52 protein-coding genes, 1 tRNA gene and 3 pseudogenes (2 of these 56 only partly in view) are annotated in these 57001 nt (G+C 62.9%); 23 read left to right on the top strand and 33 right to left on the bottom strand.

Annotated features, from left to right (window positions below; translation table 11 throughout):
• Positions 1–360: the 3' portion of an aspartate/glutamate racemase family protein gene (locus J7E82_RS08835; RefSeq protein WP_214862235.1), read on the top strand. Its footprint begins 294 nt before the window's first position; only the last 360 of its 654 coding nucleotides appear in the window; its start codon lies beyond the left edge, outside the window; it ends in the stop codon at positions 358–360.
• A gap of 676 nt (positions 361–1036) precedes the next feature.
• Here J7E82_RS08835 and J7E82_RS08830 read toward each other — a convergent pair.
• Entirely contained in the window at positions 1037–2074 is a 1038-nt protein-coding gene (locus J7E82_RS08830; protein ID WP_214862234.1) for a LacI family DNA-binding transcriptional regulator, read from the bottom strand.
• A gap of 108 nt (positions 2075–2182) precedes the next feature.
• On the opposite strand from J7E82_RS08830, the gene J7E82_RS08825 reads away from it, so the two are divergent.
• The 5 genes from J7E82_RS08825 to J7E82_RS08805 all read left to right on the top strand — a co-directional run bounded on the left by J7E82_RS08825 (position 2183) and on the right by J7E82_RS08805 (position 7208).
• Complete coding sequence (locus J7E82_RS08825) at positions 2183–3304, top strand: Gfo/Idh/MocA family oxidoreductase (protein WP_214862233.1); 1122 nt, start codon at positions 2183–2185, stop codon at positions 3302–3304.
• Positions 3301–4092 carry a TIM barrel protein gene (locus J7E82_RS08820; RefSeq protein ID WP_214862232.1) on the top strand — a complete coding sequence of 264 codons (792 nt, stop codon included), beginning with the start codon at positions 3301–3303 and terminating at the stop codon, positions 4090–4092. Before J7E82_RS08825 ends, J7E82_RS08820 begins: the two co-directional genes overlap by 4 nt.
• A 111-nt stretch (positions 4093–4203) precedes the next feature.
• Positions 4204–5175, top strand: coding sequence for a substrate-binding domain-containing protein (locus J7E82_RS08815; RefSeq protein ID WP_214862273.1), 972 nt, complete (start codon positions 4204–4206; stop codon positions 5173–5175).
• 53 nt (positions 5176–5228) lie between these two features.
• The gene (locus J7E82_RS08810) at positions 5229–6278 is read left to right on the top strand and encodes an ABC transporter permease (protein WP_214862231.1); all 1050 of its coding nucleotides are present in this window, start codon (positions 5229–5231) and stop codon (positions 6276–6278) included.
• Between the two features lie 15 nt (positions 6279–6293).
• On the top strand, positions 6294–7208 hold the full coding sequence (locus J7E82_RS08805) for an ATP-binding cassette domain-containing protein (protein ID WP_214862230.1): 915 nt from the start codon (positions 6294–6296) through the stop codon (positions 7206–7208).
• 466 nt (positions 7209–7674) lie between these two features.
• Here J7E82_RS08805 and J7E82_RS08800 read toward each other — a convergent pair.
• The 9 genes and pseudogenes from J7E82_RS08800 to J7E82_RS08760 all read right to left on the bottom strand — a co-directional run.
• Positions 7675–7815 (bottom strand): annotated as a pseudogene (locus J7E82_RS08800) (IS256 family transposase); the annotation flags it as partial.
• A gap of 633 nt (positions 7816–8448) precedes the next feature.
• Positions 8449–8734, bottom strand: a pseudogene (locus J7E82_RS08795) (F0F1 ATP synthase subunit A); the annotation flags it as partial.
• A gap of 226 nt (positions 8735–8960) precedes the next feature.
• Complete coding sequence (locus tag J7E82_RS08790) at positions 8961–11429, bottom strand: beta-glucosidase (RefSeq protein ID WP_214862272.1); 2469 nt, start codon at positions 11427–11429, stop codon at positions 8961–8963.
• Positions 11430–11613: 184 nt separating this feature from the next.
• On the bottom strand, positions 11614–13260 hold the full coding sequence (locus tag J7E82_RS08785) for a sulfatase (RefSeq protein ID WP_214862229.1): 1647 nt from the start codon (positions 13258–13260) through the stop codon (positions 11614–11616).
• Between the two features lie 64 nt (positions 13261–13324).
• Positions 13325–14695 carry a sulfatase gene (locus tag J7E82_RS08780; RefSeq protein WP_214862228.1) on the bottom strand — a complete coding sequence of 457 codons (1371 nt, stop codon included), beginning with the start codon at positions 14693–14695 and terminating at the stop codon, positions 13325–13327.
• 7 nt (positions 14696–14702) lie between these two features.
• Positions 14703–15539 carry an ATP-binding cassette domain-containing protein gene (locus J7E82_RS08775; RefSeq protein WP_214862227.1) on the bottom strand — a complete coding sequence of 279 codons (837 nt, stop codon included), beginning with the start codon at positions 15537–15539 and terminating at the stop codon, positions 14703–14705.
• Positions 15536–17386, bottom strand: coding sequence for a dipeptide/oligopeptide/nickel ABC transporter permease/ATP-binding protein (locus tag J7E82_RS08770; protein WP_214862226.1), 1851 nt, complete (start codon positions 17384–17386; stop codon positions 15536–15538). The genes J7E82_RS08775 and J7E82_RS08770 overlap by 4 nt, the downstream gene beginning before the upstream one ends.
• Entirely contained in the window at positions 17383–18324 is a 942-nt protein-coding gene (locus tag J7E82_RS08765; protein ID WP_214862225.1) for an ABC transporter permease, read from the bottom strand. Before J7E82_RS08765 ends, J7E82_RS08770 begins: the two co-directional genes overlap by 4 nt.
• 64 nt (positions 18325–18388) lie before the next feature.
• Complete coding sequence (locus tag J7E82_RS08760; protein ID WP_251041630.1) at positions 18389–19915, bottom strand: ABC transporter substrate-binding protein; 1527 nt, start codon at positions 19913–19915, stop codon at positions 18389–18391.
• 272 nt (positions 19916–20187) lie between these two features.
• Here J7E82_RS08760 and J7E82_RS08755 point away from each other — a divergent pair, with 272 nt between their 5' ends.
• The 4 genes from J7E82_RS08755 (at position 20188) to J7E82_RS08740 (ending at position 25231) form a co-directional block, all read left to right on the top strand.
• Positions 20188–21759, top strand: coding sequence for a sulfatase (locus tag J7E82_RS08755; RefSeq protein WP_214862223.1), 1572 nt, complete (start codon positions 20188–20190; stop codon positions 21757–21759).
• A 49-nt stretch (positions 21760–21808) separates the two neighbouring features.
• Entirely contained in the window at positions 21809–22399 is a 591-nt protein-coding gene (locus tag J7E82_RS08750; RefSeq protein ID WP_214862222.1) for a PadR family transcriptional regulator, read from the top strand.
• Positions 22400–22409: 10 nt separating this feature from the next.
• Positions 22410–24248, top strand: a complete 1839-nt coding sequence (locus J7E82_RS08745; RefSeq protein ID WP_214862221.1) for a sulfatase — start codon at positions 22410–22412, stop codon at positions 24246–24248.
• A gap of 95 nt (positions 24249–24343) precedes the next feature.
• Positions 24344–25231 carry a formylglycine-generating enzyme family protein gene (locus J7E82_RS08740; protein WP_308113721.1) on the top strand — a complete coding sequence of 296 codons (888 nt, stop codon included), beginning with the start codon at positions 24344–24346 and terminating at the stop codon, positions 25229–25231.
• Positions 25232–26215: 984 nt separating this feature from the next.
• Here the strand turns inward: J7E82_RS08740 and leuD are convergent.
• The 13 genes and pseudogenes from leuD to xylA all read right to left on the bottom strand — a co-directional run bounded on the left by leuD (position 26216) and on the right by xylA (position 35250).
• Positions 26216–26815 (bottom strand): 3-isopropylmalate dehydratase small subunit, encoded by a 600-nt coding sequence (gene leuD, locus J7E82_RS08735; RefSeq protein WP_214862220.1) that lies wholly within the window; start codon positions 26813–26815, stop codon positions 26216–26218.
• Between the two features lie 39 nt (positions 26816–26854).
• Positions 26855–27016, bottom strand: coding sequence for a hypothetical protein (locus J7E82_RS08730; protein ID WP_214862219.1), 162 nt, complete (start codon positions 27014–27016; stop codon positions 26855–26857).
• A gap of 228 nt (positions 27017–27244) precedes the next feature.
• Positions 27245–27931 carry a CocE/NonD family hydrolase gene (locus tag J7E82_RS08725; protein ID WP_308113717.1) on the bottom strand — a complete coding sequence of 229 codons (687 nt, stop codon included), beginning with the start codon at positions 27929–27931 and terminating at the stop codon, positions 27245–27247.
• Entirely contained in the window at positions 27928–28890 is a 963-nt protein-coding gene (locus tag J7E82_RS08720; protein WP_214862217.1) for a CocE/NonD family hydrolase, read from the bottom strand. Before J7E82_RS08720 ends, J7E82_RS08725 begins: the two co-directional genes overlap by 4 nt.
• 47 nt (positions 28891–28937) lie before the next feature.
• Complete coding sequence (locus tag J7E82_RS08715; protein WP_214862216.1) at positions 28938–29228, bottom strand: antibiotic biosynthesis monooxygenase; 291 nt, start codon at positions 29226–29228, stop codon at positions 28938–28940.
• 49 nt (positions 29229–29277) lie between these two features.
• Positions 29278–29643 (bottom strand): hypothetical protein, encoded by a 366-nt coding sequence (locus J7E82_RS08710; RefSeq protein ID WP_214862215.1) that lies wholly within the window; start codon positions 29641–29643, stop codon positions 29278–29280.
• Entirely contained in the window at positions 29640–30584 is a 945-nt protein-coding gene (locus J7E82_RS08705) for a hypothetical protein (RefSeq protein ID WP_214862214.1), read from the bottom strand. Before J7E82_RS08705 ends, J7E82_RS08710 begins: the two co-directional genes overlap by 4 nt.
• A gap of 52 nt (positions 30585–30636) precedes the next feature.
• Positions 30637–31449, bottom strand: coding sequence for a citryl-CoA lyase (locus J7E82_RS08700; RefSeq protein WP_214862213.1), 813 nt, complete (start codon positions 31447–31449; stop codon positions 30637–30639).
• The gene (locus J7E82_RS08695) at positions 31446–32660 is read right to left on the bottom strand and encodes a CaiB/BaiF CoA-transferase family protein (RefSeq protein WP_214862212.1); all 1215 of its coding nucleotides are present in this window, start codon (positions 32658–32660) and stop codon (positions 31446–31448) included. Before J7E82_RS08695 ends, J7E82_RS08700 begins: the two co-directional genes overlap by 4 nt.
• Before the next feature lie 57 nt (positions 32661–32717).
• A complete protein-coding gene (locus tag J7E82_RS08690; RefSeq protein ID WP_214862211.1) occupies positions 32718–33119 on the bottom strand; it encodes a nuclear transport factor 2 family protein in 402 nt (133 codons plus the stop codon).
• The gene (locus J7E82_RS08685; protein ID WP_214862210.1) at positions 33119–33607 is read right to left on the bottom strand and encodes a flavin reductase family protein; all 489 of its coding nucleotides are present in this window, start codon (positions 33605–33607) and stop codon (positions 33119–33121) included. Before J7E82_RS08685 ends, J7E82_RS08690 begins: the two co-directional genes overlap by 1 nt.
• A gap of 8 nt (positions 33608–33615) precedes the next feature.
• Positions 33616–33972 (bottom strand): annotated as a pseudogene (locus J7E82_RS08680) (FGGY family carbohydrate kinase); the annotation flags it as partial.
• Positions 33973–34062: 90 nt separating this feature from the next.
• Entirely contained in the window at positions 34063–35250 is a 1188-nt protein-coding gene (xylA, locus tag J7E82_RS08675) for a xylose isomerase (protein ID WP_214862209.1), read from the bottom strand.
• A 137-nt stretch (positions 35251–35387) separates the two neighbouring features.
• Here xylA and J7E82_RS08670 point away from each other — a divergent pair, with 137 nt between their 5' ends.
• Positions 35388–36680, top strand: a complete 1293-nt coding sequence (locus J7E82_RS08670) for an ROK family transcriptional regulator (protein ID WP_308113716.1) — start codon at positions 35388–35390, stop codon at positions 36678–36680.
• Here the strand turns inward: J7E82_RS08670 and J7E82_RS08665 are convergent.
• The 3 genes from J7E82_RS08665 to J7E82_RS08655 are packed head-to-tail and all read right to left on the bottom strand — an operon-like array spanning position 36632 to position 39157.
• Positions 36632–37261 carry a GNAT family N-acetyltransferase gene (locus J7E82_RS08665; protein ID WP_214862208.1) on the bottom strand — a complete coding sequence of 210 codons (630 nt, stop codon included), beginning with the start codon at positions 37259–37261 and terminating at the stop codon, positions 36632–36634. The genes J7E82_RS08670 and J7E82_RS08665 overlap by 49 nt on opposite strands.
• A 7-nt stretch (positions 37262–37268) precedes the next feature.
• Positions 37269–38093 carry an alpha/beta hydrolase gene (locus J7E82_RS08660; RefSeq protein ID WP_214862207.1) on the bottom strand — a complete coding sequence of 275 codons (825 nt, stop codon included), beginning with the start codon at positions 38091–38093 and terminating at the stop codon, positions 37269–37271.
• A 5-nt stretch (positions 38094–38098) separates the two neighbouring features.
• A complete protein-coding gene (locus J7E82_RS08655) occupies positions 38099–39157 on the bottom strand; it encodes a LacI family DNA-binding transcriptional regulator (protein ID WP_214862206.1) in 1059 nt (352 codons plus the stop codon).
• A gap of 271 nt (positions 39158–39428) precedes the next feature.
• Here J7E82_RS08655 and J7E82_RS08650 point away from each other — a divergent pair, with 271 nt between their 5' ends.
• The 3 genes from J7E82_RS08650 to J7E82_RS08640 are packed head-to-tail and all read left to right on the top strand — an operon-like array spanning position 39429 to position 42648.
• Positions 39429–40598 carry a Gfo/Idh/MocA family protein gene (locus J7E82_RS08650; RefSeq protein ID WP_214862205.1) on the top strand — a complete coding sequence of 390 codons (1170 nt, stop codon included), beginning with the start codon at positions 39429–39431 and terminating at the stop codon, positions 40596–40598.
• Positions 40598–41812, top strand: a complete 1215-nt coding sequence (locus tag J7E82_RS08645) for a dihydrodipicolinate synthase family protein (protein WP_214862204.1) — start codon at positions 40598–40600, stop codon at positions 41810–41812. The genes J7E82_RS08650 and J7E82_RS08645 overlap by 1 nt, the downstream gene beginning before the upstream one ends.
• Positions 41809–42648 (top strand): sugar phosphate isomerase/epimerase, encoded by an 840-nt coding sequence (locus J7E82_RS08640; RefSeq protein ID WP_214862203.1) that lies wholly within the window; start codon positions 41809–41811, stop codon positions 42646–42648. The genes J7E82_RS08645 and J7E82_RS08640 overlap by 4 nt, the downstream gene beginning before the upstream one ends.
• Before the next feature lie 411 nt (positions 42649–43059).
• Here J7E82_RS08640 and J7E82_RS20625 read toward each other — a convergent pair whose 3' ends face one another.
• The gene (locus J7E82_RS20625) at positions 43060–43539 is read right to left on the bottom strand and encodes a hypothetical protein (RefSeq protein WP_251041629.1); all 480 of its coding nucleotides are present in this window, start codon (positions 43537–43539) and stop codon (positions 43060–43062) included.
• On the opposite strand from J7E82_RS20625, the gene J7E82_RS08635 reads away from it, so the two are divergent.
• Positions 43511–44188: a serine hydrolase gene (locus J7E82_RS08635; protein WP_374223600.1), complete on the top strand. Its 678-nt coding sequence runs from the start codon at positions 43511–43513 to the stop codon at positions 44186–44188. The two genes, J7E82_RS20625 and J7E82_RS08635, sit on opposite strands and share 29 nt — an antisense overlap.
• Before the next feature lie 69 nt (positions 44189–44257).
• Here the strand turns inward: J7E82_RS08635 and J7E82_RS08630 are convergent.
• Positions 44258–44330: transfer RNA gene (locus J7E82_RS08630), tRNA-Arg, on the bottom strand.
• Between the two features lie 216 nt (positions 44331–44546).
• On the opposite strand from J7E82_RS08630, the gene J7E82_RS08625 reads away from it, so the two are divergent.
• The 3 genes from J7E82_RS08625 to ettA all read left to right on the top strand — a co-directional run bounded on the left by J7E82_RS08625 (position 44547) and on the right by ettA (position 47542).
• A complete protein-coding gene (locus J7E82_RS08625) occupies positions 44547–45101 on the top strand; it encodes a single-stranded DNA-binding protein (protein WP_214862202.1) in 555 nt (184 codons plus the stop codon).
• Positions 45102–45348: 247 nt separating this feature from the next.
• Positions 45349–45756 (top strand): hypothetical protein, encoded by a 408-nt coding sequence (locus tag J7E82_RS08620; RefSeq protein WP_308113714.1) that lies wholly within the window; start codon positions 45349–45351, stop codon positions 45754–45756.
• Positions 45757–45859: 103 nt separating this feature from the next.
• Positions 45860–47542: an energy-dependent translational throttle protein EttA gene (gene ettA / locus J7E82_RS08615; RefSeq protein ID WP_214862201.1), complete on the top strand. Its 1683-nt coding sequence runs from the start codon at positions 45860–45862 to the stop codon at positions 47540–47542.
• Between the two features lie 71 nt (positions 47543–47613).
• Here the strand turns inward: ettA and J7E82_RS08610 are convergent, their stop codons facing one another.
• Positions 47614–48594 carry an acyl-CoA thioesterase II gene (locus J7E82_RS08610; protein ID WP_214862200.1) on the bottom strand — a complete coding sequence of 327 codons (981 nt, stop codon included), beginning with the start codon at positions 48592–48594 and terminating at the stop codon, positions 47614–47616.
• A 99-nt stretch (positions 48595–48693) separates the two neighbouring features.
• On the opposite strand from J7E82_RS08610, the gene J7E82_RS08605 reads away from it, so the two are divergent.
• A complete protein-coding gene (locus tag J7E82_RS08605; protein ID WP_214862199.1) occupies positions 48694–49398 on the top strand; it encodes a hypothetical protein in 705 nt (234 codons plus the stop codon).
• 9 nt (positions 49399–49407) lie between these two features.
• Here J7E82_RS08605 and J7E82_RS08600 read toward each other — a convergent pair whose 3' ends face one another.
• Positions 49408–49830, bottom strand: a complete 423-nt coding sequence (locus J7E82_RS08600; protein WP_214862267.1) for a globin — start codon at positions 49828–49830, stop codon at positions 49408–49410.
• Between the two features lie 124 nt (positions 49831–49954).
• Positions 49955–50707 carry a mechanosensitive ion channel family protein gene (locus J7E82_RS08595; protein ID WP_214862198.1) on the bottom strand — a complete coding sequence of 251 codons (753 nt, stop codon included), beginning with the start codon at positions 50705–50707 and terminating at the stop codon, positions 49955–49957.
• Positions 50708–50832: 125 nt separating this feature from the next.
• On the opposite strand from J7E82_RS08595, the gene J7E82_RS08590 reads away from it, so the two are divergent.
• A complete protein-coding gene (locus tag J7E82_RS08590) occupies positions 50833–51831 on the top strand; it encodes an epimerase (protein ID WP_214862197.1) in 999 nt (332 codons plus the stop codon).
• A 33-nt stretch (positions 51832–51864) separates the two neighbouring features.
• Here the strand turns inward: J7E82_RS08590 and J7E82_RS08585 are convergent, their stop codons facing one another.
• Together J7E82_RS08585 and pepN are read right to left on the bottom strand one after the other, a co-directional pair.
• On the bottom strand, positions 51865–52338 hold the full coding sequence (locus tag J7E82_RS08585) for an OsmC family protein (RefSeq protein ID WP_214862196.1): 474 nt from the start codon (positions 52336–52338) through the stop codon (positions 51865–51867).
• Positions 52335–54914: an aminopeptidase N gene (gene pepN, locus J7E82_RS08580; protein WP_251041628.1), complete on the bottom strand. Its 2580-nt coding sequence runs from the start codon at positions 54912–54914 to the stop codon at positions 52335–52337. The genes J7E82_RS08585 and pepN overlap by 4 nt, the downstream gene beginning before the upstream one ends.
• 135 nt (positions 54915–55049) lie before the next feature.
• On the opposite strand from pepN, the gene J7E82_RS08575 reads away from it, so the two are divergent.
• The 3 genes from J7E82_RS08575 to J7E82_RS08565 form a co-directional block, all read left to right on the top strand.
• A complete protein-coding gene (locus tag J7E82_RS08575; RefSeq protein WP_214862194.1) occupies positions 55050–56051 on the top strand; it encodes a hypothetical protein in 1002 nt (333 codons plus the stop codon).
• 72 nt (positions 56052–56123) lie between these two features.
• The gene (locus J7E82_RS08570) at positions 56124–56606 is read left to right on the top strand and encodes a ribose-5-phosphate isomerase (RefSeq protein ID WP_214862193.1); all 483 of its coding nucleotides are present in this window, start codon (positions 56124–56126) and stop codon (positions 56604–56606) included.
• Positions 56607–56619: 13 nt separating this feature from the next.
• Positions 56620–57001, top strand: partial view of an Fpg/Nei family DNA glycosylase gene (locus J7E82_RS08565; RefSeq protein ID WP_214862192.1) — the 5' end (the start) only. Its footprint extends 506 nt past the window's final position; only the first 382 of its 888 coding nucleotides appear in the window; it begins with the start codon at positions 56620–56622; its stop codon lies beyond the right edge, outside the window.

Below are 57001 nucleotides of genomic sequence, written 5' to 3'. Positions count from 1 at the left end.
GCTGCGGCCGCCGCCCTGACCTTCGGCGGCAGGGTCGGCGTGCTGGGGCTCAGGCACCGGGTGCCGGGACCGGTTTCTGAATACCTGGGCGAACGGATGGTCCTCATTGACGGTCCCGAAAGTGTCGAGACGCCTGACGCGTTTCTGATGCCCACGGGCATCTTCGACGCCCTCGCCGCAGCCCAGATGCTCGTCGATGCCGGGGCTGATGTCATCGTTCAGGCGAGTACCGGGCTGAGCAGCATCGGCATGGCCGAGGTTCTCCGCCGCAGACTCAGGGTCCCCGTCATTGACGCCGTCACCGCCGCCGGATCCATGCTCGTCTCGGCCCTCGCAGCCCCGGAGCTGCAGAAGATTTGAACCCCGGCAAGCGTCAGCGGCCGGTTGAATGCCGGCCTCGCCTGCGTAAGCTGCTCCGGTGACAGTACTTCGCCGTTCAAGCCATTACCCACCACTCAGGACCACGTCGACAAACAACTGCACGGCCCCCCAGTTCGCCCCGATCGCCGCTGATCTGCGCCAGGTACGGGAAGACCACTGTGGAGCCAGCAGAGGTGGAAAGGGGAAACCGGCGAGTTCCGGCCCGGTGGAGGCCCAAGGAGACAATTGACGGACGGACCCGTGCCACGTCCTGACCAAGCCCGCTACCGGGACGCGGCGGCAGGGATTAGAAGGCGCCCGACCTGTACGGCAGCGCAGGTCACCGGTCACCCCGGCGGTTCCTCGAACGGGACCTCAGAACGGCCATTTCGAGGTGCCATTTAACCGCCATTCCTAACGACAGTCACAGGGAGTGTTCACGCCGAATGCTTCCGGCAAGAGGCTGGTCCATAGGCGTCGGGTTGGGGGACCGTCATACGCGACGTTTTAGCACGTCACGTAAACCCGCTTACAGTGTGTATTGATTGCGGATATGAGCACCAGTTCTCCACACTCGTTAGTGATCGGGGTTGGCATAGATTCGACTTCAGGAAGCAGTCACTGCGTTAGCCTCAGCGGAATTTCCCGCTGCAGCCTTTCGATCATCCGGCGCAAGCTATCCCTCACTTGGCTGATGACGGCTTTGGTCCCCTGGGAGGCTGCTCTGTCGGGGGCGAGCGGTTGTTTTGCGCTTAACCAGGTGCGGTGTTCTGATGACGTGGGCTGGTGGTTGGTTGCCCTCGATCCGGTCCACTGCGCGGTCAACAGCAGCAGCGGCGAGGAGTGGCGCGTCTTGGCTGATGGACGATAGCTGCACGTAGCTGAGCCGGGCGAACTGGCTGTCGTCGTATCCGAGGACGGACACGTCGTTGGGCACATGAAGCCCATTGGCGCGAAGGCTTTCCATGAGGCCGAGGGCACATCTGTCGTTGAAAGCGATGGCAGCGGATGGCATGTCGAGTTGGAGGAGTTGGCCTGCCCTGAGGCCGTCTTCTTCACTTGGCCCCCCGGGAACCGTTACGGGTTTCAGGCCGTGGCGGAGCATTTCAGTATGGAATGCGGCCCGGCGCTGCGCCGCTGATATGGCTGTTCCGCCGTCCACGTGGACGATCTGGCGATGGCCCAGCGCAGCGAGGTACCCCACAGCCATTCGGATTCCTGCGTTGTCGTCGCTGCTTACCGAGTCGACGAGGTCTCCAACGTTTTCGCGCAGGAGACTTACCACGGGAACGTGACTGGCGTAACGTGTCAGGCTTTGGTTGCTGAGGGTGGGGGAGATCAGGATGAGTGCTTCGGAGCCGAAATCGAGCAACGCCTCGATGGCACGCGTCTCGGGTCGGCCGTTCGCCACGGCGCTGAGGGCGACTTCGTACCCCTTGGCGGCGGCCTCGGCGTAGGCTGCATCGACTATTTCCGCGTGAAAGGGTTGGGAGCTGGAAAAGCTGAGGCCAAGGAGTTTGGTGCGGCTGCTGCGGAGCAACCTTGCGCGCGTGTCGGGCCGATAGCCAAGCTCCCGGGCCGCCTCCAGTACCTTGTCCCTGGTGGCTTCGGAAGCGCCCGGCGCGTCGCGCATCACGATGGAAACAAGGGCGCGCGAGACTCCGGCCGCTTTGGCCACGTCAATCAGGGTGGGGCGACGTTGTTGTTCCGTCATATCTCCTCCTAGCTGCCGCTAGTTTATAGAACGATCTAGACGTGATGACAGTCACATGCAATCATATTTCTCACTAGAACGATCTAAACCACTTCCTCAGGAGGTCTTATGAGTTACTTTCAGCATCAGGTCGCTGAAGCCCGGCCGGTCCGTATTGGCCTGATCGGAGCGGGCTGGATAGGAAAATTCCACGCCGAGTCCGTCGCGCTGCGGATCCCGAACGCCCGGCTTGAAGCAATCGCTGATCCAGCGCTTCCTGCGGTGGAGTCCCTGGCTGAGCGTCTGAGCGTTGCCAAGATCAGCACTGATCCGGCAGATGTGCTTGCTGACCCGGACGTCGATGCCGTGCTGATCGCGGCGCCGGTACGGTTCCATTCCGGCTTGATCGCTGCCGCGGCGCGCGCAGGGAAGCACGTCTTCTGTGAGAAGCCCGGTGGCCGCACCGTGGAGGAGCTTGATGAAGCACTCAACGCAGCCGATGCTGCAGGGGTGTTGGTCCAGTTCGGCTTTAATCGGCGTTACGCGCCTGATTTCGCTGCCGCACGCAGGCTCATCGACGAAGGCGTGGTAGGAACCCCGCAACTGCTGCGGTCGCTCACCCGGGACCCAGGCAGCGATGCCGGCATCGCGAATCCTGAGCGGATTCCACCGGGCACGATCTTCCTCGAGACCCTCATTCATGATTTCGACACTTTGAATTGGCTGAACCCGGGTGCTGTTCCCGTACGTGTTCATGCAGTAGCGGACGCGCTGGTCGCCCCGGAAGCTAAGCCGGGCGGGCTCCTTGATACAGCCGTTGTAACCGTCACCTACAGCAACGGGGCCATTGCGGTCGCCGAGGCGAACTTCAATGCCCTGTATGGCTACGACGTTCGCGGTGAGGTGTTCGGTTCCGCGGGCATGGTTGCCGCGGGAGGCCCTCAGGCGTCCAGCGCCACAAGCTACACCGCCGCGGGCATCCGTTCAGCCACCGTCCGGCTGAACGTCGATCTCTTCCACGCCGCTTACACAGCCGAAGTCGCGCACTTCGTCGACACCATTAAAGCGGGCCGTGACGGCCTGCAGGCTCCAGGCTCCCGCGGCCCCGGGGGAACCGATGCCCGCAACGCCCTCGCGGTGGCCCTGGCGGCCGTGCGCTCGGCGGAATCCGGCATGTCAGTCGAGATCGCATCGATCGCCGAGCTGCGCGCGGCAGAGCCTGAGTTTCACCTGGCAGGCGGGAAGGCATGAGCTTCCGCCTGGCCGTCTGCGCCGAAATGGTTTACGGCGATCTTCCCTTGATCGAACGGGTGAACAGGATTCACCAGCAGGGCTTCGAGATCGAGCTGTGGGACACCCGCGGACGGGACATCGCCGCCTTGGCCGCAACCGGGGCGCGGTTCTCCTCGATGAGCGGATACTTCGGCGGCAGCCTGATCGATTCCGACAACGCCGACGAGGTCCTGTCCTCCGCGGAGAAGCTGATCCCTGTGGCACTCGAACTCGGCGTCGAGCGGATGGTCGTCCACCCTGCTGAGCTTGGCGAGGGCGGACGCGCTGTCCGGCCCGTCCACCGGTCCAGCGGCCAGATGTGGCTGACCGGGCTACGCACCCTCGAACGCCTCGCCCTTCTGGGGGAGAAACACGGGGTGACTTTCGCCCTTGAGAACCTGAACACCATCCTTGACCATCCGGGAATCCCACTGGCCAGGGCCAAAGACACCCTGGCACTCGTCGCCGCGGTTGACCACCCCAACGTCAGGATGATGCTTGATCTTTACCACGCCCAGATCGGAGAAGGGAACCTGATCGAACTCGTCAGAACCGCCCGGCCATGGATCGGGGAGATCCAGGTCGCCGACGTCCCGGGACGGTTCGAGCCAGGCACAGGGGAAATCAACTACAGCGCGGTCGCCACAGCCTTGAAGGAAGCCGCCTACACCGGCGTCATCGGCCTGGAGGCGGGAGCTTCCCGCGGTGACACCGTGGAAGCCGGGGATGCTGCCCTGACCGCATTCCGTGCAGCCTTTAACAGCTGATCACACACCAGCCAGTTTCATCCCACCCTGCCGGGCCCCTCGGGTGCAGAGGAAACCCGCACCACTGGAATCAAAGGAGATCCACCCGTGAAGACATCGACCATACGAAAAATGGCAGTGGCGGCCGCCGTCATCCCGCTGATCGCGCTGAGCGCATGCTCAAGCCAAGGAGGAAGACCGGCCGAAGCCGGAGCTGGCGGGGCAGGCGGCCAGGTCGCCTCGACTCCCCGCATGAAGGTTGCGCTTATCACTCACGCTGCTCCAGGTGACACGTTCTGGGACATCGTCCGCAAGGGGGCCGAGGAGGCCGCCGCGAAGGATAATGTCGAACTGCTCTACACTTCCGACTCCGAAGGCGGACGCCAGGCACAGCTTATCCAGCAGGCGATTGACCAAAAGGTCGATGGCATTGCCGTGACCCTTGCCAAGCCGGATGCGTTGAAGGACTCCCTCAAGAAGGCTACTGACGCCGGGATTCCTGTGGTTAGCCTCAATGCCGGCGAATCGATCTCTGCGCAGTTGGGCGCTTTCACTCACTTCGGATCCAACGAAAAGCTCGCTGGCGCGGCCGTCGGAACGAAGCTCAGCGAACTGGGCCTCAAACACCCCATCTGTGTTATCCAAGAGCAGGGGCACGTGGGTCTGGAAGCCCGCTGCGCAGGGGTCAAGGAAAAGGTGGCCGGAACGGAGATCCTGTACGTTCCCGGTACCGACATGGCCCAGGTTTCCTCTACGGTTACCGCCAAACTGCAGGCTACTGCTGATGCCGATGCAATCGTTGGCTTGGGTGCGCCCTACACATTGACCATCTTGAAGGCCGTGACCGGCGCCGGCAGCGAGGCCAAGGTGGCCTCCTTCGACATGAACCCGGAGCTTGCCCAGAAGATTGCTGACGGGGATGTGATTTTTACAGTTGACCAGCAGCCGTGGCTGCAGGGCTATGGCGCAATTGATTCTCTGTGGCAGGCCAAGCGCGGCGGCTTCAAGATCGGCGGCGGGCAGCCTGTGCTGACCGGTCCGTCCGTCGTAGACAAGGCTGCAGCCACCGACGTCCTCAAGTTCGCCAAGGACGGCATCCGCTAACAGCCCGCTAGCCGGGCCCGCCAATGTCGGGCCCGGAAGCAAGGAGAATCATCATGACCATGACCTCAACACTGACAAAACCAGCTGTGGCAGATGAGCGCGTTGCAAAACGCAACCCTCTGCAGAAGCTACTCGGCCGGCCGGAAGTCGGCGCCCTCGTGGGCGCGATCGTCCTTTTCGTCTTCTTCGCCTCTGTCTCCCAGACGTTCATCCAGCCGAACGCCTTCGCCACCGTTCTTTACGGCAGTTCCACCATCGGCATCATGGCGGTGGGAGTGTCGCTGCTGATGATCGGCGGGGAGTTCGACCTTTCCACCGGTGTTGCCGTGATCAGTTCGGCCCTGACCGCGTCCATGTTCAGCTGGTACTTCAGCATGAACGTGTGGGTCGGCGTGGTCCTGGCGCTCGTGGTGTCCCTAGGCATCGGCTTCATCAACGGCTGGATCCTGATGAAGACCAAGCTGCCAAGCTTCATCGTCACCCTCGCAACGTTCCTGATGCTGACCGGCCTGAACCTGGGCCTGACCCGGCTGATCGGCGGCGGCGTGTCGTCCCCGTCGATTTCCAGCATGGACGGCTATCAGGCGGCCCGCGCTATCTTCGCCTCCTCAGTCAACATCGCCGGTGTGGATGTCAACAACACCGTCTTCATCTGGATCGCACTGGTTGCCGTGGCGTCCTGGGTGCTGCTGCGCACCAAGGTGGGCAACTGGATCTTCGCCGTCGGCGGCGACGCGAACGCCGCCCGCGCAGTGGGTGTTCCCGTCAAAGCCACCAAGATCGGCCTGTTCATGGCCGTCGGTTTCTGCGGCTGGATCCTGGGCATGCACAACCTGTTCGCCTTCGACGCCGTGCAGTCAGGCGAAGGCGTGGGCAACGAATTCCTCTACATCATCGCAGCGGTCATCGGTGGCTGCCTCCTCACCGGCGGCTACGGCTCCGCCGTGGGCGGGGCCATCGGGGCCTTCATCTTTGGCATGGCCAACAAGGGCATCGTGTACGCCCAGTGGAACCCGGACTGGTTCAAGTTCTTCCTTGGCCTGATGCTGCTCCTGGCCACCATCGTGAACCTGATCGTCAAACGCCGCGCAGAGCTCAAGTAAAGGGGCAACAAAATCATGAACGCCAAGCAGATCGACCAGCAGCAGCTGCTCAAGGATGAAAAGGACCCGCTGACCCACACCCCCGTGCACCTGCTCTCCCTGGAGAGCGTGGGCAAGCACTACGGCAACATCGTCGCCCTCACTGACGTCACGATGGCCGTGGACAACGGCCGCGTCACCTGCGTGCTCGGTGACAACGGCGCCGGAAAGTCCACACTAATCAAGATCATCGCCGGACTCCACCAGCACGACGAGGGCACACTGAAAATCATGGGGGAGGAGCGGAAGCTCTCCAGCCCCCGCGAAGCCCTGGACGCCGGCATCGCCACCGTCTACCAGGACCTTGCCGTGGTGCCGCTGATGCCCATCTGGCGCAACTTCTTCCTCGGCTCCGAGCTGACCACCGGCGTCGGCCCGTTCAAGAAGCTGGACGTGCAGAAGATGAAGGACATCACGAAGAAAGAGCTCGCTGACATGGGCATCGACCTGCGCGATGTCGAGCAGCCCATCGGCCAGCTCTCCGGCGGTGAGCGCCAGTGTGTCGCGATCGCCCGCGCCGTGTACTTCGGCGCCAAGGTCCTGATCCTGGACGAACCCACCGCTGCCCTGGGCGTCAAGCAGTCCGGGGTGGTGTTGCGCTACATCCTGCAGGCGCGCGATCGGGGACTGGGCGTCATCTTCATCACCCACAACCCCCACCACGCCTTCCCCGTGGGAGACCGGTTCCTGCTGCTCAAGCGCGGCCGCTCCATCGGCTACTACGACAAGAAGGACATCACCCTCGACGAGCTGACCGCCCAGATGGCCGGCGGTGCAGAACTCGCAGAACTCGCCCACGAACTCGAACAGCTCGGCGGGCACGGCGACATCGTCAAGGAAGTCCACGGCGAGATGGCCGACGTCGCTCCGGCTGGCGGCAGAGCCGGCTGACCGGCAAGAGCAGTCGCCGCCGGTCGGCCCCGCTGGGGGGTACCCGTTTGACCACGCATCAACTCATGAGCAGCAGGAAAGGCTTCCCATCCTGCTGCTCCCACAAAGCCCGACCATCGCCCTGCCTTCAGAACCACGGAGGCAGGGCAGCGTAACCTCCAAACCTAGAGGCGAGTTCATCAGTGCCTTCCAAGAAAGCTTGGCGTCAACTGACAGCGGAAGAAACGCAGCGCCCGCGCAGCAATAGCCAATCGCCTGCCCCGACCCAACCACGAAATATCAGAAAGATCTCGCTGTTATGAAATCTGGTTATCGGCACGGCACCGGACTCTTGTGGCGTGTGTTCGCGGATGACCCGAAGCAGACACCGCCACCATCGGACCGGCGATGGCGGGCATCCCCTTTTTTAAGGGTGATTCCGGCATTTTCGGGACTATCTCTTTAACGGTGTATCCGGCGGTTTGTTTTAGAAGTTTTCAGTTGCCGGGAATCGGTCGCTGAAAGTGATGGCGAAGGCGTTCAAAGCGGGCTTCCAGCGCATTGTCCATCGGGTCCTGCCGGCACCGGTCGGATCGAGGGATCGGGTGACCAGATACAGGCACTTTAGCTCCCCGCCAGGCTCACCGCCCGGCGTGTCGATCCAGATACACCTTTATTTCCACAGTCCCGCATTTTCCCGGCCTACGTCGTCGGGGTTTCGCGGATAGGTGTGGACGCTGTACACACCTTGTCCGTGGTGTCGTTTTACGGCGTGTGCGCCGTGCCCGTGTTCAGTTGTGGCTGACCGTTTCTGTGGCCGGTGCTTCCTTACTCTTGGGTTGGGCGATGGTTTCGCTTCTCACTGGTTCATGGTTCTGGGCGGCCGGGGCGACATGACCAGGTTCGGCGAGGAGGACCGGTGCCATACGCTGCTCGTTGTGAGTTCTTGTACTTATGCATGTTCATGGTCGCTTTCATGGGCTACTGCATGACCGGGACAAAGTTTTTTGAAGTTTAGGCCTGTTCCCTAGCCGGGATTCCTGATTCCTCGGTCATACCTTCATGCTGTGGCCCGGTGGGAGCTACATGACTGGCGCTGCTTGTGGGCAATTTGAGCGCATGGGAACACAGGATCATTCGAGATGCTGGAGCGCGCAGTGGTGGGGGAGCGGCTTGTGCGCCCAGCCCATCGCATTACGGTCGGTGTCTGGGGGCACGCGGCGGCGCGCGAGTTGGGCCCGGGGTGAAGTGCGCCTTCGATCTAGATCGCTGTCAGCAGCGTAAAGACGTAGGCCTGTAGGACCATGAGCAGGGCGTCAAGCAAGTACATGGCGATGCTCCGGGCAGCGAGGACCAAGACAGAGGTTCCCTTGAACAGGATCTCCTACGTAATGAGGAACTCGATGCCGGAGCCGGCGATCATTACGATGAGGTGTCCGGCGAGTATGGTTGCGAACAGACGGGAGGCTGTGCGTGACGGGTCGGACCACGAAGGTGGAGATGATCTCGATCGGGATAACGATCGGAGGATACCAGGGAATACCGGACGAGGGTCGGCGGAACTGCGTGCGCCCCGTGAGTGCTGTTGAACCCCGTGCCCCTCAATTTCCGGCTGGCGCTACCTTCGCATCTCGGCAGGCCGGGACATGGTCGCCCCCGATCGATGGCGGAGGCGACTATGACGCACACGGATGTCCTGCTTGAGAGCCTGCGCTGGGTCTCAACTCTCCCCGTTAGACCCGCCGGGAAAAGGTAACGGGGACGCACGGCCGGCTATCGAACTTGGATCTCCAAGGCCTGGAAGGTGTCGTCGTCGGCGTTCCGGCCAATGAGGAGTTGGAAAGCGCCGGGTTCGAACTTCCAGCCGCCGTCGTAGTGGCCGAATGCCCGCGCGGGGATGCGCACTTCCACGCTGTCAGTACCGCCGGGGGCGAGGTGTGTTCCCGCAAAGCCTGCCAGCCAGCGCACCGGGCGTTCGACGTCGGACTCCCTGCGGGCCAGATAGACCTGCACGGTTTCGCGGCCGGTGCGGGACCCGGTGTTCTTCACGGGGACGTGCACCAGGACGTCCTGTCCGGCGGGAACTGACGCGGGAGCGTGCGGCCGGCCTAGATCGAAGGTGGTGTAGCCGAGTCCGAAGCCGAACGGGAAAGCGGGGGTGGCGCCGCCTTCGTCCTGCTGCTTGAGCCAGGCCCGGTAGCCCACATGAATTCCCTCCGAGTAGACCACTTTGCCGTCCACGGGCGTCGTGCTGAGCACCGGGACGTCCTCCAGGGTGGCTGGCCACGTGGTGGGCAGACGTCCGCCGGGTTCCTCCTTGCCGAGCAGGATGTCTGCGATGGCGGTGCCGAATTCTTGTCCGCCGAACCAGCCGAGCAGGACGGCACCGACGTTGTCGAGCCAGGGCATGAGGACGGGCGCGCCGGAATTGACCACGACCACGGTGCGGGGGTTGACTGCGGCCACGGCCTCCACCAGCTTGTTCTGGTAACCGGGAAGGTCCAGGTCCTTGCGATCAAAGCCCTCGGATTCGATCGCGGAGTTGGTGCCGACCACCACCACAGCGACGTCGGCGGTGCGCGCAGCTTCGACGGCTTCGGCTATTTCCGCCTGCGGGTCCTCCACCACGGCTTCGACGCCGAAGGTGAACACGCTGAACGGAATGGGGCCGTCGCCCTCAAGCTGGTAGTTGACCTCCACGCGGATCTTCTGCCCGGCCGTGGCCTGCACGGGTGTGCTGAACGACGGCGGGAAGAAGAGAGCGGCGCCGAGCACTTCGGTCTCGTCGACCAGTTCGTCGTCGAAGCGCACATCCCCGTCGATAGCGAGGGAGATGCGCCCGACGGTCGCGACGCCCAGATGGTGGGTGCCTGTTGTGGGTGCGCTCCAGTCGGTGAGCGTCCGGACACTGGCGGCACCGTCAGGGATGCCGATGCCGAACCAGATCAGCTGGGAGGCGAAGCGGTCCTCGGAGGAGATCTCGGTGCCGTCCTTGTCGAAGAAAGTGAGGAGGACACCGTCCCCGCCGCTGACGGGATTCGTCATCTCTCCGCGACGGAAGGGCTGGATACCTTCGGCCACCTTGGCGCCGCGCGCGTAGCTGACCGCGACGTCCGCTGGCAATGCTTTCCGGAGCCCTTCCAGCGGCGAGACTGTGTATCTGGGCATGACTGTGGCGCTGCCGCCGCCTTGGATCCGGGCCTCATCGGCGTTGTGCCCGATCACGGCCACGCTCTTGAGGGCCTTGGCATCCAAGGGGAGGAGGCCGCCCTCGTTGCGGAGCAGCACGGCGCCTCTTACTGCTACCTCCCGGGCGACGGCGCCGCCGTCGAGCCGTGCCGGCAGTTGGGTGACGGCTGGCTCGAAGCCTCGGAGGGACCCGACGCGGGCGGCGAGGCGCAGGATGCGGATGACTTTTTCAAGGATCTTGCCGCGGCTGACCCGTCCGTCCTGGACGGCGGCCAGCAGATTGTCGCCCCAATGGCCCACGGGTCCCGGCATCTCCAGGTCCTGGTGCGCGTTGGCGGCCTCTATCGAACGCACGCCGGTCCAGTCGGAAACCACGACACCGTCGAAGCCCCATTCGGTGGACAAGGGGTTTTCCAGGAGCTTGTTCTCGCTGGCGGTGGTGCCATTGATCGAGTTGTAGGAGCTCATGACCAGCCAGGCCCGGGCTTCGGTAATGGCGTCTTCGAAGGCGGCAAGGTACAGCTCGCGCAGGGCTCGCTCGTCCACTACGGAGTCTGCGGTGAAGCGGTCGGTTTCGGAGTCATTGGCCACGTAGTGCTTTGGTGTGGCGCCGACGCCCATGGACTGCACGCCCGAAACGTAACCGGCGGCCAGGGTGGCTGTCAGCCGCGGATCTTCGCTCATGCATTCGAAGTGGCGTCCCCCCAGTGGTGAGCGGTGCAGGTTGATAGTAGGGCCGAGGACGACGTTGACGTTCTTGCGTCGCGCTTCCTGGCCCAGCACCTGACCGTACCGATGGGCCAGTTCCACGCTCCAGGATGCAGAGAGCGCGGACGAGGACGGCAGAGAGATGGAGTCGTGGCGCTCGTCGAAGTCCTCACCCCGCACTCCGGAGGGACCGTCCGACAGTACGACGCGCTTCAGCCCGATCTCCGGGATGGCGTGGGTGGACCAGACATCCGCGCCGGTAAGCAGTCGGACCTGCTGCTGGAGGCTAAGACTCTCCGCCAGTTCACGGAGGCGGCTCTCATCGAGATTGTCGGGAGATTGCATCGTAATGATGCCGATGGGACCCGTAGAGGAGGCCTTGAGGGAAGAGGACTCGGCGCCTAGCGAAATGGGCTGGCGCGTGTTGGGTGCGGGCATTTGGCTCATCGGAAATTCCTTATGTTTAGGGGTTCAAAAAATACTGGCTTGTGGGTTGTCTGGTTTAGCGGAGGGGGCCGGCGCCTCCGGTTCAGGCATGTACGGGTACAGATACGGCGACATCGGCACTGGGCCTGTAGCCAAGCCGCCATGCCTTGAACCACACGGTCTCGGAGGCGGTGACGGTAACCGGTGCGGTGTACAGATGCCAGCTACGGCCGTCGTCTGCCGGAACGCCGATGGCTCTGTCCATAAGGCCGGATTCGCGAACCGGACCGGGAGCGTCTGTGGTCCAGCCGATGGAGGATCCGGGGGTTAGGCAGCACGCCACCAGGCCCTTTGGCGTCGGGACAACTTGGGGGGCAGCCGTGGATGGAACCTTCCCCGCGGGACGCCAGCCTTCGATGAGCTCGTCTTCTGCCAGCAGCCCCAGGTCCCCGTAGCGCTCCTGCCACTGGCCCAGTACCTCGCGCATCCGGACGATCACGGGGGCATGGCCCGGATCCTTGGCGAGGTTGCGCGTTTCGTGGGGATCTGCGGTGAGGTCATACAGTTCCTCTTCCGCCTTGAATGCCGCGACGAGCGTTCGCTGCAGTTTCGTGAACTGGCTGCGCTTCTCTCCGCAAGCCAGCTGCCTGGCTTCTTCTGAGGCAAGGCGCCGGAATTCGGCCCAGGTTGCCAGGTTGTCGGGGTAGTCAGTGTGCTGCATGGGGGAGCGGTCCGGGTGGTAATGGCGTGTGTAACGGAACCTCTTGTCCCGAACGGTCCTTGTTGTGTCCTCTGCTTCATCCATCCGGTCCCGGCCGCCGTAAACATATTTGTTGGGGTTGTCGATGAAGCTGCCGTCGCTGGTGAGGAGGGGTGTGCCGTGCATGTGGGGCGGGACAGGCAGGCCACATGCTTGGAGCATGGTTGGCGCGAGGTCCATGGTGTGCACGAGGTCCGTGCGGACTGTACCCGGCTCGATCATCCCTGGCCAGCGGATCAGCAGAGGTTCGCGTAACCCGGCCTCGGTGGCCCACCGCTTTGCCCGCGGCATGCCGCGTCCGTGGTCGCTCCAAAAGACGACGATGGTATTTTCGGCCAGCCCGTCTTCCTCCAGCTGGTCCAGGATGGTGCCGACCCAGTGGTCCATCTCGGTGATCAGGTCTGCGTACCTCGCCCAGGACCGTCGAAAAACGGGTGTGTCGGGGTAGTACGGGGGCAGCGGAGCCGCTGCCAGGTAATGCCGATCGGTGTCGGCAACGTGCTCCGTTTCCCGCGCGAAAGCGTCATCGTCCAGGTAGATCCGTGATTCATGCGTAGTCATGCCGTGGAACGCGGCAAAGAACGGGGTACTTGGGTCCGGCCTCTTTCGCCAGTGAGCCGTGGGGCTTAGCTCGTCGAACACCACGGACGGAACGTCCACCTGGAAATCGGTGAAGACATTGTTGGTGCAGTAGTACCCCTGCTGCCGGAAGTACTCAGGCAGCAGGTGCACCTCCGGAGGTGGCACCGCCTTCGTGCGCATGTGCATGGTGCCGATCGCCGTTGGAAAACAGCCCGTATAGATTGCAGACCGGGCGGGAGCGCAGACAGGGGCTGATGCGAAGGCCAGATCAAATCGGGCCCCCTCCTGTGCCAACCGGTCCAGGTTGGGAGTCACCGCGTACTCAGCCCCCGGCCACACCCCGGAATAGCATCCCAGATCCGGATTGATGTCATGGGTGGAAATCCACAGGACGTTCGGCTGCTTCATCTTTTCCTTGGGTCGCTCGGATGGTTCGACTGCACGTGGTCATGGCGCTGCTTCACATTTCGGGTTAATCGAAGGCGATCAGGGAATCCGCCGCGTCCACTTGATCCTGGAAGAGTCCGTGGAGGGGGTCCCCGGTGCTTGCCATCCAGTCCGCCATGCTGGTTCTTGCGGCAGCCAGGACCGGGGCAAGGCCGGGATTTCCGGACAGGTTGTTAAGGCAGGCGGGGTCCGCCTTGAGGTCGTAAAGTTCCTCCCGGCTGCGGTGCAGGTAGAAGTCCACACGGTCCCGTATCTGCGGGTTTTCTTCGGCCGCTGCCAGCATCGCGGGCCACGTCAGTCCCCACATGTTTTCCGCGCGGTAAGGGGTTCCGCCGTCCGCCCATGCGTTCCAGATGTAGCCGTGCTGTCCATCCTGGACGCAGCGCATCTCGAACCGTTGCTTCGCGGAGGTTTCGTGGAACACGGTGAAGACCCGTTCCCGGCCGTCCTCCCTGTTTCCGCGAAGCAGGGGCATGAGGCTGCGGCCGTCCAGCCCTTCAGGTGCCGTAACGCCGGCAGCGTCGCAGAATGTGGGAAAGAGGTCGAGGATGTTGACGAAGGAGCCTTCGTCGCTGCTGCCTGGGGTGGTTACTCCTGGCCAGCGAACGATGAGCGGGGTCAGGGTACTGCGCAGGTAGCAGTTCGCCTTTGCGAAGGGGAAGGCCATGCCGTTATCGGAAAGGAAGAGGACCAGGGTTTCCTCTGCGGTGCCGCTGCGTTCCAGGGCTGCAAGGACCTCTCCGACGACATCGTCACACCGACGCGAGGAGCTCAGGTACTGGGCGTACTCCTCCCTGACCCCGGGCAGATCGGGGAGGAAGTCCGGGACTGTGACCTCGTCCGGCTCGAAGATCCTGGACGGCTCGGGGTAACGCGCGCGTTCTTCCTCGGTCCACGTTTGCCGTTCGTTCTCGCTGCCGTGGAATGGGCGGTGGGGGTCGTGCGCGTTGGCCATGAGGAACCAGGGGCGTCCCTGTCTTCCCGCGGCCTTGATGAACTCTTCGGCGCGGCTCCCGTAGGCTGCCGGGTTGCGGCCCAGTCCGAGTCGCCGCATATTCACGGCTGTGTCCCAGCCGAAGCGCTGAAGGGGCTGGAGGTGCTCAACCTTGCCCAAGATCCCAGTGACGTAGCCTGTGTCTTTCAGGAGGTCGTTGATGACTCCAATGCCGTCCTTGATGGGTTCGAAGCCCTCGGCGCCATTGCGATGCGGCCATAGGCCGGTCATCAGCGACGACCTGCTGGGTTGGCAAACAGCCGCCGGAACATGGCCGCGGCGGAAGACCATGCCCTCCGCTGCAAGCCGGTCAAGGTTGGGCGTTGCGTCACCGGGGCCGCCGAACGAGCCGGGGGTGTTCCCGTCCATGTCGTCAGCGGTGATCAGCAAAATATTCGTCATGCCTTCCTTAAGCCCCCTGTGCGGCCAGGAGCCGGCGACGTTCTTCGCGCCGTTCGGCCTGGGCTACGGGGTCAGCGATTGGTGCGGCGAAGAAGAGTCTCTGGGTGTAGGGGTGGTGGGGGCGGCTGGTGACTTGATCGCCGTCGCCGAATTCCACGATTTCTCCCCGGTACATGACGGCCACGCGGTGGCTGATGTGCCGGACGACTTCAAGGTCGTGGGAGACGAAGAGGTAGGCCACGTTGGTCTGTTCCTGGATGTCTTTGAACAGTTCCAGGACACGGGCCTGGGTGGAGAGGTCCAGGGCTGAGACGGGCTCGTCGCAGACGATGAGCTGCGGCTTCAGCGCCAGCGCGCGGGCGATGGCGATGCGCTGGCGCTGGCCTCCGGAGAATTCGCGGGGGAGGCGGTTTCCGGAATCGGCCGGGAGGCGGACCATTTCGAAGAGGTCCTTGATCCTCTTCCAGGACTCCGCGCGGGGGACCTTGCGGACGGTCAGGGGCTCGGAAAGGATCTGCTCCACGGTCAGTGAAGGATTCAGGGACGTGTAGGGGTCCTGGAACACAACCTGGATGTCGCTGGCAAGGCGGCGCCGATCTGCGCGGCTGGCGTGGGAGATGTCCTCGCCCCGAAATATCACCTTGCCTTTGGTCACGGGTGCCAAGCCCAGGACTGCCCGGCCCAGGGTGGTTTTCCCTGAGCCGGATTCGCCTACGAGGCCCACGCATTCCCCGGCCTGCACGTCGAGGGAGACGTCGTGCAGTGCGCGGAAGGGCTTGGCCCGGAACCCGTGGCCGGGATACTCAACTGTGACGTTCTGGATGTCCAGCAGAGGTGTGCTCATTGGACTGCTCCCTTCTGGTTGGAGGCGGACCGGGTGGAGACGGGTTGGCCGGGGGCGCCAGCCGTTACCAGTGGGCCGCGGGGTTCGGCCTCGCTGAGGATCGCGCCAAGCAGTTCTTGAGTGTACGGGTGGCGGGGGTCGGCGAAGATCGAGCGGGTGGGCCCGGTTTCCACGATCCTGCCCAGACGCATGACTGAGACGCGGTCGCAGAGGTCAGCGACCACGCCGAAGTTGTGCGTGACCAGGATGACGGCCATCTGGAACTCGGACTGAAGATCGCGCAGCAAGTCCAGGACTTCGGCCTGCACGGTGACATCCAGGGCGGTGGTAGGTTCGTCGGCGATAAGCAGGTCGGGGTTGCAGGAGATCGCCCCGGCGATCAGCACACGCTGGGCCATGCCGCCGGAGACTTCGTGCGGGTAGGCGGCGAACGTGCGCTCGGGGTTGGGGATGCCGACCCTGGCGAGCAGGGCGAGGGCGCGTTCCCTGGCTTCCCTGGCGGAGATTTTCAGGCAGATGCGCATGGGCTCGACCAGTTGGCTGCCGATGGTGAAGGCGGGGTCCAGGTTGGACATCGGTTCCTGCGGGATGTAGGCGATTTTGCGTCCGCGGAGCTTTTCCATTTCCTGTTCGGACAAGGTAGCGAGGTCCTTGCCTTGAAAATGGATGGAGCCGCCGACGATTTTTCCGCCTTCGGGCAGGAGCCGCAGTATTGACCAGGCAGTCTGCGTTTTGCCTGAGCCCGATTCGCCGACCAGTCCATGGACTTCGCCGCGGCGGACAGTGAGGGAGACGTCGTTGACGACGCGTTTGATACCGCCGTCGGGTGTGGGGTAGCCGACCGAAAGGTGGGAGACGTCCAGGACGATCTCGCCTTCAGGTTCGCGCTCGTCGTGGCGGACGATGTCCTCCGCGGCAGCCTCGGGTTGGGGTTTGGTGGGCTTGCGGCGGTTCTGCTTGCGTGGGCCCGTGGAGCGTTCGAGCTCATCGCGGAGGCTGTTGGCGAGCAGGGTCAGCGCGATGAGGGTCAGGCCGATGGCCAGGGCGGGCCAGAGGATAAGGGTTGGGGCCGTGTAGAGGTTCGTGAACCCGTCGCTGAGCATCGCGCCCCAGGTGGGGACCTTGATGTCGCCCAGGCCCAGGAACTCCAGTCCGGACTGGACCGCCAGGGCTATGCCGCCGACGATGGCTGACTGGATCACGATCGGTGCACGGACGACGGTGAGGACGTGCCGGGCGATGATGCGCGAGTCGCTGAGACCGGACACGCGTGCGGCGTCCACGTAGAGTTCGTTCCGCACTGCGCTGACGGAGGCGTACACGAGTCGGAAGAACGCGGGGGAGAGCATGATGCCGAAGATCAGCATCGCGGCCCACAGGGAAGGGCCGACGACGGCGCGCGCGGCGAGCAGGACGATGATGTTCGGCAGGGCCATCAGCAGGGAAATGACCCAGGTCCAGCCTGTGTCGATCCACTTGCCGAAGTAGCCGGCCAGCAGTCCGCCTGTCACGCCGATCACTAGTGCCGTCGCCAAGGCCACAAGTGCGCCGGCGAGGCTGAACTGGGCGCCGTAGAGGAGCCGGGAGAGCACGTCACGGCCGGCACCGTCGGTGCCCAAGGGGTTCTCTCCACCGGCGGGGGAAAGAACGTTGGAGATCACGGAGGTGTTCGGATCGTGCGGGGCGAGGAACTGCGCGAAGGCGGCGCAGAATACAGCGACGGCCAGGAAAGTCAGTGAACCGAGTGCCATGGGGTTGCGCAGGATCCTGCGGAATAGCGATACCTTGGCCGTTTCCTGGGGGGCGGTGACGATCTGGGGGTCGGTGGAGTGTGCGAGGTTGGTCATGAGAGACGCACTTTCGGGTTGAGCCAGCCTTGGGCGAGGTCGACCAGGAGGTTGAAGACGATGACGATGATGCCGGTCGCTACCAGCAGGCCCATGACCAGCGGGATGTCGCCCTGGGTGGTGGCCTGGACCGCTACCTGGCCGAGGCCCGGGATCGCGAAGACCTGCTCCACGATCACGGCGCCGCCCATGAGGCCGACGAAGTAGACGGCCAGGACTGCCAGGGCGGGTCCCGCGGCGTTGCGGAGCACGTGCTTGAGGATGACCCGGCGGGCGGGGATTCCTCGGCTGCGCAATGTGCGGACGTAGTCATTGCGGAGGGCATCAATTACTGAGCCGCGGACCTGTTGGGTTATCGCCGCGATGCCACCAAGGGCCAGCGCGACGACGGGCAGGGTAACTGTCTTGGCCCAGCCCGAGGGGGAGGTCGTGAACTGGACGTAACCTGTCGGATCGAACCAGCCCAGTGTCAGTGCAAACAGTAGGACGAGGGCAACGGCAAACAGGAAGTTCGGGATTGCGAATCCAAGCAGTGCGATGACTTGGGCCACGCGGTCTATCCACTCGCGTTTGGTGGCGGCCAGGACGCCCAGCGTCACGGAGATGATGGCGATGAGCACCACGGCGCCGGTGACCAGCGACAAGGTGACGGCGAGGCGGGACAGGATTGCAGCGGCAACGGGCTGCCCACTGAACCACGAGGCTCCGAGGTCTCCGCCGAGGGCGTTGACCACCCAGTCGCCGTACTGTGCGAAAACAGGGCGGTCCAGTCCCAGTTCCTGTGCTTTTAGAGCGACGGTCTGTTCGTCGGCGTTCTCGCCGAGGATCTTCCGGGCGATATCGCCGCCGCCTAGATAGAGGAGGGTGAACCCGAGGGTGGTGATGGCCGCCAGCAACACTAGGCCTGTCAGCAACCTTCTCACGATGAACGTAATCATGATGATCTCTCAAATAGTTGGATTCTTCGGAGGGGATCCAATGGGTCCCCTCCGAAGCCGTGGCCTAGGCCTTGGGGGTGATGTTCCAGAGGTTCGGCCAGGCGTTGCCTGCGTTGAGTTCGACGTTGGTGCCGGCGTTGGTTACGAAGTACAGAGTCTGTGAGTACCAAGGTGCAAACCAAGCCTGATCAACGATGTAGGTGTTAAGTTCCTTTAGTGCCTTGTCCCTCGCATCGCCTTCAGCGGTGCGGATCGTTTCGATGAGCTCGTCGACTTTCGGATCCTGATATTTGAAGGTGTTCCATGTCGCCGTGGGGGAGAGCATGTTGCTGATTAGCTGCCATTCGTTGGCGTCGCGCTGCAGAGTGAAGTAGGAGAGACCGAATTTCTGGCCCTGCAGGTCAGCGATCAGGTTCTGGCCGACGTCTACCAAGTTGACCTTGATCCCCACGTCTCCGAGTTGCTGCTGCAGTAGGGGCCACAGCTGCTTGGGAAACGCTGAGCTTGTCGGGACCGTCAGTTCCACGCCGTTCGGGTAGCCCGCCTCTTTCACGAGCTCGCGGGCCTTCGCGGGGTCGTAGTTGTACCTATCATTGAGTTTCTCGTCATAGGCATGCGATTCCTCGCGGAATACTTGCCGGGTCGATTCGGCGCGGCCCAAGGCGACAACCTTCATCATGGCGTCTGTGTCGACCGCATAGTTGATCGCCTGGCGCACCTTGATATTGCCCAGGGCCGGGTTGGTCTTCCCTGCGCGGTCAAACAGGAGGAGGCCGGCGAAGTTAAGATTCTGCCCGTTCAACTTGAAGCCGGCACCCTCAACCTGGGGGAGGATGCTGTTGTCGCCCACAGCGGCAGCGTCGAGCTGTTTGCCTCTAAGTGCGTTCAGTAGGGAGGTTGCGTCGTTGTAGACGTTGATCGTCAGTCGGTCGTACTTGACTGAGCCGGCATCCCAGTACTTCGGATTCTTTTCGAACTTATAGGACGTGCCGACGACGGTGTCGCTGGTCTTCAGCACGTAGGGTCCGGAGCCCACGGGATTAGTTTTGACGTCCGGCTTGTCAAAGGCCGCCGGACTTTCCTGCATGCCTGCCGCCTGAGCGAGGTAGATAAGGAAGGCAGGGTTTGCCTGCTTGAGCTTGATCTCCAGAGTCGTCTTATCTTTGGCCGTCGCGTCCGCCAGGTCCAGAATCTTACTCCGCTGTGGAGAGGTACCGTCACGGAAGCGAAGGAGGTTCTGCGCTGCCACCTCGGCGGTGAAGGGTGTTCCGTCGGTGAAGGTGACATCGTCACGCAGCTTCACCGTCAGCACGGTCTTGTCCGCGTTGTAGTCCCACTTGGTAGCCAGATGAGGTTCAACGTCTTTTCCATTGGGGGAGGGCTTGAGCAGGCTGTCGTATACCGCCTGGAAGTAGATGGACTGGTTTCCCCAGTTCAGGTTCCGGGCCTCGAAGGTGGCGGGAGCCAGAACGTTGCCAAGGGTGAGGCTCTTCGACGTCTGGCCTTGGGTGTCGGATCCGGCGCTGGCGCAGCCGGTCAGCGCGAGGCCGGCGGCGAGGGCCGCTGCCAGGCCTGCTTTGGTGAAACGCATCATTACGTCCTTTCAGCTGTGGAGGCATGCGATGCTTCGATGCACGCTGCCTGCTGCTCCACGACGAACAGTTACCTAGAGAATGGCACGTTGTGATGTGAAGCACAAGACCCTTCTATAAAACTAGATACATAGTCGTGGGCTGAAAGGTCTTTATAAACTCTGTCAAACGCTGTTCCACTAGTGCTATAACTGTTACATGCCACAACGCGGAGCCCGCAGGATGTTGGACTCGCTGGCACCGCCTAGAAACAGGACAGGATAAAAGATCGATGAAGATCATCTATGTGGATGTTGATTCCCTTCGCCCCGACCACACCGGACCGTACGGATACGACCGGAAGATCACGCCCAATCTGGACGAGATGGCTCAGAAGAGCGTCATGTTCGACCGGTACTACTGCTCGGATTCGCCGTGCCTGCCATCCCGCACCGCACTCACCAGCGGGCAACATGGCATCTCCAACGGCGTCATTGGCCACTTTGGCGATGACGCCCGGTTCCGTCTCGACGCCGGCCATGCTCCCCATCCGGGGCGCCCCCTACTGGGCCAGGCGCTCAACGCGGCCGGCTATTCGTGCGCCGCGGTTTCGTCCTTCGCCGAACGGCACAGGGCCTACTACTTCATGGGAAACTTCCGGGAAAACGTCCAAGTCACTCCTGACATGGGGGATGAGCCCGCGGATATGATCACCGATGCCGCCGTCGACTGGATCCAGCGTCACCGCGATGTGGAGAACTGGTACCTGCACGTGACCTACTGGGATCCCCACACGGATTACCTGCAGGATGAATCCTGGACTGCGAAGGCAGCGGCCTCCGGACCGGCACCAGCCTGGCCCGATCAGGAGGCGATTGACGCCCATGCCGAGGTCTACGGCGCCCGCAGCGCCTTGGACCTGCATTACTCCGGAGGCCCACGTAAGTCTCGGGTTCCGCATAACATGCCCGACGAAATTCGCACTCGCGCAGATTTCGAGCATCTGATCAACGGCTACGACGGCGCCATCCACTTCTGGGATTCGGAGTTCGGCAGGCTTCGCCGGTCGATAGAGGAGATGGGCCTGTCGGACGAAGTGGCCATTGTGGTCTCCTCAGACCATGGTGAGTCCTTTGGCGAACTCGGCCTGTATGCAGAACACGGACTGGCCTCTGAACCGGTGCATCGCCTCCCGATGATCGTTCACTGGCCGGGACTTACCGATCAGCCAGGAGTCGCCGCTACGCACAACGACGCGCTGCTGTACAACATCGACTACGCATCGACCATCCTTGACTTGCTTGGTGTAGAGCAGCCCGAAAAGTGGCAGGGCCAGTCCTACGCGGCGGCCGTCCGCGGCGGAGACATTAAGTCCCGGCCGTATCTGGTCTGGGGCCACGGAGCCCACACCTACCAGCGGGCGGTCCGGACACGGGACCACCTCTACATCCGTACTTACCACCCCGGCTGCTTCCGTGCTGAACTGGAGTCTCTTTTCAATGTCACTGAGGATCCGTACCTGACACATAACCTCATCGACATCGAGCCGGACCTGGCAACACAAATGCGCTCCAACCTCTTCGAATGGCTGAGCTTCTATGCGGGGACTCCCGGCGCCCTCCCGGACCCGATGCAGGGTGCCCTCCAGGCGGGCCCGACGCTGTACAACCAGCCTGATGAGTACATGGAGCACCTGCGGAATACTGGCCGGGCCCATCTTGCGGAGGACCTCCAGGCGAGACTGAACCCGAATAACGGCGCAACCCACACCTCCTGGCATGCACAGGTGCCGGTGTCGGATAACGACCGGGCCGCCATGCGCAAGCGATACGAGAAGTTGATGAGCACAAGTGACCCGAGCTAGCGATATCCTCCTCAGAGGCGCTCCTACACCGCGCCTCAAGGAGGGAAAAGTGTCACTGGGTCGGCTGGAAATCATCCTGCTGGGGCTGCTGTCCACAGGTGACCGCACGGGCTATGACGTGTGGAAATGGCTCGAGGAACATGGCCCCTTCGTCGGGTACACAGCCAAAACCTCCCAGATCTACCGACAGCTCGGCAAGCTCGTGGAATGGGGATGGGCCACGCCCTTCCCGGACCCCCGCAGTTCAGGGCCGGATGCGAAGCTATACAAAATCACCGCTGACGGGCTGGCGGCACTCCAGGAATGGGTAGAGTCCCCCTACGTTCCCTCGCCACGTCCGCTGGACCCGGACTTCCAGGTACGACTTCGCTTCGCCGGAAGTGGAGGACCGGAGAAGGCCCTCGAACTTGTCCGGATCGAGCTCGCCTATCGAAAAGAACGCGAAGCGAACATTGATCGGACCTTCGACGAGGTCCTGGTCAGGGCAGACGCCAGCCCCGAAGAACGGCAGTGGCATCTTGAGTGGTTCCTCATGCAGAATGAACGCGGCCACTACATGGTGTCCAACCTCATCGCCTGGCTCGAATCAACGGAGCGGCGACTCCAAATGACAATCGAGAAGAAGACCACGGGAAAATGAGGATCCTGAAATGAAGGTCATTGTCGTCCTTTTCGACACACTCAACCGGAAATACCTGCCAAATTATGGATGCGATTGGACTCACCTGCCCAATTTCGAGCGGCTTGCACGTGAGACTGCCACATTCGACAACTGCTATGGGGGGAGCATGCCGTGCATGCCTGCACGCCGTGAACTCCACACCGGCAGGTACAACTTCCTCCATCGCTCCTGGGGTCCATTAGAGCCCTTCGACGACTCAACCCCGGAGATCCTTCGTGACCACGGCGTATACACGCATTTGGTCACAGACCACCAACACTATTGGGAAGACGGCGGTGCCACTTACCACAACCGGTTCAGGTCGTTCGAGTTCTTCCGAGGGCAGGAAGGGGATCGTTGGAAGGGAGTGGTGGCAGACCCACAAATTCCGGAATCGGTTAGTTGGCGCGACAACGATGCCTGGCGACATGACTGGGTCAACCGGCAGTACCTGACACAAGTCGAGGATCATCCCCAGACCCTGACAGTCAATGCCGGGCTGGAGTTCATCCAGACGAACAGCTCGGCTGACAACTGGATGTTGCAGATCGAGTGTTTCGACCCGCACGAACCGTTCCTCAGTTATTCCGAACACAAACAGCACTACCTCCATGACTACGAAGGCCCCCATTTTGATTGGCCGGATTACCGTCGCGTGACCGAAAACGATTCCGCGATTCATCACGCGCGACGTGAATACGCGGCCCTAATGACGATGTGTGATGCATCGCTAGGCAGGATCCTTGACTCGATGGACCAGCACGGCTTGTGGGATGACACAATGCTCATCGTCATGACCGACCACGGGCTCCTTCTCGGTGAGCATGGCTGGTGGGGAAAGAACATTCAACCCTGGTATGAGGAGAATATCCACACGCCGCTCTTCATCTGGGATCCCCGCAGCCGGGTCAGAGATGAACGACGGGCAACGCTGGTGCAGACGATCGATATCGCACCCACCTTGCTTGGGTTCTTTGACGCACGCGCTCCAGTGGACATGCAGGGGCATGATCTGGCGGATACCATCAAAGCTGATGTCAGCGTCCGGGAAGCAGGCTTGTTCGGCAGCTATGGCGGCCACGTCAATGTAACCGACGGCCGTTTCGTCTACATGCGCACCTGTGCCGAACCGGACAATCGGCCCCTCCTTGAATTCACCTTGATGCCTACGCACATGAACGCCCGCTTCGCACCTGAGGAGCTTCGAACCGCCCGGCTGGCGCCGCCATTCAGCTTCACTAAGGGCACTCCCGTCCTGGAACTTCCTGGCCAGGCCGTGGGCAGTCCATACTCTTACGGCTGCCTTCTCTTCGACGTCCAGGCCGACCCCGAGCAGCTTCACCCAATGATCGATGATGAAATTGAGTTGCGTATGATCAATCTGCTCGTGGTCCAGATGCGGCTCAACGAGGCACCGGCCTCACAGTTCGAGCGGCTGGGGCTTCCCTTTGATGCTCCGGTTGATGAGACGCATCTTCAAATCCGAGAGGCTTGGCCAAGGGTAGCGGAACCCCCCCGATTTCCGGACGACCCTGGGACTTTCGCCTCGGCCTCAGCAGGCGTCCTCACCCCAGTCCGTGAGCTTCTCAGCAACGATGCAACCCGGTCCGTTCTCCTCAAACGTTTCCCGTTCGTCGCGACGCCCGTCTTCGTCAAGCGGAACGGAAGTATGTCACCGTGGCAGCTTGCCGTGATGCTTCCCAGCATCACCAACACCGATCTCAGGAGCCTTCACGAGGACCTCATTCAGGTCGGGTTCCAGAGCAGCTCCGTGAGGCAAGCCGAGGACCGGCACTCTCACAACGCAGCCCTCGGGAGAAAACTGTGAATATTCGCAGGGGTACCGACGGCCAGACGGCCGGAAACTGCTGTTCGGCAGCACGGCCTTCCGGTGTTGCGGGCCCGACGTCGGACTCCCGACCCATCATCCTCCAGAACCCAACTGCCAGCGGCCTGCACGATGATGTGATAATTCCCGGGGGCGTGTTCGCTATGGGCGACGCCTTCGGCGAGGGGTATCCCTCGGACGGGGAAGGCCCGGTGCACGAGGTGCGTCTCAATGCGTTCCTGATGGACACTACGGCGGTCACGAACCGTATGTTCGCCGCGTTTACCGACGCGACCGGTTACCGAACTGAGGCCGAGCTGTACGGCACGTCCGCGGTGTTTCATCTGCTAGTGCAGGCCCCGACGAGCGAGGTGCTGGGGGCTGCGTCCGGCGCGCCCTGGTGGCTGAATGTTCGGGGCGCCGACTGGGCTCATCCGGCCGGACCGGCGTCGCACTGGAGCGATAGTCCTGATCATCCGGTGGTACATATCTCCCACTCCGACGCGCTGGCATATTGCGCCTGGACCGGCCGGCGTCTGCCAAGTGAAGCGGAATGGGAATACGCCGCCCGCGGCGGCCTCGAAGGAAAGCGCTACGCGTGGGGGAATGAGCTCGCTCCCCGCGGGGAGCACCATTGCAATATCTGGCAGGGCACCTTCCCAGCAGTGAATACCACCGACGACGGTTACCTTGGCACCGCACCAGTCAAGACCTTCCCTCCCAATGGCTACGGTCTCTACGAAGTTGCGGGCAACGTTTGGGAATGGTGCGCCGACTGGTTCCTGCCCAAGTACTACCGCAACTCGCCGGTGGATAATCCGCAAGGACCCACCATCGGCGCCGGGAGGGTCATGCGCGGCGGTTCTTACCTCTGCCACGACTCCTACTGCAACCGCTACCGGGTTGCCGCCCGGACAGCCAACACGCCAGAATCCTCCAGCGGCAACTGCGGCTTCCGCACTGTCGCCGCCAGCGACCGCTGACAGCCGCAGGCGGTTCCGATGCGACTACGCCTGCAAGGGCAATATCGTGTAGGGCGTCGGGCTCGTTGGCGTTTAGTCATGCAAGTTTCTTCCCTTACAGCACAATGAGAAGTTCGGAAAGGGGGAATGACCGTCAATGTCGCTCATCGACCTGGAGCCTGTGTCGTGCCCCATATACCGGTCCCCGGGCGTGGCTGTCATCGGCGACTCCCGTGTCAGGACCTGGAGTGTGGTAGGAGCGGTCGGATCCACACCGCGCACAAGACAAGGCTGGCGCACTCCCGCATGGGCGGCGCGGCAGTCGTACGAATGGTGCAGCAAACTGGAAAGCAGGAGGTGTGGACTGTCCACACCTTCGGCTTCTGACTGGATCGTACTCCGGCCGGAATCGGCCGGATTGCGTGTTTTTTCTGGAGTTCCCAGTGTTTGCAGGGTTGGAGTCCGATCGCGTCCCAAGTCGGGCACAGTGTTTCCGCAGTCAGAGGCCCTTAGAAGGGTAGGTGTGTACAAACTTGACGTGATGGGCCCCAGGGGTGGTAGGTCTGACTTTCCCTGAACAGAAATTCGTCTTGCCGCAGGCTGGTGAGGGGCTGACTCTAACAAAACTCGCGATTCGGCCACGCGAGTCCGCGCCCGAACCTCGGCGCCAGACCCGGCGGATGCCCTAACCTTGCCTGTCCGCGCGGATAAGGTTCCAGTCGTGGGCTAGCACGTGGGTCGATACGACCCGTGCGTTTGGCCAACACAGTTTCGGGAGTTTTGGCTGGCAAAGAAGCAATTGACGTAAACGTGTGCCCGTCGGACCACTGATTGATCATGTACAGTCTCGGTGGTTTTTCTATGAGACGCATGCTTGATTGGGGGCAGGAGGCGGCGCCTGACTTTCGGTTTCGTGGTGTGACCGAGTGCCGGCCTCCCGTCCCAAGAATGTGGGGCCATGGGCCGCATGATCTGTATCTGACATGTGCCCGTTCGCTGTCGTGGCTATGTCAACGTAGTCGTTGGAAGCCAGGCCGGCCTGGTGGTCTCAAAGGCGGAGATCAATTCCTGGTCTTGCAGGGTCGAATCAATGTCGTCCAGGCCGTTGAGCAGTCTCCACCTTGTGTCCGCATCAACAGTGAATCCCATAGCCAGGTCACCTGCGGTTATTCTCTGAGCGTCTAGGTCGACGCGGAGAGAAAGCTCGGGCTGGGATTCCACTATTTGCCACAGTTGGTCGACCTGTTGCCCGTTTAGCTGGATCGCCAGAAGACCGGACTTTGCTGCGTTGCCTCGGAAGATGTCGGCGAAACGTGGTGAGATGACCACTCGGAAGCCATAATCCATGAGCGCCCAGACTGCGTGTTCCCGTGAGGACCCTGTTCCGAAGTCGGGGCCGGCGATCAGGATGTTTGCTTCTGAGCGCTCGGGGCGGTTGAGTACGAAATCCGGGTCGCGGCGCCAGTTGGCGAAGAGGCCGTCCTCGAATCCTGTGCGGGTGATGCGCTTCATGTAGACGGCGGGGATGATCTGGTCTGTGTCGACGTTGTTGCGTCTGAGTGGAACGGCTTTGCCGTCTACGGTGGTCACGGGTTGGAAGGCCACGCATTCTTCTCTCTTTTGCGCCGGGTGAGTCCGGGTGGGTTATTCCGCTCTTGGGTCGACGAGGATTTGGTATCCGTCGCAGTGGTAGAAGAGTTGCCTGCCCTGACCATGGCCTTGGCGTAGCCAGAGGTACGAGCCGTCCTTGGTGACGACGTCGATCGTTCCTTCGATGCGGTCTTTATTGGCTGCGATGAGGACCACGGTGTCGCCGGGGAGTAGTTCGAGCCAGTTGGTGACAACTGAGCGGCGGTAGCCCTAGCGGGTAGGGGCTGTATCGCCGATGGTCGGGACACTCGTGGCAGTGTGCGGGGCGGGCTCATCGGCGGTTTCTGCTACCCCGGCAGTGATGCTGGTCATGGTGTCTCTCTTGGGCGGTGCTGTGGGTGGGTGGGGTTGCTGCTTTCGTCAGTTCGCAGCAACCCCACTGGGTTAGGGGATGATGGGCAGGAGCAGGTGTGAGTCGTGTCCGTCCCCGGTGTGGATGATGTGTTGCCCACTGTTGCGGGTGTAGGTGTGGCCTTGCGCGAAAAGGCCGTGTGCGTAGCTGTTCACGTCGTGGCCTTGGATGACGAGCCGGAGTGTTTCCCCGGAGTGGAACAGGGTGCTGGAGGGCCAGATTTCGATGTCTACCGGCACGATGTCACCCTCGCTGAGCAGCTCTTCCGTTTGGTGCGTGTAGCGCGGTTGTTCCGGGCGTGAATCCTCCGCGAGCTGCCGGCGGCTGACCCTGAGCCAGCCAAGGGCGATGTTCCCGTCGTCGAAGGTGGAGAAGAACGGGTAGTTCACTTCGTTGCCGTCAGCGTCCAGTTTCTGCAGGGCTACGAAGAGGTCCATGTCATTGGACCCTTGGGCTTCGACCCATAGCCGGAGTTTCGTGTAGCCGGTGATTTCGGTGTCCTCAGCGAAGGTGTGCTCAAAAACTACCTTGCCGGTCGCGGCATCGTAGGAGATCGTTTCCGGATTCGGGGCGGGGTCCTTGCTCATGGCCTCGCGGCCGCCGTCAAGGTAGAGGGGCGTGTATTCAGTGCGGGCCAGGGGCCATTCGTTTTCGGCCCGGTTTTCGCCAACGTAGGCGCGGTCGCGGACTTCGATCCTGACCTTGGGCCAGGACGTCACGGTATTCTCTTCACCCTTGAGGAAGTGGTCAAAGAATTCCCTTTGGCGGGCCAGGCTGTCCTGGTCGTAGAAGTTCTGCCACTTCTTGCGGCCGTGCACTTCCAGCCACTCTGCTTGGAGGCGATGCGGCGGAAGCCTTCAAGGGTTCCCCTGGTGTGCAGGCCGTGGTCAGACCAGCTGGCCACAACGTAGGTGGGCAATTCAATGGCGGACAGGTCAGGGGCCTTGGACTGCCAGTACTCGTCGTAGAACGGGTGGTTCATACTGTTGGTCGGGATGTCCTCGACTCGTCCATGGGTGTTGGCGATCAGCGGGCCGAGCGCTGCACCGAACTGAGTTTCCGGGATTCCGCCGTGGGTCAGGACTTCCTTGTAAAGGTCCGTCCAGCCTTCCCAAGGGTTGATGGCTGCCAAATGTGCAGGGCGGCGGGCCGCGACGGCCCACTGGATGACCGCGTACCAGGAGACGCCGGCCATGCCGACCTTGCCGTTGCTCCAGTCCTGTTCGCCGGCCCATTCGATCAGGTCACAGCAGGCATCGGCTTCTTCGGGCCCGCACATGGTCACGTCGCCCTCGGATCCCCAGGCGCCGCGGGCGTCGGCCATGATGACGGCGTAGCCGTTGCGGGTCCAGAAGAGGGGGTCCGGGGTTTCGAAGGCTGCGTACTTGGAGAGCTGGTCCAGGCCCACGTCGTGTCCGGGCCAGCCCGCGAAGCTGAGGGCGCCGTGCTTGCCGTAAGGCGCCCAGGCCACGATTACAGGCAGGTCTGTCGTCGTTTCGGCGGGCCGGTAGAGGTCCACGAGGAGGTTCTTGCCGTCCCGCATGGGCACCCGGACGTTGTAGTCGATCTGCATTCCATCTGCAACGGTCTGGGAGTACTCACCTCCTGGCCACCCGGCGTTTTCGGGCGGGTTCCCGGGAAGGAAGGCAACATCATTGTTAACCGCTTGCTGGGTCATGGCTTTTCTTTCTCTCGTGATGGTTCGCTGGCGAACGGGTGGAACGGTCAGAGGGGTTCGGCGTCGAAGTGGTTCACGTCGGCACCGGCCAGAAAGGGAGCGAAGGTGGCAATGACTTCCTTGCCCTGGTCCGTTTCCGGGAAATGATCGGTGTGGTGGGCGACGGTGTCCCATCCGACCCAGAGGAGGTAAACCCCCTCGTGTTCGGCGCTGCGGTGCAACTGGGCCGAGCGGCAGCCCGGGGCCTGGAGAAGGGTGCCGCGAAGACGCTGGTAGGCGTCTTCGAAGGCCTGCTCCTGGCCAGGATGGATAGTGAATCTTGCGTGTTCAAGAATCATGGTTCCAACTCCCTTCTCCGGCCCCGGTGCCGGTTTAGGGGCGCGACGGCTACAGTGCCACGGACGGGTAGGGTTTACCGATCCACGGCGCCAAACGCCGTGCCCATTCCAGCTGGTAGGACAGCGGTCCCTTTTCTTCGGTCCAGTCGTCGGAGAACACGCCGATGAACAGGGTGAGGTAGAGGAAGAAGTGGGCGCCGTAGGCGAAGAGCCATTCGTAGTCAGAGTTGATCAGCGCGCGGCGTTCGTCTTCGGTGAAGGACAGCCAGGAGGTCTTTTCTGCGCTGTTCAGCCAGATGCCGACTTCCTTCTCCCAGCGGTCGATCGTAGCTGCCGGGTCCTCTTTGTAGCGGGCGACCCATTCCGGGTCACGGTCGATGCTGTAGAGGAACTTGTTCACGTAGTACTTGCTCATGCCGTCGCTCCTGCCTTTGCCGCGTACACCGGTCCGGTGACACCGCCTGCCTCGGCGGCCGAACGGGCTGCCGCTTCGGCCATCTTGTCGTTCTTGTTCGGGTACCAGGTCATGAACATTTCACGGGTGTGGTAGAGGTCCAGCTGGTCAACGTAGTCGGCGTTCTCGGGGCCGGCGATGCCCATCATAAGGATCAGGTCCATGAAGCCGTGCGTGGCGTTGCCGGAACTGGCCATGGATTCATGGGTGACGTTCTCCAGGATGGCTTCGATGTTGCCGGTGGAGAGCCATTCGATGGCCTGGGCGTCGAATTCCGGGTCCGGTCCGTGTTCGCCGAACATCCGGGGCCCGCCCAGTTCCAGGGACAGGTGGCCGGTGCCGATGGCGGCGATCTTCTTATCCGAGGGGTAGGCGTCAATGATTTTGCGGATTATCCGGCCCAGATCCCAAAACCTCTTGGGCGAGGGCAACGGCGGGGCGAAGATGTTCGTGTAGATCGGCACCACGGGCAGGTCGGCGTCAGGGCGCACGGTGATGATCGGGCAGATGATGGAGTGGTCGATCTTCAGTTCGTGGCTGAAGGAAAAGTCGAACCCTTCATCCAGCAGGCCCTGGTGCATGAAGTTCGAGAGCACCAGGTCACCGTCGAGGACGTACTTCGGGATGCCGAATTCGCGTTCCTCGTTGTAGAACGTCGCGTCGTACTTTTCCTGCTTACCGATCATGAATGTCGGGTAGTTGTCCAGGAAGAACTGGTGGAAATGGTCGGCGCCGACCATGACCAGGATGTCGGGCTCAGCGGCGGTGAGGGTTTCGCGGTATGCCTCGACTTTCCGCTTCCATTCGTCTGCCTGGGGCATGCGTTCCTCGGGCGGCGCGGTGGTCGCCTTGAGGTAGAAGGGGTGGTGTGTACTGGCCAAAACGGCGGTCAGTTCTGCCATGGTTCTCTCCCTGTGCTCTTCGCTGCCGTCGTTGGCAGCGCTGGTTGTGTGGCTAGTCGTTCTCGGGGGTGACGTAGGCCGCGTTGCGGTCCACGGTCATGTAGATGTCGTTCGCGATCGGGTTGCGGCGTTCTTCGGCGATCTGTCCGAGCAGGCCTGCCGCTCGGGCCAGAAGCGCGAAACCGCGCAGCAGATCGGTGGGCAGTCCCAGGTCGGCCAGCGCCGCTCCGCAGACGCCGGCGCCGTTCAGCGGCAGTTTCCGGCCCAGTGCCTGCTCGCTCATCCTGCCGATGGCTTCGAAGAGCCGTAGGTGGGGTCCGCGCAGCCCTTCCTCGTCGGCGATGCCGATGAGCACGGGTGTGCGGGGGTCCCCGTCCTTGTGGTTGGGGTGCCCCAGGCCCGGAACGAACTTGCCCTCGGCGCGCTGGGCCTTGATGGCGTGCAGCGCGAGTTCGTCCCATTCCTCGTCGGTGTCCGGCAGCGCACCCTCGTGAGCGGCCAGGACGGTGGCCAGGAATTTACCGCAGTCCTCGGTGACGCCGAGGAAGCGGGAGCCGCCGCCAAGGAGTCCGGCGGCCATGGCGCCCTGGATCGAGTCCGGCGCGCTGAGATAGGTCAGGCGGGCGGCAATCGCGGTGGGGGTGAAGCCGTGGTCTGCGAGGGCGACGAGGACGGATTCGAAGACCCGTACCTCGCCAAGGGTGGGACGGCGCATCGCGACGAGCCAGAAGGCGAGTTCACCGAAGCCGACTTTTCCCATCAGATCGCCGGGGAGGTCCTGTCCGAGCAGGCGGATTTCCGTGGCGGTGGAGGTGCCCAGGGAGGTGGGGAAGTTCAGTTTCTGGGTTTCTGCGGTGATGGTCATGCTTGTTCTTTCGTCGAGGGGCGGGCGGCGGCGGGAGCAGCGAGCCAGGCGAGGATTTCTTCGGTGTGCTCGCCCAGTTTCGGCGGTGCCAGGTCGTACCGTGGCGGGGTCGCGGAGAAGGTGATCGGGTTCCGCACCCCGGGGACCAGGTTCCCGGCAGTACCGACCTGCACGACGGGTTCCAGGCCGAGTTTCTGTGCGTATTCCACGCCCTGTTTGATGCTGTTGATCGGCCCGTTGGGGACCCCTGCTGCGTTGAGCTTGTCGAACCAGTACCCGGCGGATTGGGTCCGGAGCCGGTCCACGAGCAGGGGACGGAGTTCTTCGCGGCGTTCGGTGCGGTCCTTGTTCTCAGCGAAGCGGGGGTCATCGGCGAGTTCAGGCACCCCGAGCACGGCGCACAGTTTGCGGAACTGGCCGTTGTTGCCGGCTGCGACGATCAGTTCATCGTCGGCCGTGGGAAGCGGTTCGTAGGGGAAGAGGCTGGGATGGGCGTTGCCCATCCGGTGCGGGGTGACGCCGCCGGCGACATACGCCGAGGTCTGGTTGACCAGCCCGCTCATGGCTGATGCCATCAGCGAGGTCTCAATGCTTTGGCCCTGCCCGGTCTGGTCGCGGTGGCGCAGAGCGGCGAGGATGCCGATGGTGGAGTGGAGGCCGGCCATGACGTCAAAGACGCTGATCCCGGCCCGGTACGGGGAGCCTTCGGGTCCGCCGGTGAGGCTCATCAGCCCGGACATCGCCTGCACGATCAGGTCATAGCCCGGCAGCGAGGAGCCCTCCGCGGTGCCGAAGCCGCTGATGGAGCAGTAGATGACGGACTCGTTGCGCTCTTTTACCGACTTGTAGTCGAGTCCGAACCGCTTCAGGCCGCCGGGCTTGAAGTTTTCGATGACGACTTCCGCGCGGGCGGCCAGTGCCTGCGCCGCGGCAAGACCGTCAGGGTCCTTGAAATCCAGCACCACGGATTTTTTGTTGCGGTTGATCGCGGCGTAGTAGGTCGAAACGCCGTCAGGGCGGACCGGGGGGATCCAGGAACGGGTATCGTCGCCGGCCGGGCTTTCGACCTTGATGACTTCAGCGCCCATGTCCGCGAGGAGCATCGTGGCGTAGGGGCCTGCCAGGACCCTGGAGAAGTCGGCGATGACGACGCCGTCGAGCGGCCGCGCCCGGGGTGTTGTCTCCGGTTGCTGGGCCAGGGGGAATGACATGTGGTTCCTTCGTTGAAAAACAGCTTGGGGGGTAGGTTCTGACGGTGCAACGGGGTGTTAGGCCTGCCAGGCGCGGGATACCTCGAACGAGATGAACTTCCAGGCGCCCTCGGCGCCGGCGAAAGTGGCGCGGTAATCGCCCAGTGCAAGCAGCTTCGCGTCCGGTTCGATGGCCCAGCGGCTGTAACGGCACCGGGCGGTGGCCGTGGAACCTGCGCGATCGACAATGATGTTGGTCAGCACGTGCCGGCTGGGCGGGGCCGCTGCGAAGATGCGCCCGTAATGCCCGGAGATTTCGTCCGCCGTGCCCAGCGTTGTCCCGGCAAAGCTGACAACGGCGTCACTGAACAGTTCGGCCACGCCGGCCGCGTCGCGTTCATCGGCGTACTCGGCGTACTCGGCGTACCGGCCCAGAAGATTCTCCACCGCGTGCCGTACCTCCGCCGGAGAGTGGGACATCAGTGCGCCCACCAGTCGAGGCGGTTCGTCTTTGCGTGACGCCCGGTGGTCGGGTGCAGCCGTGAGATCAGGCCCCGGTAGAAAACCATGGGGCGGGTGTCCGTTGTGCGCAGGTCCGTCAGTCGTGCCATCAGGCCGTAGTGATCGCCGGCTTCATACACAGGGCCAATCCCGCAATGCATGGCTACTGCAGCTGTCCGGAGAACAGGTGCGTCCCCGCGGTCCATGTCCCAGTCGCCGACGGCGAACTTCGGCCCGGATGAGGAGGCGAAGGCAAAACACACGTCGGCGTGATCCTCGTCCAGGACGTTGATGCAGATGCGGTCCAGGCTGCGCAGGGCGGCGAAGGACCGGGATTCCTTCATGGCGAAAAAGGTCACCAGGGGCGGATCGAGCGAAACCGTTGCCAGTGAGCCGACGGTCATCCCGACCGGGCCTTCGGGACCATGCCCGGTAACGACGGCCACCGAGGTCGGGATGCGGCCCATGGCAACTTTGCCCAGTGTTCCGCGCCGCTCGCGGAGTCGCCGTTTCCGGCTTCCAGGATCAGCTCTTCGGCATCCTTGGCCGAGCGCGTGTCGTTCCAGAGCAGGGCCGGGCGGACGACGTCGCCGGTTTCGTCGAGGCAGACCATGCCGTGCTGCTGGCCTGCGACGGTGACCGCCACGACGTCGTCCAGCCCGCCGGCGCTGGCGAGGGCCTCCTGAAGGGCGGACCACCAATGCTCAGGGTGCACTTCGGTGCCTGCCGGGTGCGACGCCCGCCCCTCGCGGATCAGTTCGCCTGTATCGGCATCCCGGATCACCACCTTGCAGGACTGGGTGGAGCTGTCGATTCCCGCGACCAATGGCATGACTGGAACTTTCTGCAGGGCCGCCGTCGCATCCTGCACTTGCGTGGAGGACCCGACGGCGGCGGTTGAGGTGTAGTTGTCTGGAAAGGCCTAGCGGGCGCCGAGCAGGTGCTCGATAGCCAGCTGGTTGAGCCGAATGAACGCGAAGGAGCGTTCCGCGGCGCCGTTTGCGTCGAACTCCGCGAAGGCAGACGCGTCGGCCAGCAGCGCGGACGCCGTCTCACCAGCAGCAAGAGTTGGTTCGCCGAGTTCGAACACTCCGGAAGCCGTGAGGGCTTCCTGGACTTCCGGGTCTGCCCGGAAGGCGAGGGCCCGTTCCTTCAGCAGCAGGTACATGGACATGTTTGCCTTGGCCGATTCCCAGACCCCGTCATAGCCATCCGTGCGGGATGGCTTGTAGTCAAAGTGTCGAGGGCCGTCGTACTTCGGGCCGCCGTTGGGGAAGCCGTTCTCGAGAAGATCCACTGTGAAGAAGGCGCTGGTGAGATCGCCATGGCCGAACACGAGGTCCTGGTCGTACTTGATGCCGCGCTGGCCATTGAGGTCGATGTGGAAGAGCTTTCCTGCCCAGAGAGCCTGGGCAATGCCATGCGTGAAGTTCAGGCCGGCCATCTGCTCGTGGCCTGTTTCGGGGTTGAGGCCCACGATGTCCCCATGCTCAAGCTGCGCGATGAAGGCGAGCCCGTGACCGACCGTCGGCAGGAAGATGTCGCCGCGGGGCTCGTTGGGCTTCGGTTCAAGGGCGATCCGGAGTCCGTAGCCCTTCTCCTTGATGTAGCCGGCGGCCGTGTCCACGCCTTCCCGCATCCGGTCAAGGGCGGCGGAGAGGTCCTTCGAGCCGTCGTACTCGCTGCCTTCGCGCCCGCCCCACATCACGAACGTCTCCGCGCCAAGTTCCGCCGCGAGGTCGATGTTCCGCAGCACCTTGGCCAAGGCAAATCGCCGGATGGAGCGGTCGTTGGAGGTGAAGCCGCCGTCCTTGAAGACCGGATGGCTGAAGAGGTTCGTGGTGACCATCGGAACCTTGAGGCCTGTTTCGGCGAGCGCCGCTTTGAAGTTCTTCAGGATCAGTTCGCGCTCGGACGACGAGGCATCGAAGGGGATGAGGTCGTTGTCGTGGAAGGTCATGCCGTAGGCGCCGATTTCACTGAGCTTGTGAACGGCTTCAATGGGGTCCAGGGCCGTTCGCGTTGCCTGGCCAAAGGGGTCGGCACCCGTCCATCCGATGGTCCAAAGGCCGAAGGTGAAACGGTCTTGGGGGCTGGGCTTCAAGCTCATGATTGCTTCCTTGCAGTTGAGTATGGTGGGGCGGCTGACATTCCGCATTAGTTTTCGTTCTGAACTATATGGTCTGTGGTGGACTAAGGTCAATGGATGAGGGGAAGATCTTCCCTTTGCCGGCTATGGAGGCAGTGGTGACGAAAGAAGGCGCAATGGAGACGGCGGCAAGGCGCGGGGTTGCGCTTCCAGGCCGAGTTGGCGATGTGCGCCGCGGCAACCTGGCGCTGGTGCTCAAAGGGATTGCAGCCGCGGGGCCGGGGCTCGCTCCCACGCGGGCGCAGCTTGCAGCGGCGAACGGCCTGACCAAGGCTTCCGTCTCCAGCCTTGTAGCTGACCTCATCGAATCAGGCCTCATCCGTGAACTCGGCCTGAATCGCGACGGCGAACGCGGACGGCCCGGGGTGGGGCTCCAGCTGAATCCGCAGCGCGCTGTCATCGGGCTGGAGATCAACGTGGATTATCTTGCTGCGGGACTGGTTGACTTGAATGGAGCACTGCGCTTCCACACCTCCGAAGAGGCACAAAACAGTGGCGCGGATCCGCGCAGCGTCATTAAGCAGATCTCGCGGCTGCTTGAGCCTGTGCTCAAGGCCGCCGGGGACACGGGCACGCAGATCCTTGGCGGAGGCCTGGCGGTGCCAGGCCTCGTTGATTCGGCTGGCAGGACGATAGTCTCCGCACCAAACCTGCACTGGTCCTCAGTGACACTTGAAGTGAGGGATCTTCTCCCGGCGGCAGCCTTCGACGTACTGCTCTCCAACGAGGCCAACAGTGCTGCGCTCGCAGAGCTTTGGTACGGGCGGGGACGGGAGCTCCATGACTTTGTCTTCGTCTCCGGGGAGGTCGGCGTCGGCGCCGGCCTGGTCGTAGCCTCCGAGCTCTTCGTCGGGCCCCAAGGGTACGCCGGGGAGTTGGGCCACGTGGTGGTCCATCCCGATGGTCCGGACTGCTCCTGCGGCGGACGAGGCTGCCTGGAAACCTTCGCCGGGCTCGAGGCCATCCTTTCTGCGGCCGGAATTGCGGCGTCCCCTGTATCAGTACGCCTGACTGGGCTCCTTGATGCGCTGCGGAACGGCGAGGGGCACGCCGTTACTGCGGTCGAAAATGCCGGGCGTTACCTCGGGCTCGCCCTGGTCTCGGCTGCCAGAATCATGGACCTGCCAGCCGTGGTCCTCGGGGGACATTTCGCCCTGCTGGGCGACTGGATCCGGCCCGCACTGCAACGCAGCTTGGAAATCCACGCCCCTGGGCTGCTGGAGTCCGAATCGGTGATGCTTTCCACCCTTGATCAATCAGCGGCGCTCCTGGGGGCCGCCGGCGGCGCCATACAGTCCATCCTGGAATCCCCACACGTGTTGATTCCGGCCGCGGCCCGAGGCTACGGGAGCCCTGTTGCTTGCTCCAGCCGCACTACCGCGCGCCCTTGAATCGGCGTGTCGATAACGGTGAAGCCGGCGGCCGTGAAGAGGTTCACCGTCCCATGGTAGAGGTCCGACGGACCGGCCTTCGGTCGCACTTCCGGATCCACCGGGTAGCCTTCCACGATCGTCGCACCGTGGTTGAAGGCATGTTCGACGGCGGCTGCCAGCAAAGCGGAAGCGACTCCCGTGCGACGCTGATTCGGAGCCACGACGAAGCAGGTCACTGCCCAAATGTCCTCGTCCTCCTTTGAGTCGGCCGAATGCCGCAAGAGGCGGGAATTGAGGACCCGCGGATAGCAGGACCGGGGTTCAACGGCGCACCAGCCGACCGGTTTCCCGTCTCGATACGCGAGGACGCCAGGTTCCGGTGCATCCTGCTCAAAACGGGTCTTCAACAGGGCCTTGCGCTCCTCGGGCCAGGACTCGCGCCATTGTGGGCCGGTCAGGATGAACCAGCGGCACCAGCAGCGGGCAGGTTCACCGCGAGCGCCGAAGAGGGACTCGACGTCGGGCCAGGAGGCAGGTGAGGTAGTCAGGCCGGATCCACTGCCCGTACTGGTCTCAAACCCTTTAGCGTCGCTTTCCATCACACCGTCAACCCTTCAGATTGCCGCCAAAACGGCTGGAAGCCGTGGGTGCGGCCATGGGGTGGATCCATCCTCGCTGCTCAAGCCAGGACTCGCACAAGCGGGGCCAGGCAGAGGCGCCTGGCACGCCACTTGCCAGTCCAAGGCCATGGCGCCCATGCGGGAAGATATGCAGTTCGACGGGGACGCCTGCTGAACGCAGGGAGGCGGCGAAGCGGATGCTGTGCTCGACGCTGACGGCCTGGTCGTCAAAAGTGTGCCAAAGGAATGCCGGCGGTGTCTGAGCTGTGACGTGCTGCTCGACCGACACTGACCTAAGGTCATCATCCGACGGTGAAGGGCCCAGAAGGTTATCGACGCACCCTTGATGTGCATGGTCGGTAAAGGAAATCACCGGGTAGCACAGCACCGAAAGATCCGGAGCCGTCAGGGGCGAGTCCGTCGTGCCCAGGCTTGCGGCAAGGTGGCCACCGGCCGAGAAGCCCAGCACCCCCACCCGCGAGGCATCCACCTGCAGCCCATGCCTCCCGGACCTGATCCATGCCATCGCAGCCTGGGCATCGCTAAGCGGAGCGGGATGGCGATTGGGCGCCACGCTGTAGCGCAGGACGAAAGCGTGAAGTCCAAGCGATGACAACCACTCTGCTACCGGCTCGGCTTCATGCGGCGCCTGCCGCCCATATCCGCCGCCGGGAAGCACGAGGAAAGCGGGAACTGTGCCACTGGCGGGCGCTGTGCCGCTGGCGGTGGCTGGATGAAAAGTAAGGCCAGCCGGCTGCCCGGGCAGATTCTCTTCCAGAACGGTCTCTTCCTGCGCGGATTGCGAAGCCATGGGCATCAGCCCTTTTCAGTGCTGCGACGCAGCGCTACTTCTCCAGTGACTTCCAAAGTCCGGCCGACGTCCTCTCCCGCAGTGCTTCGCGTAGCCAGGCGTCCGATTTCCTCGAGGGGGAGCCTGACAGTGGAGAGGGCGGGACGGAAATCGCGCAGGGTTTCGATGTCGTCAAAACCGGCGATGGCAGCGCCGTTGGGGATGCGGATTCCCTTTTCACGCAGCGCAGCCGCAGCACCGATCGCCATGACGTCGTTTACCGCAAAAATGCACGGCTTGGCGGCATTCGGGTCCGCCTTGTAGAGCGCCTGGATACGAGAGGCAAGCTTACCTCCGGCCTTATAGCCGCCCTCCCGGTTGAAGGAGGTCCTCAGGACTTCAGCCGCGGGGCGCCCGGCTGCCTCAAGTCCTCTCTGGAACCCTTTGGTCCGCTCATCCGACGTTGCGAGTCCTTCGGGGCCGGCAATGATCCAAAACTGCCCGATATGAATCGCGGCAAGATCGAGAGCCAGGCGGCGCGAGAGTTCTTCGTTCGGCACGGCCACCACATGGTAGCCCTCAGTTTCCTTTGCGCCGACAACGCCCTGACCTACAACGGCTACATGACCGCCGTTGCGGCAGTAGCGGTCCAGTTCCGCTGCAAGTTCCTTATTGGCTGAGGCATGGCCCGCCTGGGTGGAACGTGTTCCGGCGATCACGATTGAATCGGCGCGCCGCGCGGCAAAAGCAGCCACAGCCTCGCGTTCCTCCTCGGGGGTTCCACCCGTCGAGGCAAGAAGAACCATGCGGCGCTGCTCCCGGGCGACTTCCTGAACGCCCCTGGCAATAGCGGAAAAGTAGGGGTCTGCGATGTCATGGACCACAAGTCCAATCAGGCCGCTGCTGGACCGCGCGAGGGCCTGTGCCTGTGCGTTGGGAATATAGCCCAGGCTCACGGCAGCGTTGCGGACACGTTCGGCGATGTCCTCACCGGGCTTGCGGGCTGACCCGTTGAGCACTCTCGACGCCGTGGCAGGGGACACCCCGGCGAGCTTCGCCACCTCTGCCAGTGTGCTTGCAGCCACGTGAACTCCTGTCCGGAAGTGGTTTCCATGTGCTTGTGGACATTATGGCAGTTCTATCCACTGAATGGGAAAGCGTTTGCCTTTGGGTCTATCCCAAGTAGGCCGGTGGTGTAGAGGCCAAGGGCAGGCGGTGAAACTGCACAGGAAGAAAAACTCAAATATTTAGGGAATGCGCTTGCCAGCAACCTTTCCAGCATGCAAACTAGAACGAGTGGGAACGCGCTTTCCAGAATAGGCCGACAGGCAGACAACCGAACAACCTGGAGTAACTATGGGCTTCGAGACGAAGACAATCCGCATCGCCATGAATGGCATCACCGGTCGCATGGGCTACCGTCAGCACCTGCTGCGTTCCATCCTCCCCATTCGCGACGCCGGGGGATTCACCCTCGAGGACGGAACCAAGGTTCAGGTGGAGCCGATCCTGGTTGGCCGCAACGAAGCGAAGATTCGTGAACTCGCTGAAAAGCACAAGGTCGCTGAATGGTCCACCGATCTCGATGCCGTCATCAACGACCCCACCGTCGACGTCGTTTTTGACGCCTCCATGACCAGCCTGCGCGCCGCCACCCTGAAGAAGGCCATGGCCGCCGGCAAGCACATCTTCACTGAGAAGCCCACGGCGGAAACCCTCGAGGAAGCCATCGAGCTGGCCCGCATCGGCAAGGAAGCCGGCGTCACCGCAGGCGTCGTCCACGACAAGCTGTACCTGCCCGGCTTGGTCAAGCTGCGCCGGCTGGTGGATGAAGGCTTCTTCGGCCGTATCCTGTCCATTCGCGGCGAATTCGGCTACTGGGTCTTCGAAGGCGACGTCCAGGCCGCCCAGCGTCCGTCCTGGAACTACCGCAAGGAAGACGGCGGCGGCATGACCACCGACATGTTCTGCCACTGGAACTACGTCCTTGAAGGAATCATCGGCAAGGTCAAGAGCGTCAACGCAAAGACTGCAACCCACATCCCTGCCCGCTGGGACGAGCAGGGCAAGGAGTACAAGGCCACGGCCGACGACGCGTCCTACGGCATCTTCGAACTCGAAACTCCGGGCGGCGACGAAGTGGTCGGCCAGATCAACTCCTCGTGGGCCGTCCGCGTCTACCGCGATGAACTCGTCGAGTTTCAGGTCGATGGCACCCATGGCTCCGCCGTCGCCGGCTTGAACAAGTGCGTTGCGCAGCAGCGGGCGCACACCCCCAAGCCGGTCTGGAACCCCGACCTGCCCGTGACCGAATCCTTCCGGAGCCAGTGGCAGGAAGTTCCGGCCAACGCCGAGCTCGACAACGGCTTCAAGCTCCAGTGGGAAGAATTCCTCCGCGACGTCGTTGCCGGCCGCGAACACCGCTTCGGCCTCCTGTCCGCCGCCCGGGGCGTGCAGCTCGCCGAGCTGGGCCTGCAGTCTTCAGCAGAGCGCCGCACCATCGACATCCCGGAGATCACCCTCTAATGACTTCCCTACTTCTTCCCGACGAAGATGGCAGCACCCGGCTCTATAAGCTCCGGCCGGGCACCACGTGGGCCAAGCCGTCCGCGCCAATCACCTCGCGCCACGCCTATGCCGCGGCGCACGTCATTCCCGAAGCCTGCGCGGACAACACGCCGGGCGCCCCGGCCCAGCTCGACTGGGACGCCACCCTGGCCTACCGACACGAGCTGTGGTCCTACGGCCTCGGCGTGGCAGACGCCATGGACACCGCCCAGCGCGGAATGGGCCTTGACTGGGCAGCCACGCAGCAGCTCATCAAGCGCACTGGCGCGGAAGCCGCAACCGTTGTAGCGGCCGGAAACGTCGCAACCGCCGGCAAGTCCGTCCGCGACCTCGTATCCTGCGGAGCGGGAACGGACCAGCTGGACTTGTCCGCTGTGGCTGCGGGACCCGCAGGAATCCAGGCAGTGCTCGATGCCTACCGTGAGCAGATCGCCGTCGTCAGCGAAGCAGGGCCCAAGGTCATCCTCATGGCCTCCCGCGCGCTGGCCAAAGTCGCCACCAGCCCGGACGACTACCTGCACGTCTATTCCACCCTCCTGCAGGAAGTGGACCAGCCGGTTATCCTTCACTGGCTCGGCACCATGTTCGATCCCGCCCTGGCCGAATACTGGGGTTCGGACGACGTGGCAGTGGCTACCGAGACCTTCCTGGGCCTTATCCGCGAGCATGCGGACAAGGTTGATGGCGTCAAGGTCTCACTGCTGGACGCCGCACACGAGGTCGCTCTCCGGGCGGCGCTGCCTCAGGGAGTGCGCCTCTACACGGGCGATGACTTCAACTACCCCGAACTGATCGACGGCGACGGCAGCCACTATTCCGATGCCCTCCTGGGTATTTTCGCTGCTATCTACCCAGCGGCCTCGGCCGCCCTGCAAAGCTACGACGCCGGAGACGCCGTCAAGGCGCGCGCCATCCTGGACTCCACGCGTGAGCTAGGCAAGCATATCTTCAGTGCGCCGACGTTCTACTACAAGACGGGCATCGCGTTCATGTCCTGGCTCAACGGCAAGCAGGCCGGCTTCCAGATGGTCGGCGGACTGCACTCAGGCCGCTCCGTAGTTCACCTGGCGCGGACCTTTGAGCTGGCCGACCAGGCCGGGCTCCTGCGCGATCCCGCCCTGGCCGCGTTCCGGATGTCCGACTACCTGCGGATCAATGGAGTAGGCGTATGAGCGACTTCTCACGGCTGTCCCTGAACAGCGCCACTACCAAGAAGTGGACCCTTGCCGAAGCCGTTGACGGCTGCGTTTGTGCCGGCATTCCAGCCATCGGACCGTGGCGGGACCGGGTTGCCGAAGCCGGGCTGGACAAGGCTGCCAGGCTGATCAAGGACGCGGGCCTGCGGGTTTCCTCCCTCTGCCGCGGCGGTTTCCTCACCGCAGCCGACGCCGAAGGCCAGGCCGCCGCATTGGCGGATAACCGTGCGGCGATCCTGGAAGCGGTGGCCCTCGACACTCGGGAACTGTTCCTCGTCGTCGGCGGCCTGGCTCCGGGGGAGAAGGACATCGTGGCTGCCCGCCAGCGGGCGGCGGACCGACTGGAGGATCTGGTTCCTTTTGCCTTCGAACATGGCGTTCGCCTGGTCCTGGAACCGCTGCACCCCATGTATGCCGCGGACCGCGCCCTCATCTCGACCCTTGGGCAGGCGCTCGACCTGGCGGCTCCGTACGACGCAAGCGCCGTCGGCGTCGCCGTCGACACGTTCCATGTGTGGTGGGACCCGGAGCTGAAGGCACAGATCGAACGTGCGGGCCGGGAGAACCGGATTGCCTCGTACCAAGTGTGCGACTTCAACCTGCCGATTGCGGCGGATGCGCTGTTGTCGCGGGGAATGATGGGCGACGGCGTGATTGACTTCGCCACCATCGGCACGTGGGTGCGCGATGCCGGGTACACAGGCGACATCGAAGTTGAAATCTTCAACCAGGAGATCTGGGACGCGGACGGCAATGCTGTCCTGGAGACCATGAAGGAGCGGTACGCGGAGCTTGTCCTCCCGTTCGCCTGATCCTCCCGGCCAAGGCTGCGGGTCCCTGTTTCGTCACGGCATGGACCCGCTCTCCACCTGGCGGCCCGGCACCGGAACCATCCGGCGCCGGGCCGTTTTTTGTGTGGCATCGGAGAAGTGCCTGTTTCTCATTTGTTTGTCGTGTAGAGGCTTGCTTCCCCGCGTCAGCGGGTGCATTATTTTGTAACTCTTATTGGCGTGGTTTAGCCATCGTGGTTTAGCTATGAGGCATGGCGAGAGCCGGAATCGGGGCCATTGGGATTCAATCAGACAAAAACCCATTGGACGATTGCTTTTTCAGATTCCTGGCCGAAGCTGGTGGCGGAACAAACGGGGTATCCAAAGGCGCGCTTTAAGTCCCGTTCTTTGTGCTGAATACGGGACATCCTCCCTAATTACCTCGGTGCAAGATTACGTGCGCACCATTGAGTTTCTTCGAGAGAGCCATGTCAGGATGACTGATCCCTCAGCGCCGTGCCGCAAAACCACCCACCGCAAAACCACCCACCGCAAACGGCCCCGATTTTCCCTGATGTCCGGATCGACGGCTGCCGCAGTCGGTCTGATCTTCGCTATAACCTCCTGCACGGTGCAGGCGACCTTGCCCGGTGTGCCACCGATGGCGCCCGCGGCGCCGACGTCATCGGCGTCTGTTCCGCCGTCCCTGCCCACGCTTCCAGCGACGTCCGCGGCTGAGGCGCCAGCTGGGCAGGTTCCGGTGGCGACAGCGGGCCCGTCGGAGCCAGCCAGCCCGTCGGAGACCGTGCCCACGTCTCCTGCGTCCCCAAACCCGGACACTGCCGCGCCGGGCACCCCTGCCGTCGCCGTCGAACCGCCGCCTCCGGCAGCCCCTGTTGGCGTAATACTCCACGAACAGATCAATGGAGTCATCAATGCCTATGGGGATCATCAGGTGGGTGTGGCTTTGATCGATATGGCCGACGGCCACACTTACGAATATGGAGCACGGACCAAGTTTGTTGCTGCCAGCACTGCGAAAATCCTGGTGGCGGCTGCTTACTACCACCTAGTGGAAAGCGGGAGCGCATCCTTGACAGCCCCTTTAGGCGGTTATGTGGCCTCGTTTCAAATCCGGCAAATGGTCCAGTACAGCAACAACGAATCGTGGGCCCTGTTGCGGGATGCCATCGGTTATCAGAGGCTTCGTGAGTATGCGGCATCGATCGGCATCAATTATGATCCTGCGGTGAATTTGCTCAGTCCGGCCGAGATGGCCGGTTTGCTGAATTTGTTGTATGCGGGCCAGCTCATCAATAAACAGCACACGGCAGAGCTGCTTTCCTTCATGCAGCACACCAACTACGAATCGCTGATTCCGGCTGCGGTACCGCCGGACATCAGCGTCTTCCATAAGTACGGCTGGCTTAATGGAAACCTTCATGACGCCAGCATCCTGGTGCAGGGGGACAGGAGCTTTGTTTTCGTGATTTACACCCTTGGCAACTACGCGAATGGTCTTCCGGCCCGCACCCAAGTCATTCACGAACTAACGCGCATCGTCGTGTCCGCACTCAAATAGGGAGTGGGCAAGAGAAACTCCCCGGTCGGAAGACCGGGGAGTCGCCGATGTATCGCCTCACCACAACTGCGCCCCAGGAGGGAATCGAACCCCCGACCGGCGGATTAGAAGGCCGCTGCTCTATCCCCTGAGCTACTGGGGCATGTACACCAACAACCGTTGTCTATGGTGCCCCTGAAAGTTTACAGCCACTTTGCGCCGTTCGGCGTCAGGAGGGCGCCCTGTCGCACTCATCCTCCACAGGCGTCCATCCGCTGGAGATATGCACATACCGCGATTCTGGACTGGGTCGCCGTTTCCCTGGGAGCGAAGCTGGAAGGGCCGGATATGGCACTTCATCTCACGTTAGGACACTACGGTGAGCGACATTATTACAGTTCGGGGCTTCGTCGCCTCGGAAATCAGGAGTTCGACGACGCCGGGCGGCACCTCGACAGCTTCATTCAGGTTGGGATCCACGGAACGCCGTTTTGACCGCAACACGAGTACATGGGTGGATGGCAACACCAACTGGTTCACAATCCAGTCGTTTAGGCATCTGGCCGGCCATGTCGCGTGCAGCCTCAAGAAGGGCCAGCGCGTCATCGTTGTAGGCAAGCTGAAACTGCGTCAGTGGGAACACGAAGGCAAGATCTACCACGTGGCGGAGATCGACGCAGAGTCCATTGGGCATGATCTCATGTGGGGGACCGCCAACTTCACCCGGATGAGCGGCACTTCGGCGCCTCAGGCCAATCAGCCCGGCGATGCAGCCCTGAGCAACCCGTGGACTTCTCCCGAAGGGTCCGAGGCGCCACCCGAGGACGAAGCGGGGGAGCCCCCGGCAACCATTGAGGTGCTGCCGGAGGAAGGTGATGGAGAGGCGCTCTTGGTGGACACTGAAACGGGTGAGCTGGTTTCGGCAGTCGCTTGACTGCCGATTCCCGCAATCCAAGAGGGTCGCACTGCGGCGCGGTTGAATCGTTCGGACACCACCCCGGATTGCTTATGCTCGCGCCTTATCCTCGCGCCGCAGTGCCGCGTGGCAGAATTGCAGGGTGAAAAGCAGCGGAAGGTCTCACGTTCTCATCAAAAACCCCGCACGTGGCGCGATACTGGGGGCGGTTGCAGGGCTTGTCACACTTTCCGCCGCCGCTTGTTCCGGAAGTGTTCCTCCCACCGTGGGAACTCCTGCAGGGGAATCGAGCACTGCCCTGGCCACCACCGGTTCCCTGGCAACAGCCTCACCATCACTTTCTTCCCCACCCACACCACAGTCCACTGTGGCGACAGCAACCGAACTCCTTTCAGGAACCCTGAGGAACGTGCTTACCGCGGCTGCCGCCCAAGGCAAGGCAATACCGGATCGGGAAGAGCTCAAGTCCGCTCTTGTCGCCGCCGGAATTCCCGCGGACACCCTAGAAATATCCACTAGCAAGACACCGACTGGACTTGATGTGGATGCCATAGAAGCGGCGGCAAAGTCCGGGGGCGATTGCGTGATCGGACAGATCCGTGGAGGCGCTGTCACGGTTGGCGTATTGCCTGTCCTTGCCAGCGGCAAGTGTTTCGTGGGCGATTCGAGCTAGTCGTCGCCGAAGGGCCTGCCGGACCTGTCCGTCTATCGCGTCGGTCTTCAGAACGGTCTCCGGGAATGTGTGATATCCAGTTCAACCCACTAGATTTGTACGCATGGCGGAATTCATCTACACAATGACCAAGGCCCGCAAGGCCGTTGGCGACAAACTTATTCTGGACGACGTAACCATGTCCTTTTACCCCGGCGCCAAGATCGGCGTCGTGGGCCCGAACGGTGCGGGTAAATCCACCATCCTTAAGATCATGGCGGGCCTGGACACGCCGTCCAACGGCGAGGCACGCCTTAGCCCCGGCTACAGCGTAGGCATTCTGCTCCAGGAGCCGCCGCTGAACGAGGAAAAGACCGTCCTGGGCAACGTGCAGGAAGGCGTCGGTGAAATCTACGGAAAGATCAAGCGCTTCAACGAGATCTCCGAGGAAATGGCCAATCCGGACGCGGATTACGACACCCTCCTCGAGGAAATGGGCAAGCTGCAGGAAGCCATCGATGCCGCCGACGCGTGGGACATCGACTCGCAGCTGGAACAGGCCATGGACGCCCTCCGCTGCCCGCCGGCGGATTCGGACGTCACGGTCCTGTCCGGTGGTGAGCGTCGTCGTGTAGCCCTCTGCAAGCTCCTGCTCCAGAAGCCGGACCTCCTGCTTCTTGACGAGCCCACCAACCACCTGGACGCCGAGAGTGTCCTGTGGCTTGAGCAGCACCTCTCCAAGTACCCTGGTGCCGTCCTTGCCGTCACTCACGACCGCTACTTCCTGGACCACGTCGCTGAGTGGATCGCCGAGGTTGACCGCGGTCACCTCTACCCCTACGAGGGCAACTACTCCACCTACCTTGAGAAGAAGCGGGCACGCCTTGAGGTGCAGGGCAAGAAGGATGCCAAGCTTGCCAAGCGCCTCTCCGAGGAACTCGACTGGGTCCGTTCCAACGCCAAGGGCCGCCAGACCAAATCCAAGGCTCGTCTGGCACGCTACGAGGAAATGGCAGCCGAGGCCGAGCGCACTCGCAAGCTCGACTTCGAAGAGATCCAGATCCCGCCGGGACCCCGCCTGGGCAACATGGTTATTGAAGCCAAGGACCTCAAGAAGGGCTTTGATGACCGTGTCCTGATCGAGGACCTCTCCTTCTCCCTCCCGAGAAACGGCATCGTGGGCGTCATCGGCCCGAACGGCGTCGGCAAGTCGACCCTCTTCAAGACCATCGTGGGACTTGAGCCCCTTGACGACGGCGAACTCAAGATCGGCGAATCGGTCAAGATTTCCTACGTGGACCAGTCCCGTGGGGGCATCGACCCCAACAAGACACTGTGGGAGGTTGTTTCCGACGGGCTGGACCACATCCAGGTCGGCCAGGTGGAAATGCCTTCGCGTGCCTACGTGTCTGCCTTTGGTTTCAAAGGTCCGGACCAGCAGAAGAAGGCCGGGGTGCTCTCCGGTGGTGAGCGTAACCGCCTGAATCTTGCGCTCACGCTCAAGCAGGGAGGAAACCTGCTGCTCCTCGACGAGCCCACCAACGACCTCGACGTCGAAACACTGAGCAGCCTTGAAAACGCACTGCTCGAATTCCCCGGCTGCGCCGTGGTGGTTTCGCACGACCGCTGGTTCCTTGACCGCGTGGCAACGCACATCCTTGCCTACGAAGGCGACGACGAGAACCCGTCCAAGTGGTACTGGTTCGAGGGCAACTTCGAGTCCTACGAGGAGAACAAGGTGGAGCGCCTCGGCCCCGATGCCGCAAAGCCGCATCGCGTCACTCACCGCCGCCTCACCCGCGACTAAGTTTCGTTCTACAGCACAGAGGCCGGCTCCCCCAGGGAGCCGGCCTTTGCCGTAATTGCTGCTTCGGGAAACTAGTCCCGCTCGGCCTTCCGCACCTGGTGCTCCAGGACGCGCGACTGGATGGCGCCGACAACCTTGCTCTTCAGGTCCGTCGGAACCCGGACCATGCCTTCCTGGGCCACTGATGCCACATGCAGGCCCTGTCGATTGAAGATTTTGCCGGTCGAAAGCCCTCGGGCGCCCTGGGCGCTGGGGGATTCCTGGACGTACAGGAGCCATTCGTCCACTCGGGCCGGACGATGCCACCACATTGCGTGATCCAGGCTCGCTACGCTCATTCCGGGAGTCATCCAGCTCAGGCCGTGTCGGCGCAACACAGGTTCCAGGATGGTGTAGTCGCTGGCGAAGGCAAGGGCGGCGCGATGAAGGAATTCGTCGTCGGGCAGCGGACCAAACGTCTTCATCCAGACAGCATTCGTGGCCGTCCTTTCTCCGCTGGCGGATACGTACAAGGCGGGGTCCACATGGCGAACGTCGAAGGGCCGTTCGAAGGCAAGATGCCGGGCGATGGGGTGATCGTATTTGCTGAGCAGGTCCGCCGTACTCGGCAGCGATTCTGGATCTGGGACGCCCGCGGGCATCCCGGACTGGTGATCGACGCCGTCGTCGGTCAGCTGGAACGAAGCAATCATGGACAGGATGGGCACGCCCTCCTGGTAAGCATGTACCCGGCGTGCCGAGAAGGACCGGCCGTCCCTGAGCCGTTGAACCCCGAAGGTGATGGGCTTGTTGGCGTCGCCTGGACGAAGGAAATATCCGTGCATCGAATGGACGACGCGGTCCGGCTCGACCGTCCGCATCCCGGCCATCAAGGCCTGTGCCAGGACCTGGCCACCGAACACCCGCTGCCTCGGCTGCTTCTGCGACGGACCCAGGAAGATGTCTTCGTCGGTACGCGCCCCTTCAAGCTGACCCAGGTCCAGCAGCTCAATCAAAGTGGAAGTCGGATCCTGGAAGACCTGGTTCTGCAGGCCGGTGTGCGCGTCAGTCATGGTTCGACTCTAGACGGCGCCCTGACAGTGCTCAACAAGCACGTACTGCTCAACAAGCGGACACTGCTCAACAAGCGCTATGCCGGTAGAGTCGTTAACGTGTCCGATGTCTTGACCCAATCCGTCCGCTTCGCCGACTCCCGCGATCTGGCCGATCTGCGCACCTTCGTCACCCGAGCCAAAAGGATCGATGACGGGGCAATTAGGCTCCAGGCAGCAGGTTCCGTCCTGGCGGCGTATGTCTGCGTGCTCCGGCCACGGCTGCTGGGGGAGGCTACTCCCACAATTCTCGGCCTTCGGACCATGGCCCTCGCGGAGCCTGCCGAGTTGGATTCCACCGTCTCGCTGGCGTCCGTACTGGACCGTCTTGCCCGATCCTCCGACGACGATGTCGAGCTGCCGGTTCCGCCTACCACAGTGTCCGAGTCATGGGCCGGCGTCGGGGCGCCGCGTTCCGGCTGGGAGCTGCTGGGCAGTATCGCGGACGCAGAGCTGAAGTCTTCGGCTGAGGCGGGAGTTGCCGAGGTGGCCGGAATTGTTCCTGAGAACCCCGGTGCCCTGATCGTGAACAACGCCCGCGCGGCGGTGTGGGGTCGCGGCTTGGAGCAGGCCTGGGGCGTGCCTGCCGGTGCAGCGTTTGCCGCGCTGGCCTTGGGGTTCCTGGCCGACGGCGAACAGCAGCTCTACCGTAATGGGCGCTGGTTCAGGATCAGCAGCCAGCGTGGCCATGTGCTGGTGCGTACAGGGGCCGGCCTCGACTTCGGCGCCGGCGCCTCCAGCCGAAGCACTAACAGGAAGCACTAATTTCCACGGCTAGTTCCCCTCTGAGGCGGAGGGACTGTTGATCATTGTCATCGCGGCGCGCTCCATGTAGTCCCACAGGGTGCCCTCGTGCAGTGGAGACAATCCCAGGGAATCAACCGCTGCACGCATGTGGAACAGCCACCGGTCTTTCGCCTCCGGAGTCACGCGGAACGGCATGTGACGCATCCGCAGCCTTGGATGGCCGCGCTCTTCGCTATAAGTGGTCGGGCCGCCCCAGTACTGCTCAAGGAACATCAGGAATCGGCTCTTGGCCGGGCCCAGGTCCTCTTCGGGGTACATCGGCCGGAGCAGTGGATCCTTGGCAACACCGTCATAAAACACGTCGATAAGCTTCACGAACGTATCGTGCCCGCCGATCGCATCGTAGAAGCTGTCCGTGTAACCCGGCTGGCTGAATGGATCGTTCTGCATAAGCTGACGACCGTGCAGGGGAAGGCTCGACGGCGGTTGTGTCGCCGCCGGGGCTCCCTGACGTTCACCCTGGACAGCCTGGTTCTGGTCTTGCGGCGGATGGGGCGCTGACTGACTGCTCATGCTACTCACTGGCTTTCTGGTCCGGATGCTTTGCTACTGGATTCTGGGATGCCGGCGCTGCGGCTTCTGCCGGCTGCGAAGCTGCTTTCAGGGGCGGCGCGACCTTTGGTTCGTCTTCGTCCTGCGATTCATCCTGCGACTCAGCATCCGAAGGGGGAACGTAGTCGCCTTGGGACCGGTTGCCCACGCGCAGGATTTCGCCATTGCGAAGGTACCAGATGGCGCCGTCGTTGGCTCGGACCCTGGTGATCCTCAGCCCGACGGATTCCACGGTACCCACTACCTCGCTGGTTTCGATGACGTCGCCGATCCCGTATTGGTCCTCGATGGTGATAAAGATTCCGGCGAGGAAGTCGCGGATCAACTGCTGGGCGCCGAAGCCAATCGCGACACCAAGGATTCCAACGCTCGTCAGGAGCGGCGTGATGTCCACATTCAAGTACTTGAGCACATAGATGATCACGATGGTTACGATGACGACGCCAACCACACTGTTGAGCAGGGATCCAATGGTCTCGGCACGCTGGGCCCGCCGCTCATGGTCCAGGGCCCTCAGGGCAGGAGCCACCCAGCGGAAATGCGGCTTCTTGAAGAGCGTGCTCCCACTGGCCACGCGCCTGGTGATCCTGACGATGATGAAGCTGGCGATGAGCCACACGGCCACGCCGACGCCGATGGTAATCAGGATGCCCGCGACATCAATTCTCGCTACATCCGCCGCTACTTCGGGTAGGGGAGAAACATTGGTGTCCATAGACGGAAGTACTCCTGTTGCTTTACTCGTGCGACTTGTTCCGGCTTGTCCTGTTCGCACTTGTCATATTCGCCCTGCGCGGAAAGCTCTGTCTCTCTCCAACCCTATCGCCGTAGGGTGGCGGCATGCGCATCCTGATCCTGGGCGGCACCGCCTTCCTCTCCGCTGAAGTCGCACGCCAGGCAGTCCTGGCTGGACACAATGTCACCTGCCTTGCACGTGGATCCGTGGCTTCCCCGCCGCCCGGGGTGCAGTGGCTGCGCCGGGACCGCACCGTCGGAGACGATGCCTATCCCGATGGCGAGTGGGACGCCGTCGTCGAGATCGCGCGTGACCCTTCCCAGGCGCGCGGCGCGCTCCGGGCATTGGCAGACCGCACAAGGCACTGGACGTTCGTCTCCAGCTGCTCCGTGTATGCGGACCATTCAATCGTCGGCTCCGACGAAGACACAGCTCTCCTTGAGCCGCTTCCGGCAACTGTTCCGTTTACCCCGGAGCGTTATGGGGAAGCAAAAGTGGCCATAGAACTTGCCAGCCGCGAGCTCGTCGGCGCGAAGGCGCACATCTGCCGGGCCGGGCTGATCGCCGGGCAGGGGGACGCCAGCGATCGCTACGGATATTGGCCCGCGCGTTTTGCCCGCAATGAGGACACCGTCCTGCTTCCCGACATCCCGGATTTCCCGACACAGGTCATCGACGTTCGGGACCTCGCCGCCTGGATCCTGAAGGCGGCGGAGCAAGGAATCGTGGGCACCTTCAACGCCGTCGGCGAAGTGGTGCCCTTTGGGGAATATATCGATGAGGCGAGGATCCAGGCAGGCCCGCCGGGGGACGTCGTCGTTGCCGGAGAGGATTGGTTGCAGAGCCATGGCGTGGAGTACTGGTCGGGGCCTGACTCCCTGCCTCTCTGGCTGCCGCCCAATCACGACGGCTTTTGTGCCCGCGCCAATACGGCCGCCCTGGATGCGGGCCTTACCCTGCGCCCCTGGCAGGAAACGCTCCGCGACACGCTGGCTGATGAACGGCAGCGCGGCCTGGACAGGGAGCGGAAAGCAGGGCTGAGCCCGCTGACAGAGGCCCGGCTGGTCGGGGAACTGCTGGCATCCGCGCCGGCAGGGGATTAGACCCCCGCAGGGGATTAGACCAGGCGCAGGCGTCTAGCCGGATGACGCGGTGGCTTCATGCCGGACCGGGAAGTTCACACTGCGGGCAATGAAACAGACCTTGTTGGCCTCATGGTGCAGCTCGGGCAGCTTTTCCAGCTGTGCCGGATCCGCAACAGTGACGTGGGGCTTGAGTGTGACATTCTCAAACTGTCCGCTGCCGTCCTTGTTCAGCCTCATGAGCCCCTCGGCTGAGTCCTCATAGGCGGTGACCACAACCCCGTGCTTGACGGCGACGTGGAGGAAGGAGAGCATGTGGCACTGCGCCAAGGCTGCCAGCAGGAGCTGCTCGGGGTTATAGCGGGTTCGGTCGCCGTGGAAGGTGGGGTCGGCGGAGCCCTTGAGCACAGGCAGGCCCGGGATCTCGACGTCGTGGTCGCGGCTGTAACCCCGATAGGAGGATGTGCCGTCGCCGCGATTCCCGGTCCAGCGGACGCTCAGTTCATAGCGGTGTTCATCCAGGCTCATTGTGATGTCCCGCCTTCGGCGTCGATGGCCCTGGCCCTCAAGGCGCGCGCTACGCCGTCGCGGTTTTCCAGCATCATGCGCCGCAACGCTGTGCTTTCCGGCGGGAGGCCCGCCAGGAAGCCGTCGGTCCGGTCCACGGTTGCCTGCCTGGTGAGCTGCGAGGGATAGAGCCCGACGACGATCTGCTGGGCGAGCGCGTGCGTGCGGGTGGCAACGATGCCCGGCACTGCTTCAAAATACTTCTCTGAGTATGGCTCCAGCAGGCTCGTATCCAGGACCCGCGTGAATCCCGTGACTGCCGAGCCTTGAAGGGCATTGGAAAGCTCGCCCTTCACCACGATGGACTCCCAGGCAGCGGCCTTGGCCTCCGGAGTTGGAATGGCGGCCTTTGCCTGGGCTGCAGCATTCTGTCCATTGGACGTGTTGTCCTGTTCGAGCTCGGCGTCGATGTGTTCCTGGCCGTAGCGGCCCCCCACCACGAGCGAGGTGAGCAGCTCCCAACGCAGATCCTGTTCCACCGCCAGTCCCTGCAAGGGCGAGCTGCCGGTCAACAGGCCCTCGACGGTATCCAGTTGACTGCTGCTGCGGGCCAGGAGGGCGTAGGACTTGACGAACTGCAGCTGGGCATCTGAGCCGGCTTCTGCCGCGGAGGCCAGCTCCCACAATTTGTCGCCGGCGGAGACGATGGTGGCTTCCCGGTGCTCCTCCGCAACGTAGTACGTCAGGGTGGTTGCGAGTTGGCGCAACTGGACGAGGATCACGGACGAATCCGTCTCGTGTGCGATGTTGGCCAGGATGAGTTCCACATAGCCGCGGGCGGGCGTTTCGCCGTCGCGCGCCGCATCCCAGGCCGAGCCCCAGACGAGGGTGCGAGGAAGGCTCGCGGCAAAATGCTTCAGGTGTTCCTTCGCAGTAGCCCAGGACGCCGGGTCCAGGCGGACCTTGGCGTAGGCGAGGTCGTCGTCGTTGAGCAGGATGAGGTCGGGACGCTTCAATCCCATGAGGGCGGGAACCTCTGTCCGGGGACCGTCGACGTCCAGCTCTTCGCGATGCACGCGTTCCAGCCTCCCTTCGCCGGAGAGCTCGTAGAAGCCGACGGCGAGGCGATGGGGACGGAGCGTGGGCTGGTCCTCGATAGCTGACTGGAGGATGGCGAAGGACCGGATAATGCCATCGGCGTCGACATCCAGTTCCGGCGCGAGGGTGTTCACGCCCGCAGTCTCCAGCCAAATGGCGCCCCAATGATCCAGGTCGCGACCACTGGCCTTTTCGAGTTCCACCAGGAGGTCGCTGAGTTCCGTGTTGCTCCAGGCATGCTTCTTGAAGTACTCACGCACACCGGCCATGAACTGATCCTGTCCCACCCACGCCACCAGCTGGCGAAGAACCGAAGCGCCTTTGGCATAGGTGATGCCGTCAAAGTTGACTTCTACGTCCTGTAGGTTGTTGATTTCCGCGAAGATCGGGTGCGTTGTAGGCAGCTGGTCCTGCTTGTAGGCCCAGGATTTTTCCACGGAGGCGAACGTGGTCCAGGCCCTGTCGAACTCCGTTTTCTCGACCGCCGCCAGGTGGGACATGTATTCCGCGAATGATTCGTTGAGCCACAGGTCGTTCCACCAGCGCATCGTCACAAGGTCGCCAAACCACATGTGGGCCAATTCGTGGAGCACCGTGATGGCCCGACGTTCCACCTGTGCTTCAGTGACCTTGCCGCGGAAGACGTAGCCTTCCAGGATGGTCACGGCGCCGGCATTTTCCATCGCTCCGGCGTTGAACTCCGGCACGAACAGCTGGTCGTATTTTTCGAAGGGGTAGGGGAACCCGAACTGGGCTTCAAAGAATTCGAAGCCCTCCCGGGTGAGCCTGAAAATGTTCTCGGCATCCAGGTACTGCATCAGCGATTTGCGGGCAAAGACGCCCAAGGGGATGACCCGGCCGTCCGAACTGGTGACCTCGCTGCGTACGGACTGGTAGGGACCGGCGATCAGGGCCGTGACGTAGGAGGACAGTCGCGGAGTCGGTGGGAATGACCACGTGGAGCGCGCACCGCCGTCGGGGCTCGGCTCTGCTTCGACGGGGACAGGAGTGGGGGAGTTGGAAATAACGTCCCAGTGTGCGGGGGCGGTGACGGTAAACCTGAACGTCCCCTTGAGGTCCGGCTGCTCGAAGACGGCGAACATCCGCCGGGAGTCGGGAACCTCGAATTGCGTGTACAAGTACACCTCATTGTCCACAGGGTCCACGAAGCGGTGCAGTCCCTCACCGGTGTTCATGTAGGGCGCATCAGCCACCACGGTGAGCTCGTTGTCTGCGGCGAGGCCGGGAAGCTGGATACGAACGCCGTCGGAAACTGTGGAGGGATCCAGTTCCTCGCCGTTGAGCACCACTTTGTGTACGGTCCTGGTGATCGCATCGATGAAACTGCTGGAGCCCGGTTCGGCGCTGAAACGGACAACAGTGGTGGAACCAAAGACTTCCGGGCCCTTGGTGAGGTCGAGGGTGACGTCATACGATGCAACGTCCAGCAGCGCGGCGCGTTCCCTGGCCTCGGTACGCGTCAGATTCAGGCCTGGCAAGGTGGTGCCTCCAGATGGGTTTGGATTGCCGGACGGCTGCAGCCGCTTCCGGCACTGTTTGGCCATTCTTTCACTCGAAAAGCCTTTGGCAAGGACGATGGACCACAGTGTCGCGGACAGGCGTAGCGTTAGAGCATGGGCACCTTCCGCGACTCTTTGGATGTCAGGGCGCTCCGCTTTGCGGTGACGTTTCCCCTCCTTCTCGCGGCGGCCTTCGCCGGTTGCGCGCTGCTCCTTCGCGGGGACCTGCCGGACCCCCTGGCCATTGGCTGGAACGCCGACGGCGGCAGCGCCTTTGCCCCGTTCGGCGTCTATGTTGGGGGAGGCGCAGCGTTAATCACCGCGGTTGGCTGGGCAATCTTTGGCCAGGCAGTCCCGATAGCCCGGCCGGTCATCATGCGCCGGATCATGATGGGCCTCGGACTCATGGCGAGCCTGTTCATGACCTCCGTCCTGGCTGCCGGGCTCGTAGGGCAGGCAGGCCTGGCGGATGCCCGGGAATCCCGGGTGGACCTGACAGTCCTGGGGCTGGGCTGCGGGGCTGCACTGGGACTCGGCGTCGTCATGATGTTTGCCTTCAAGCCCGACGACCGGTGGACGCCCGAGGACGACCGCGCCCTTGAGACGGAACTCGCCCTGAATTCGGATCCGGGACTGGCCGAAGACTCCATCAAGCTCTGGGTCCATGCACGCAGTTCAGTGTTTGTCATGATCTGCGTTGCGTCGCTTTTCCCCGCCGCGTTGATCGCCATAGCAGTGCCTTGGCTGGCTGTCGTGGTTGTGGCCGCTGCCGTCATCGGTGCAGCATTCCTGTTCGCGCGTGTCAGGGCAGACCGTTCCGGGTTGCAGGTCTTTGTTGCCGGCGCACTGCGGGTGCTGGACGTGCCCGCGCGGGACATTGCCGGGGCGTCGGCCGCAGACGTCAAGGCTGCCGATTTTGGTGGCTGGGGCTTCCGGCACCATGATGGGTCCACTGCCATGCTGGTCAGCAGCGGACCCGCCGTCGTTGTCCGACGGGTCAATGGCCGCCGGATCGCTCTCAGCGCCGGCACCGCCGCCACCGCGGACAAACTGGCCTCACTCCTTAACAGAATCGCAGCGAGGGCGCAGCGGGATGGTCGGCCACCGGAGTCCTAGTAATCTAGGACCGACCCCCTAACGAACGCGCCCGGCCATGCCGTTCAGGCGCGCCGACTGAATGGACTTCCCGTGACCACACCTCGCGTCCACATTGCCACGGACCACGCCGGCATGGAGCTGAGCGCCCACCTGGTAAAGCACCTGACTTCAAAGGGCTACGAAGTGGTTGATCATGGTCCTAAGGAGTACGACGCGCTGGATGACTACCCGTCCTTCTGCATCAATGCAGGCCTGGCAGTGGTTGCTGACCAGCAGGCCGGAGTGCACGCCCTCGGCATCGTCCTGGGTGGTTCGGGCAACGGCGAACAGATCGCGGCAAACAAGGTCAAGGGTGTGCGCGCGGCGCTCGCCTGGAACCTGTCAACGGCCAAGCTTGCCCGCGAGCACAACGATGCCAATGTCGTCGCCGTCGGTGGCCGGCAGCACAGCGTCGAGGAGGCCACTGAACTGATCGAGGCCTTCCTGAATGAGCCCTTCAGCAACGACGAACGCCATATTCGCCGCATCGGCAAGATCGCGGCATACGAAACTACCGGCGAAGTAATCGCCTAAGGGACGTCCGCTCTTGCCTGAAGGACACTCCATCCACCGCCTGGCGCGCCAGTTCCAGGACGTCTTCGTTGGCCGGCGCCTCCGTGTGAGCAGCCCGCAGGGGCGCTTCGCGTCAGGTGCGGCCCTCTTGGACGATCACGTCCTTGCGGAAAGCACCGCGCATGGGAAGCAGCTGTTCCTGCGCTTTGAACACGCGTTGATCCTGCATGTGCACCTAGGACTTTACGGCGCATGGAGCTTCGGCGGGGACCACACCTTCCAAGGGGCTTCGAGCATTGGCGCGCCGCGAAGGATCGGCGAGCGGGAGCTGCCTGCCGGCACGATTGTGGCCACCTATTCAGGTCCACCCGATCCGGTGGGCGCGGTGCGGGTCCGGCTTGTCTCTGATCATGGCT

Source organism: Arthrobacter sp. ISL-30, assembly GCF_018613855.1.
In the GTDB taxonomy this organism is placed as follows: domain Bacteria; phylum Actinomycetota; class Actinomycetes; order Actinomycetales; family Micrococcaceae; genus Arthrobacter.
The sequence above is the reverse complement of the archived record's forward strand: the minus strand, read 5'-3'. Positions and strand labels throughout refer to the sequence as shown.

Coding starts and splice junctions, on each gene's coding strand:
- J7E82_RS08830 (WP_214862234.1), bottom strand. CDS start 2,074: ATGACGGAACAACAACGTCGCCCCACCCTGATTGACGTGGCCAAAGCG.
- J7E82_RS08825 (WP_214862233.1), top strand. CDS start 2,183: ATGAGTTACTTTCAGCATCAGGTCGCTGAAGCCCGGCCGGTCCGTATT.
- J7E82_RS08820 (WP_214862232.1), top strand. CDS start 3,301: ATGAGCTTCCGCCTGGCCGTCTGCGCCGAAATGGTTTACGGCGATCTT.
- J7E82_RS08815 (WP_214862273.1), top strand. CDS start 4,204: ATGGCAGTGGCGGCCGCCGTCATCCCGCTGATCGCGCTGAGCGCATGC.
- J7E82_RS08810 (WP_214862231.1), top strand. CDS start 5,229: ATGACCATGACCTCAACACTGACAAAACCAGCTGTGGCAGATGAGCGC.
- J7E82_RS08805 (WP_214862230.1), top strand. CDS start 6,294: ATGAACGCCAAGCAGATCGACCAGCAGCAGCTGCTCAAGGATGAAAAG.
- J7E82_RS08790 (WP_214862272.1), bottom strand. CDS start 11,429: ATGCAATCTCCCGACAATCTCGATGAGAGCCGCCTCCGTGAACTGGCG.
- J7E82_RS08785 (WP_214862229.1), bottom strand. CDS start 13,260: ATGAAGCAGCCGAACGTCCTGTGGATTTCCACCCATGACATCAATCCG.
- J7E82_RS08780 (WP_214862228.1), bottom strand. CDS start 14,695: ATGACGAATATTTTGCTGATCACCGCTGACGACATGGACGGGAACACC.
- J7E82_RS08775 (WP_214862227.1), bottom strand. CDS start 15,539: ATGAGCACACCTCTGCTGGACATCCAGAACGTCACAGTTGAGTATCCC.
- J7E82_RS08770 (WP_214862226.1), bottom strand. CDS start 17,386: ATGACCAACCTCGCACACTCCACCGACCCCCAGATCGTCACCGCCCCC.
- J7E82_RS08765 (WP_214862225.1), bottom strand. CDS start 18,324: ATGATTACGTTCATCGTGAGAAGGTTGCTGACAGGCCTAGTGTTGCTG.
- J7E82_RS08760 (WP_251041630.1), bottom strand. CDS start 19,915: ATGCGTTTCACCAAAGCAGGCCTGGCAGCGGCCCTCGCCGCCGGCCTC.
- J7E82_RS08755 (WP_214862223.1), top strand. CDS start 20,188: ATGAAGATCATCTATGTGGATGTTGATTCCCTTCGCCCCGACCACACC.
- J7E82_RS08745 (WP_214862221.1), top strand. CDS start 22,410: ATGAAGGTCATTGTCGTCCTTTTCGACACACTCAACCGGAAATACCTG.
- J7E82_RS08720 (WP_214862217.1), bottom strand. CDS start 28,890: ATGACCCAGCAAGCGGTTAACAATGATGTTGCCTTCCTTCCCGGGAAC.
- J7E82_RS08715 (WP_214862216.1), bottom strand. CDS start 29,228: ATGATTCTTGAACACGCAAGATTCACTATCCATCCTGGCCAGGAGCAG.
- J7E82_RS08710 (WP_214862215.1), bottom strand. CDS start 29,643: ATGAGCAAGTACTACGTGAACAAGTTCCTCTACAGCATCGACCGTGAC.
- J7E82_RS08705 (WP_214862214.1), bottom strand. CDS start 30,584: ATGGCAGAACTGACCGCCGTTTTGGCCAGTACACACCACCCCTTCTAC.
- J7E82_RS08700 (WP_214862213.1), bottom strand. CDS start 31,449: ATGACCATCACCGCAGAAACCCAGAAACTGAACTTCCCCACCTCCCTG.
- J7E82_RS08695 (WP_214862212.1), bottom strand. CDS start 32,660: ATGTCATTCCCCCTGGCCCAGCAACCGGAGACAACACCCCGGGCGCGG.
- J7E82_RS08690 (WP_214862211.1), bottom strand. CDS start 33,119: ATGTCCCACTCTCCGGCGGAGGTACGGCACGCGGTGGAGAATCTTCTG.
- J7E82_RS08685 (WP_214862210.1), bottom strand. CDS start 33,607: ATGGGCCGCATCCCGACCTCGGTGGCCGTCGTTACCGGGCATGGTCCC.
- xylA (WP_214862209.1), bottom strand. CDS start 35,250: ATGAGCTTGAAGCCCAGCCCCCAAGACCGTTTCACCTTCGGCCTTTGG.
- J7E82_RS08665 (WP_214862208.1), bottom strand. CDS start 37,261: ATGGAAAGCGACGCTAAAGGGTTTGAGACCAGTACGGGCAGTGGATCC.
- J7E82_RS08660 (WP_214862207.1), bottom strand. CDS start 38,093: ATGGCTTCGCAATCCGCGCAGGAAGAGACCGTTCTGGAAGAGAATCTG.
- J7E82_RS08650 (WP_214862205.1), top strand. CDS start 39,429: ATGGGCTTCGAGACGAAGACAATCCGCATCGCCATGAATGGCATCACC.
- J7E82_RS08645 (WP_214862204.1), top strand. CDS start 40,598: ATGACTTCCCTACTTCTTCCCGACGAAGATGGCAGCACCCGGCTCTAT.
- J7E82_RS08640 (WP_214862203.1), top strand. CDS start 41,809: ATGAGCGACTTCTCACGGCTGTCCCTGAACAGCGCCACTACCAAGAAG.
- J7E82_RS20625 (WP_251041629.1), bottom strand. CDS start 43,539: ATGACTCCATTGATCTGTTCGTGGAGTATTACGCCAACAGGGGCTGCC.
- ettA (WP_214862201.1), top strand. CDS start 45,860: ATGGCGGAATTCATCTACACAATGACCAAGGCCCGCAAGGCCGTTGGC.
- J7E82_RS08610 (WP_214862200.1), bottom strand. CDS start 48,594: ATGACTGACGCGCACACCGGCCTGCAGAACCAGGTCTTCCAGGATCCG.
- J7E82_RS08600 (WP_214862267.1), bottom strand. CDS start 49,830: ATGCAGAACGATCCATTCAGCCAGCCGGGTTACACGGACAGCTTCTAC.
- J7E82_RS08595 (WP_214862198.1), bottom strand. CDS start 50,707: ATGGACACCAATGTTTCTCCCCTACCCGAAGTAGCGGCGGATGTAGCG.
- J7E82_RS08590 (WP_214862197.1), top strand. CDS start 50,833: ATGCGCATCCTGATCCTGGGCGGCACCGCCTTCCTCTCCGCTGAAGTC.
- J7E82_RS08585 (WP_214862196.1), bottom strand. CDS start 52,338: ATGAGCCTGGATGAACACCGCTATGAACTGAGCGTCCGCTGGACCGGG.
- J7E82_RS08575 (WP_214862194.1), top strand. CDS start 55,050: ATGGGCACCTTCCGCGACTCTTTGGATGTCAGGGCGCTCCGCTTTGCG.